The 54,458-nt window shown below is 71.4% G+C and carries 56 protein-coding genes, 2 tRNA genes and 1 riboswitch (1 of these 59 running past the window's edge); of the genes, 33 read left to right on the top strand and 25 right to left on the bottom strand.

Annotated features, from left to right (window positions below; all coding sequences use genetic code 11):
- Positions 1 to 105 carry the start of an FxSxx-COOH system tetratricopeptide repeat protein gene (fxsT, locus tag Aau02nite_RS19270; RefSeq protein ID WP_212989888.1) on the bottom strand. 2,742 nt of this gene lie to the left of the window's left edge, so 105 of the gene's 2,847 nt are visible here — the first part of the coding sequence; its start codon is at positions 103 to 105; its stop codon lies off the left edge, out of view.
- Positions 106 to 318: 213 nt separating this feature from the next.
- Here fxsT (Aau02nite_RS19270) and Aau02nite_RS19265 point away from each other — a divergent pair, with 213 nt between their 5' ends.
- Genes Aau02nite_RS19265 through Aau02nite_RS19250 form a run of 4 tightly spaced genes read left to right on the top strand, consistent with a single transcriptional unit; the run spans position 319 to position 4,169 of the window.
- On the top strand, positions 319 to 1,167 hold the full coding sequence (locus Aau02nite_RS19265; RefSeq protein WP_246595269.1) for an AAC(3) family N-acetyltransferase: 849 nt from the start codon (positions 319 to 321) through the stop codon (positions 1,165 to 1,167).
- The gene (locus tag Aau02nite_RS19260; RefSeq protein ID WP_212989887.1) at positions 1,164 to 1,361 is read left to right on the top strand and encodes an FxSxx-COOH-like cyclophane-containing RiPP peptide; all 198 of its coding nucleotides are present in this window, start codon (positions 1,164 to 1,166) and stop codon (positions 1,359 to 1,361) included. Before Aau02nite_RS19265 ends, Aau02nite_RS19260 begins: the two co-directional genes overlap by 4 nt.
- A 5-nt stretch (positions 1,362 to 1,366) precedes the next feature.
- On the top strand, positions 1,367 to 2,503 hold the full coding sequence (locus tag Aau02nite_RS19255) for an FxsB family cyclophane-forming radical SAM/SPASM peptide maturase (protein ID WP_212989886.1): 1,137 nt from the start codon (positions 1,367 to 1,369) through the stop codon (positions 2,501 to 2,503).
- A 1-nt stretch (position 2,504) separates the two neighbouring features.
- Positions 2,505 to 4,169: an aKG-HExxH-type peptide beta-hydroxylase gene (locus Aau02nite_RS19250; RefSeq protein ID WP_212989885.1), complete on the top strand. Its 1,665-nt coding sequence runs from the start codon at positions 2,505 to 2,507 to the stop codon at positions 4,167 to 4,169.
- Here the strand turns inward: Aau02nite_RS19250 and fxsT (Aau02nite_RS19245) are convergent.
- From fxsT (Aau02nite_RS19245) to Aau02nite_RS19220, 6 genes are all read right to left on the bottom strand, one after another.
- A complete protein-coding gene (gene fxsT / locus Aau02nite_RS19245; protein ID WP_212989884.1) occupies positions 4,166 to 8,080 on the bottom strand; it encodes an FxSxx-COOH system tetratricopeptide repeat protein in 3,915 nt (1,304 codons plus the stop codon). The two genes, Aau02nite_RS19250 and fxsT (Aau02nite_RS19245), sit on opposite strands and share 4 nt — an antisense overlap.
- Positions 8,077 to 8,787, bottom strand: coding sequence for a TIR-like protein FxsC (locus Aau02nite_RS19240; RefSeq protein ID WP_212989883.1), 711 nt, complete (start codon positions 8,785 to 8,787; stop codon positions 8,077 to 8,079). The genes fxsT (Aau02nite_RS19245) and Aau02nite_RS19240 overlap by 4 nt, the downstream gene beginning before the upstream one ends.
- Before the next feature lie 65 nt (positions 8,788 to 8,852).
- Entirely contained in the window at positions 8,853 to 9,998 is a 1,146-nt protein-coding gene (gene fsxC / locus Aau02nite_RS19235) for an FxsC protein (protein WP_212989882.1), read from the bottom strand.
- A 409-nt stretch (positions 9,999 to 10,407) separates the two neighbouring features.
- Positions 10,408 to 11,211: an energy-coupling factor transporter transmembrane component T family protein gene (locus Aau02nite_RS19230; protein WP_212989881.1), complete on the bottom strand. Its 804-nt coding sequence runs from the start codon at positions 11,209 to 11,211 to the stop codon at positions 10,408 to 10,410.
- Positions 11,208 to 12,605 (bottom strand): ABC transporter ATP-binding protein, encoded by a 1,398-nt coding sequence (locus Aau02nite_RS19225; protein WP_212989880.1) that lies wholly within the window; start codon positions 12,603 to 12,605, stop codon positions 11,208 to 11,210. Before Aau02nite_RS19225 ends, Aau02nite_RS19230 begins: the two co-directional genes overlap by 4 nt.
- A gap of 2 nt (positions 12,606 to 12,607) precedes the next feature.
- A complete protein-coding gene (locus tag Aau02nite_RS19220; protein ID WP_212989879.1) occupies positions 12,608 to 13,180 on the bottom strand; it encodes an ECF transporter S component in 573 nt (190 codons plus the stop codon).
- Positions 13,181 to 13,253: 73 nt separating this feature from the next.
- Positions 13,254 to 13,358, bottom strand: a riboswitch (TPP riboswitch).
- A 74-nt stretch (positions 13,359 to 13,432) separates the two neighbouring features.
- On the opposite strand from Aau02nite_RS19220, the gene Aau02nite_RS19215 reads away from it, so the two are divergent.
- Both Aau02nite_RS19215 and Aau02nite_RS19210 read left to right on the top strand, forming a co-directional pair.
- A complete protein-coding gene (locus Aau02nite_RS19215) occupies positions 13,433 to 14,248 on the top strand; it encodes an alpha/beta fold hydrolase (protein WP_212989878.1) in 816 nt (271 codons plus the stop codon).
- Between the two features lie 47 nt (positions 14,249 to 14,295).
- The gene (locus tag Aau02nite_RS19210; protein WP_212989877.1) at positions 14,296 to 14,859 is read left to right on the top strand and encodes a DUF6328 family protein; all 564 of its coding nucleotides are present in this window, start codon (positions 14,296 to 14,298) and stop codon (positions 14,857 to 14,859) included.
- Here Aau02nite_RS19210 and Aau02nite_RS19205 read toward each other — a convergent pair.
- The 7 genes from Aau02nite_RS19205 to Aau02nite_RS19175 form a co-directional block, all read right to left on the bottom strand.
- Positions 14,837 to 15,442: a hypothetical protein gene (locus Aau02nite_RS19205; RefSeq protein ID WP_246595273.1), complete on the bottom strand. Its 606-nt coding sequence runs from the start codon at positions 15,440 to 15,442 to the stop codon at positions 14,837 to 14,839. The genes Aau02nite_RS19210 and Aau02nite_RS19205 overlap by 23 nt on opposite strands.
- A 30-nt stretch (positions 15,443 to 15,472) precedes the next feature.
- Positions 15,473 to 15,880, bottom strand: coding sequence for a Fur family transcriptional regulator (locus Aau02nite_RS19200; RefSeq protein ID WP_212989875.1), 408 nt, complete (start codon positions 15,878 to 15,880; stop codon positions 15,473 to 15,475).
- The gene (locus Aau02nite_RS19195) at positions 15,877 to 16,194 is read right to left on the bottom strand and encodes an ArsR/SmtB family transcription factor (RefSeq protein WP_212989874.1); all 318 of its coding nucleotides are present in this window, start codon (positions 16,192 to 16,194) and stop codon (positions 15,877 to 15,879) included. Before Aau02nite_RS19195 ends, Aau02nite_RS19200 begins: the two co-directional genes overlap by 4 nt.
- Complete coding sequence (locus tag Aau02nite_RS19190) at positions 16,191 to 17,081, bottom strand: metal ABC transporter permease (RefSeq protein WP_212989873.1); 891 nt, start codon at positions 17,079 to 17,081, stop codon at positions 16,191 to 16,193. The genes Aau02nite_RS19195 and Aau02nite_RS19190 overlap by 4 nt, the downstream gene beginning before the upstream one ends.
- A 2-nt stretch (positions 17,082 to 17,083) precedes the next feature.
- A complete protein-coding gene (locus Aau02nite_RS19185) occupies positions 17,084 to 17,863 on the bottom strand; it encodes a metal ABC transporter ATP-binding protein (protein ID WP_212989872.1) in 780 nt (259 codons plus the stop codon).
- The gene (locus Aau02nite_RS19180) at positions 17,860 to 18,789 is read right to left on the bottom strand and encodes a metal ABC transporter substrate-binding protein (protein ID WP_212989946.1); all 930 of its coding nucleotides are present in this window, start codon (positions 18,787 to 18,789) and stop codon (positions 17,860 to 17,862) included. The genes Aau02nite_RS19185 and Aau02nite_RS19180 overlap by 4 nt, the downstream gene beginning before the upstream one ends.
- Before the next feature lie 84 nt (positions 18,790 to 18,873).
- Positions 18,874 to 19,134, bottom strand: coding sequence for a DUF6703 family protein (locus Aau02nite_RS19175; protein WP_212989871.1), 261 nt, complete (start codon positions 19,132 to 19,134; stop codon positions 18,874 to 18,876).
- Positions 19,135 to 19,169: 35 nt separating this feature from the next.
- Here Aau02nite_RS19175 and Aau02nite_RS19170 point away from each other — a divergent pair, with 35 nt between their 5' ends.
- Genes Aau02nite_RS19170 through Aau02nite_RS19160 form a run of 3 tightly spaced genes read left to right on the top strand, consistent with a single transcriptional unit; the run spans position 19,170 to position 21,465 of the window.
- Positions 19,170 to 19,511 carry an antibiotic biosynthesis monooxygenase family protein gene (locus Aau02nite_RS19170; protein ID WP_212989870.1) on the top strand — a complete coding sequence of 114 codons (342 nt, stop codon included), beginning with the start codon at positions 19,170 to 19,172 and terminating at the stop codon, positions 19,509 to 19,511.
- Between the two features lie 17 nt (positions 19,512 to 19,528).
- Positions 19,529 to 20,026, top strand: coding sequence for a hypothetical protein (locus tag Aau02nite_RS19165; protein ID WP_212989869.1), 498 nt, complete (start codon positions 19,529 to 19,531; stop codon positions 20,024 to 20,026).
- 59 nt (positions 20,027 to 20,085) lie between these two features.
- Positions 20,086 to 21,465 carry a glycine--tRNA ligase gene (locus Aau02nite_RS19160; protein WP_212989868.1) on the top strand — a complete coding sequence of 460 codons (1,380 nt, stop codon included), beginning with the start codon at positions 20,086 to 20,088 and terminating at the stop codon, positions 21,463 to 21,465.
- A gap of 51 nt (positions 21,466 to 21,516) precedes the next feature.
- Here the strand turns inward: Aau02nite_RS19160 and Aau02nite_RS19155 are convergent, their stop codons facing one another.
- A complete protein-coding gene (locus tag Aau02nite_RS19155; protein WP_212989867.1) occupies positions 21,517 to 22,119 on the bottom strand; it encodes a TetR/AcrR family transcriptional regulator in 603 nt (200 codons plus the stop codon).
- Between the two features lie 61 nt (positions 22,120 to 22,180).
- Here Aau02nite_RS19155 and Aau02nite_RS19150 point away from each other — a divergent pair, with 61 nt between their 5' ends.
- Entirely contained in the window at positions 22,181 to 22,885 is a 705-nt protein-coding gene (locus Aau02nite_RS19150) for an alpha/beta fold hydrolase (protein WP_212989866.1), read from the top strand.
- Here the strand turns inward: Aau02nite_RS19150 and Aau02nite_RS19145 are convergent.
- Positions 22,882 to 23,229, bottom strand: coding sequence for an XdhC family protein (locus tag Aau02nite_RS19145; RefSeq protein WP_246595268.1), 348 nt, complete (start codon positions 23,227 to 23,229; stop codon positions 22,882 to 22,884). The genes Aau02nite_RS19150 and Aau02nite_RS19145 overlap by 4 nt on opposite strands.
- Positions 23,230 to 23,258: 29 nt before the next feature.
- Here Aau02nite_RS19145 and dusB point away from each other — a divergent pair, with 29 nt between their 5' ends.
- Together dusB and Aau02nite_RS19135 are read left to right on the top strand one after the other, a co-directional pair.
- Complete coding sequence (gene dusB, locus Aau02nite_RS19140) at positions 23,259 to 24,413, top strand: tRNA dihydrouridine synthase DusB (protein WP_212989864.1); 1,155 nt, start codon at positions 23,259 to 23,261, stop codon at positions 24,411 to 24,413.
- A 242-nt stretch (positions 24,414 to 24,655) separates the two neighbouring features.
- The gene (locus tag Aau02nite_RS19135) at positions 24,656 to 25,147 is read left to right on the top strand and encodes a G5 domain-containing protein (RefSeq protein ID WP_212989863.1); all 492 of its coding nucleotides are present in this window, start codon (positions 24,656 to 24,658) and stop codon (positions 25,145 to 25,147) included.
- 60 nt (positions 25,148 to 25,207) lie between these two features.
- Here the strand turns inward: Aau02nite_RS19135 and Aau02nite_RS19130 are convergent, their stop codons facing one another.
- The 5 genes from Aau02nite_RS19130 to Aau02nite_RS19110 all read right to left on the bottom strand — a co-directional run bounded on the left by Aau02nite_RS19130 (position 25,208) and on the right by Aau02nite_RS19110 (position 28,271).
- Complete coding sequence (locus Aau02nite_RS19130; protein WP_203771023.1) at positions 25,208 to 25,579, bottom strand: hypothetical protein; 372 nt, start codon at positions 25,577 to 25,579, stop codon at positions 25,208 to 25,210.
- Positions 25,580 to 25,606: 27 nt separating this feature from the next.
- A complete protein-coding gene (locus Aau02nite_RS19125) occupies positions 25,607 to 26,092 on the bottom strand; it encodes a roadblock/LC7 domain-containing protein (RefSeq protein WP_212989862.1) in 486 nt (161 codons plus the stop codon).
- 51 nt (positions 26,093 to 26,143) lie between these two features.
- Complete coding sequence (locus Aau02nite_RS19120; protein WP_212989861.1) at positions 26,144 to 27,151, bottom strand: DUF4388 domain-containing protein; 1,008 nt, start codon at positions 27,149 to 27,151, stop codon at positions 26,144 to 26,146.
- A gap of 33 nt (positions 27,152 to 27,184) precedes the next feature.
- Positions 27,185 to 27,565 carry a roadblock/LC7 domain-containing protein gene (locus tag Aau02nite_RS19115; RefSeq protein ID WP_212989860.1) on the bottom strand — a complete coding sequence of 127 codons (381 nt, stop codon included), beginning with the start codon at positions 27,563 to 27,565 and terminating at the stop codon, positions 27,185 to 27,187.
- A gap of 202 nt (positions 27,566 to 27,767) precedes the next feature.
- Positions 27,768 to 28,271 (bottom strand): DUF4388 domain-containing protein, encoded by a 504-nt coding sequence (locus Aau02nite_RS19110; RefSeq protein ID WP_212989859.1) that lies wholly within the window; start codon positions 28,269 to 28,271, stop codon positions 27,768 to 27,770.
- Positions 28,272 to 28,434: 163 nt separating this feature from the next.
- Here Aau02nite_RS19110 and Aau02nite_RS19105 point away from each other — a divergent pair, with 163 nt between their 5' ends.
- The gene (locus tag Aau02nite_RS19105; RefSeq protein WP_212989858.1) at positions 28,435 to 28,797 is read left to right on the top strand and encodes a VOC family protein; all 363 of its coding nucleotides are present in this window, start codon (positions 28,435 to 28,437) and stop codon (positions 28,795 to 28,797) included.
- Here Aau02nite_RS19105 and Aau02nite_RS47400 read toward each other — a convergent pair.
- Entirely contained in the window at positions 28,787 to 28,918 is a 132-nt protein-coding gene (locus Aau02nite_RS47400) for a hypothetical protein (RefSeq protein ID WP_281420998.1), read from the bottom strand. The genes Aau02nite_RS19105 and Aau02nite_RS47400 overlap by 11 nt on opposite strands.
- Before the next feature lie 224 nt (positions 28,919 to 29,142).
- On the opposite strand from Aau02nite_RS47400, the gene Aau02nite_RS19100 reads away from it, so the two are divergent.
- The 14 genes from Aau02nite_RS19100 to Aau02nite_RS19035 all read left to right on the top strand — a co-directional run bounded on the left by Aau02nite_RS19100 (position 29,143) and on the right by Aau02nite_RS19035 (position 47,089).
- Entirely contained in the window at positions 29,143 to 30,363 is a 1,221-nt protein-coding gene (locus Aau02nite_RS19100; protein ID WP_212989857.1) for a deoxyguanosinetriphosphate triphosphohydrolase, read from the top strand.
- 19 nt (positions 30,364 to 30,382) lie between these two features.
- Positions 30,383 to 32,230, top strand: coding sequence for a DNA primase (gene dnaG, locus Aau02nite_RS19095; protein WP_212989856.1), 1,848 nt, complete (start codon positions 30,383 to 30,385; stop codon positions 32,228 to 32,230).
- Positions 32,227 to 32,760: a hypothetical protein gene (locus Aau02nite_RS19090; RefSeq protein ID WP_212989855.1), complete on the top strand. Its 534-nt coding sequence runs from the start codon at positions 32,227 to 32,229 to the stop codon at positions 32,758 to 32,760. Before dnaG ends, Aau02nite_RS19090 begins: the two co-directional genes overlap by 4 nt.
- Before the next feature lie 32 nt (positions 32,761 to 32,792).
- Positions 32,793 to 33,713 (top strand): ABC transporter ATP-binding protein, encoded by a 921-nt coding sequence (locus tag Aau02nite_RS19085; RefSeq protein WP_212989854.1) that lies wholly within the window; start codon positions 32,793 to 32,795, stop codon positions 33,711 to 33,713.
- Between the two features lies 1 nt (position 33,714).
- The gene (locus Aau02nite_RS19080) at positions 33,715 to 34,467 is read left to right on the top strand and encodes an ABC transporter permease (protein ID WP_212989853.1); all 753 of its coding nucleotides are present in this window, start codon (positions 33,715 to 33,717) and stop codon (positions 34,465 to 34,467) included.
- A 9-nt stretch (positions 34,468 to 34,476) separates the two neighbouring features.
- Positions 34,477 to 35,286, top strand: a complete 810-nt coding sequence (locus Aau02nite_RS19075; protein ID WP_212989852.1) for an ABC transporter permease — start codon at positions 34,477 to 34,479, stop codon at positions 35,284 to 35,286.
- Between the two features lie 149 nt (positions 35,287 to 35,435).
- Entirely contained in the window at positions 35,436 to 36,506 is a 1,071-nt protein-coding gene (locus Aau02nite_RS19070; RefSeq protein WP_212989851.1) for a YihY/virulence factor BrkB family protein, read from the top strand.
- A 1,434-nt stretch (positions 36,507 to 37,940) separates the two neighbouring features.
- The gene (locus tag Aau02nite_RS19065; RefSeq protein WP_212989850.1) at positions 37,941 to 39,119 is read left to right on the top strand and encodes an ROK family transcriptional regulator; all 1,179 of its coding nucleotides are present in this window, start codon (positions 37,941 to 37,943) and stop codon (positions 39,117 to 39,119) included.
- Positions 39,116 to 40,882: a sugar ABC transporter ATP-binding protein gene (locus tag Aau02nite_RS19060; protein WP_246595267.1), complete on the top strand. Its 1,767-nt coding sequence runs from the start codon at positions 39,116 to 39,118 to the stop codon at positions 40,880 to 40,882. The genes Aau02nite_RS19065 and Aau02nite_RS19060 overlap by 4 nt, the downstream gene beginning before the upstream one ends.
- Positions 40,879 to 41,961: an ABC transporter permease gene (locus tag Aau02nite_RS19055; RefSeq protein ID WP_212989849.1), complete on the top strand. Its 1,083-nt coding sequence runs from the start codon at positions 40,879 to 40,881 to the stop codon at positions 41,959 to 41,961. The genes Aau02nite_RS19060 and Aau02nite_RS19055 overlap by 4 nt, the downstream gene beginning before the upstream one ends.
- A gap of 58 nt (positions 41,962 to 42,019) precedes the next feature.
- Positions 42,020 to 43,063 carry a substrate-binding domain-containing protein gene (locus Aau02nite_RS19050; protein ID WP_212989848.1) on the top strand — a complete coding sequence of 348 codons (1,044 nt, stop codon included), beginning with the start codon at positions 42,020 to 42,022 and terminating at the stop codon, positions 43,061 to 43,063.
- Between the two features lie 34 nt (positions 43,064 to 43,097).
- Entirely contained in the window at positions 43,098 to 44,282 is a 1,185-nt protein-coding gene (locus tag Aau02nite_RS19045; RefSeq protein WP_212989847.1) for a Gfo/Idh/MocA family protein, read from the top strand.
- Between the two features lie 512 nt (positions 44,283 to 44,794).
- Complete coding sequence (locus Aau02nite_RS19040) at positions 44,795 to 45,892, top strand: TIM barrel protein (RefSeq protein WP_212989846.1); 1,098 nt, start codon at positions 44,795 to 44,797, stop codon at positions 45,890 to 45,892.
- Positions 45,893 to 46,081: 189 nt separating this feature from the next.
- Positions 46,082 to 47,089 (top strand): sugar phosphate isomerase/epimerase family protein, encoded by a 1,008-nt coding sequence (locus Aau02nite_RS19035; RefSeq protein ID WP_212989845.1) that lies wholly within the window; start codon positions 46,082 to 46,084, stop codon positions 47,087 to 47,089.
- A 55-nt stretch (positions 47,090 to 47,144) separates the two neighbouring features.
- On the opposite strand, the gene Aau02nite_RS19030 is transcribed toward Aau02nite_RS19035, so the two are convergent.
- The gene (locus Aau02nite_RS19030; protein ID WP_212989844.1) at positions 47,145 to 47,465 is read right to left on the bottom strand and encodes a hypothetical protein; all 321 of its coding nucleotides are present in this window, start codon (positions 47,463 to 47,465) and stop codon (positions 47,145 to 47,147) included.
- 207 nt (positions 47,466 to 47,672) lie between these two features.
- Here Aau02nite_RS19030 and Aau02nite_RS19025 point away from each other — a divergent pair.
- From Aau02nite_RS19025 to Aau02nite_RS19015, 3 genes are all read left to right on the top strand, one after another.
- Positions 47,673 to 47,745, top strand: a tRNA-Asn gene (locus tag Aau02nite_RS19025).
- A gap of 318 nt (positions 47,746 to 48,063) precedes the next feature.
- Positions 48,064 to 50,019 carry an elongation factor G gene (locus Aau02nite_RS19020; RefSeq protein ID WP_212989843.1) on the top strand — a complete coding sequence of 652 codons (1,956 nt, stop codon included), beginning with the start codon at positions 48,064 to 48,066 and terminating at the stop codon, positions 50,017 to 50,019.
- A gap of 83 nt (positions 50,020 to 50,102) precedes the next feature.
- Positions 50,103 to 51,374, top strand: a complete 1,272-nt coding sequence (locus Aau02nite_RS19015; RefSeq protein ID WP_212989842.1) for an NAD(P)/FAD-dependent oxidoreductase — start codon at positions 50,103 to 50,105, stop codon at positions 51,372 to 51,374.
- A 46-nt stretch (positions 51,375 to 51,420) separates the two neighbouring features.
- Here the strand turns inward: Aau02nite_RS19015 and Aau02nite_RS19010 are convergent, their stop codons facing one another.
- Positions 51,421 to 52,293 (bottom strand): SMP-30/gluconolactonase/LRE family protein, encoded by an 873-nt coding sequence (locus Aau02nite_RS19010; RefSeq protein WP_212989841.1) that lies wholly within the window; start codon positions 52,291 to 52,293, stop codon positions 51,421 to 51,423.
- Positions 52,294 to 52,354: 61 nt separating this feature from the next.
- On the opposite strand from Aau02nite_RS19010, the gene Aau02nite_RS19005 reads away from it, so the two are divergent.
- The gene (locus tag Aau02nite_RS19005; RefSeq protein WP_212989840.1) at positions 52,355 to 52,507 is read left to right on the top strand and encodes a hypothetical protein; all 153 of its coding nucleotides are present in this window, start codon (positions 52,355 to 52,357) and stop codon (positions 52,505 to 52,507) included.
- A 71-nt stretch (positions 52,508 to 52,578) separates the two neighbouring features.
- Positions 52,579 to 52,652, top strand: a tRNA-Ile gene (locus Aau02nite_RS19000).
- A gap of 56 nt (positions 52,653 to 52,708) precedes the next feature.
- Here Aau02nite_RS19000 and Aau02nite_RS18995 read toward each other — a convergent pair.
- Positions 52,709 to 53,431 carry an NAD(P)-dependent oxidoreductase gene (locus Aau02nite_RS18995; RefSeq protein WP_212989839.1) on the bottom strand — a complete coding sequence of 241 codons (723 nt, stop codon included), beginning with the start codon at positions 53,429 to 53,431 and terminating at the stop codon, positions 52,709 to 52,711.
- A gap of 104 nt (positions 53,432 to 53,535) precedes the next feature.
- Between Aau02nite_RS18995 and Aau02nite_RS18990 the strand changes: the two genes are divergently transcribed.
- A complete protein-coding gene (locus Aau02nite_RS18990; RefSeq protein ID WP_212989838.1) occupies positions 53,536 to 54,201 on the top strand; it encodes a TetR/AcrR family transcriptional regulator in 666 nt (221 codons plus the stop codon).
- Positions 54,202 to 54,458: the final 257 nt, after the last annotated feature.

Genomic DNA, 54,458 nt, shown 5'->3' with positions numbered 1-54,458 from the left:
GCGGACTCCCGGCTTTCCGGCGTCACGATGCAACTCGTGCAGGGCACGGACGAGATCACTCAGCGGGCCGTCGGCGGGCGGACCCGGTCGCGGTGCCCTCGCCACGATGAAGCCCCCGTTCGCCGGCGTACCCCGTCAGCAATCGTCAAGTTTCGCCAGACGCCGGAAGTCCATTGGAAGTCCTGGGGCCAATAGTCGTCAACTTGTGCACGGGGTTGACAGAACGGCGTTCGGCGGTGGCCGGATGAACGACGATAAAGGCAAGGCCAGGAACTGCGCGGACAGTCGATGAGCCGGCTGAACGGAGGACCCCCGATCGTGAACGTCGACATACCCATGAGAACACGTGAATTACTCACCCGGGAATTCACGCTGCTGGGGGTGCGGGCCGGAGACGTGCTCCTCGTACACAGCTCGATGCGGTCCATCGGCTGGGTCTGCGGGGGTGCGACCGCGGTCGTCCAGGCTCTGCTCGAGGCGGTGGGGCCGTACGGGACGATCGTCGTCCCGGCCCAGACCCCCGACAACCGCGATCCCTCCCGGTGGTCGCACCGCACGGTTCCATCGCAGTGGTGGGACACGATCCGCGAGCATCTGCCGCCCTTCGAGCCGGCGCTGACACCCAGTGACGGCATGGGCGCCGTGGCCGAGCGGGTCCGCACGTGGCCCGGCTCCGCCCGAAGTGGACATCCGCTGACCTCGTTCGCGGCGGTCGGCCGGCAGGCGGCCGCGCTCATGGCGGAGCATCGCCTGGACTCCCTGCTGGGGGACGGATCGCCGCTGGCGGCGCTGGAGCGGGCCGGCGCCAAGGTCCTGCTGCTCGGCGTCGGCTACGAGAAATGCACCGCATTCCACCTGGCGGAGTCGCGTCTGCCGGGGTTGCGCGTCGTGCAGCTGACTGCCGTTGTGCGAACCGAAAACGGGCGCGAGTGGGTAAGATACGAAACGGCCGGACTCGATGATCACGATTTCGGCGACCTGGGAGCCGACTACGAGGCAGAGTACGACAAAGACGCCTATCTCTGCCGGGCGATGGTCGGTGCAGCGACGAGTCGCCTATTCCCTGTTCGCGAAGCGGTGCGTTTCGCAGAAAACTGGCTCGCCCCTCGGCGTCCCCTGCGCCGGGAACCCGGCCCCGCCGTGGGCCACGAAAGTGAGATGCGATGACGCCACCGCCCGCGACCGCGATCCGAACCGGCCTCGTCCGCGCCGCCGATCTGTCCCTGGAGGAACTGCTCGCCCTACGGGAGGGCGGGGACACGGTGCTTGATCATTGCCTGCGTCGGGTGTTGGAGAACGCGGCGTCGGGCAAGCGGGACAGTGTTGCCGCCTTCAACGCCGCGCCGCTGCGCCGTTCCTGATCCGCATGGACGCCGACAGTCCGGAGCAGCCCTTCCGGCAGTTCATCGTGAAGTTGCACAGCCGCTGCAACCTGTCATGTCACTACTGCTACGTCTACCACCACGTCGATCAGAGCTGGCGCGACCGGCCGATGATCATGAGCGGGCGGACGACCGCGGCCCTGGCGGCGCGCATCGGTGAGCACGCCCGCGCCCACGGGCTCGAGAAGATCTTCGTGGTCCTGCACGGGGGCGAGCCGCTGCTCGCGGGGCCGGACCGGATAGCCGAGGTCATCACCGCGATCCGGGCGGCCGCGCCGCGTACCTCGGTCGACGTCACCCTGCAGACCAACGGCACCCTCGTCGACGACCGCTTCGTCGAGGTCTTCCGGCGTCACCGCGTCGGCGTCGGGGTGAGCGTGGACGGTGGCCGGGAGGCCAACGATCGGCACCGCCGCTTCGCGGACGGCCGGCCCAGCTTCGCCCTGGCGGTGCAGGGGATCGACCGGATGCGCGCGGCCGGGGACGTCTGGACGGGGCTGCTGTGCACGGTCGACCTCAGCAACGACCCGCTCCAGGTCTACGAGGACCTGCTCGCTCTCGGACCGCCGAGCCTCGACCTCCTGCTTCCGCTGGCGAACTGGGTGCACCGGCCGCCCGGGCACGATCCGGCGACGACGCCGTACGCCGACTGGCTCATCCGGGTGTTCGACCGCTGGTTCGACGCGCCGGTCCGGGAGACCGGCATCCGGCTGTTCGAGTCGATCATCTCCCTGCTGCTCGGGGGCCCCAGCGACACGGAAGCGGTCGGTCTCGACTCGGCCGCGGCGATCACCGTGGAGACCGACGGCAGCCTGGAGGTCACCGACGCGCTCAAGACCACCGCCCCGGGGCTGGGGGCCCTGGGCATGTCCGTGCACCGGCACTCCCTCGATGAGGCGATGCGTCATCCCGCCGTGCTCGCGACCGAGCGCACTCTTGTGAAGCTGGCGCGCGGGTGCCGAGCCTGCCCGGTGGTGACGGTCTGCGGCGGCGGCCAGTATTCGCACCGGTTCGATCCCGAGGGGGGCTTCGGCTACCCGTCCGTCTACTGCCGGGACCTCTACCGTCTGATCACCCATGTGCAGGCCCGGGTCGCCGCGAAGCTCGCCCTGCGCGGCTGACATGCAGGAGTACGTCCTCACCCGCGAGCAGCTCCGTGACCTCGCCCGCGGGCACGGCGATCCGCAGGCGATGGCGCTGCTCGTCGACAGTCAGCTTTCCCGGCGTCGGCTGTATCTGCTGGCGATCGCGGAGTCGTCCGCCGGCCGGCCCGGACTCCGGGACGCCCTCGCCCTCGTGGCCCGCATCGACCGCGACGATCCCGCGGCGGGACGGCGGCTGCTGCGCCATCCGTTCCTCGACGCCTGGTTCGCCGAGGCGGCGCGAGACGCGTCGCCGGCCGGCGACACCGCGGGCGGCTACCTCGGGGCGCTGGCGGTGGCCACCGCTGTGTCCGCGGGACTGCCGTGTCACCTCGTCGTCGACACCGGCCCGGATCTGGTCCTGCCCGGCCTCGGTACGGCGACGGCGGTCGGGCCCGGCCGCTGCGAGGTCCGGTTCGACGGCGCGGTGCTGTCGATCGGCGGGTCGCTGCGGCTGCGTCCCGGTTCCACCGGGTCGGCGCCCGGCTGGCGTCCCGCGCTCCGGGTGGTGGTGCCCGGCCACACGATCGAGATCATCGACACCGACCCGCTCCGGGACCGGTTCCCGCAGCCGCCCCTGCCGCCGCTGTCGCCGGCTGAGGGAGCCGCGTACGGCCGTGTGATCGCGGACGCCTGGCACTTGCTGGAGTACGAGCAACCGCGACACGCGGAAGCCATGCGCCTGGCCCTGCACGCCGTCGTGCCGCTGCGGACACCGGCCGACGGCAGACAGGTCAGCGCCTCGGTCCGCGGTACGTTCGGCGCCGTCGGGCTCTCGCCGCCGCCCGCCGCGTCCACGGCAGCCGAACTGCTCGTGCACGAGTTCCAGCACGACAAGATGAGCGCTGTCCTGGACCTGGTGGACCTGTGCGCCGACGGCGGACCGGCACGCTTTCATGCTCCCTGGCGGCCCGATCCGCGCCCGGCCGCCGCTCTGGTGCAGGGCTGCTACGCCTTCGCCGGGGTCGCCGGCTTCTGGGAGGAACACCGGCGGCACCTCCGTGGCGAGGCCCGTCGCCGGGCCGAGTACCTCTTCGCCTCGTGGCGCGAACACGTCGGCTACGCGCTGGCCCAGCTGCGGCGGTCCGGCGAGCTGACCGCGGAGGGCGCCTGGTTCTTCGCCGAGCTGGGCGAGGTCGTCGACTCCTGGCGCGACGAGTCACCCGCGATCGCGGCGGCCCGCCGGAGCGCCGAGGCGACCCACGTCGCCTGGCGGCTCGCCTGTCACCGGCCCCGTCGCCCCGATGTCGCCGATCTCGCCGACGCCTGGCAGCGAGGTGCCGCCCCACGGCCGGCCGGACCGCCGGAGATGGTGGCCACGCCGGCCGAGCCGCCGCTCGCCCTGGCCCGCGCCCTGACGGAGACGTGGCTGGACGGGCGCCCGCCGGCCGGCCTCACCGGCGCCGAGTGGGCGGTCGCGGGGGAGGAGTACGGCAAGGCGATACGCCTGCTCGCCGCTCCGGCCTCGGACCGGGACTGGACCGCGCTGGCCGTCGCCCTGCATGCCACCGGCGTCCGAGCCGCTTACGAACGCCCGGATCTCCTCCGGGCGCTGTGGGAGCTGTTGGCCGAGCGCCGGCAGGCCGCGCCGCCGGGGCAGCTAGCCCGTTGGCTCCCGGAGGGACCGTCGGAAGGATCTGGCTAGATGGCGAACGGCGCGATGTCCTGGTCGATGCGGTGCCACTCGACCGCGGCGATCGTGCTCGGATGGTGCGCGCCGAGGATCTCGTCGAGCTTCTTGACCGCTTCGTCGCGGGTACGGCCGGCGGCGTCCGGGTCGTCCGGCCGGTGACTGACGGCCCAGTTGACCATGGCGGCGAGCACCGCCGGATGGCGGTCGGTGAACGTCCGCCGCACCCGTTGCAGCACCGCGGTGTCGGTCTCCTGGGCCAGGCGCTGCGAGCCGTCGGTGAACCGGGCGTTCGCCAGGGTGATCATTCCGGCGACGGTGTAGGGATGACCCGGGTGGAACAGGCCCTCCAGGCGTTCGAAGGTCTGCTCGGCGAGGATCAGCGCGCCCGGCGCGTCCCCCGAGAGCCGCCGGAAGATGGCGAGGTCGTTGCCGGCGGCGATGGCGTCGGGGTGATGCTCGCCCCGGGCGTGCTGGAAGTCGGCGTAGACCTCCTCAGCGACCGCGCGCGCCTCCTTGGTGCGGCCTTCCGCCCAGCGCACGTCCGCCTGCTCGAGGCGGCAGCTGAGGGTCACCCGGTGACGGTGGCCGAGCACGGCTTCGGCACGGCGTACGGCGTCATCGATCACCTCCGCCGCCTTGGTCACCTCGTTGAGCCGGCGGAGGGAGACCGAGTAGGTGCAGGCGATCCGTAAGGAGCGGAAGTGATCCTCGCCGTGATCCCGGCGGGTGACTTCATAGGCCTCCTCGAGCATGTTGCGAGCGGGGACCAGGTCGCCGAGCTCGACCAGATCGGCTCCGAGGTTCTCCTGCGAGTTGAGGGCGTACAGATGACGCGGACCTATGACCTCGCGGCGGCGACGCAGCGTGTCGCGGTCCCGCCGGGCGGCTTCCTGGAAGTTGCCCACGAAACGGAGCGAGACCGCGAGGTTGTTCGCGGCGCTCAGCGTCTCTGTGTGATCGTCACCGTAGACCTCTCGGAACCCCTTGAGAGTCCGCTCGTCCAGAAGCACGGCCTTCTCGTACTCACCGCGGGCCCGGAGATCCGCGCCGTGGCTCATGGCGGTCGCCAGGGTGTACGGGTCGTCATCGCCCAGGGTGCGGCTCAGGCGCTTGAGGCTGTCGGCGTTCATGTCGTACGCCTCGGCCTCATGGCCCTGCTCGCGGAGCACCAGGGCCAACGTTCGCTTGAGGCGCAGGACCCACACGTCGTCGAGACCGAAGCGGGCGACCCACTTCTCGAGAGCCCGCTCGGCGAGTTCCCGGCATCCCTCGTAATCGCCCCGCATGTAGAGGTAGCGGGTCATGTCCATGATCAGTTGCCGGGTTTCCGGGCTGTCGGACGTGAGCGCACCGCTGGGCTCGAGGTGGGGACGGATGGCCTCGTAGGCCGCCCGGTTCTCGACACTGTCCGGGTTGCCCCGGTCCGCTTCTGCCAGCACGCTCTGGATCTCCTGCCTGCGGTCGGCCTGCTCCGCCGGGGACAACCGCGAGCGGACGATATCCTGGGTCAGCCGGTGGACCACGATGCCACGCCTGCCCGGGTCCGGGTTCCCTTCGTTCGTGCCCGCGTCCACCCGGGCGAGTCCGAGGCGACCGATGTCCTGGATCAGCGACCCGTGCCGCGCCGGGTCGTACATGCGCTGGTCGATGGGGACCAGCAGGGCGGTCAGTTGTTTATTACTGATCATCCGGTAAGGGACGACCTCGGGTGCCATGAATGCGAGAAGTTCGATGAGCCGGGTGGCGGCCGGGCTGGTCTGGGCGAGCCGGTCGTAGGCGACCCCGACGGTGGAGGCGACCGTCTGGCTGTAGGCCGCGGGGGCGCTCTCACCCATCGCCTCGACGGTGCTCCGGTCGAGCAGCTCCAGGTAGTCGGAGACGGCCATGGCGGTGCTGCTCAGCCAGCCACCGGCCTGTTCGAGGGCGAGCGGCAGGTCGCCGAGGCGGCCCGCGAGTTCGTCGGCGTCGGCCGGCGCGAGATGCCGGACCCGGCGCCCGAGCAGTTCCAGGCTCTCGTCGCGTTCGAAGACCGCGACGTCGACGGCGTCGAGTTCATTGGTCCACTGCGGGTTGCGGGAGGTCACGAGGACGTGGCCCGGCCCGGACGGGATCAGGCCCTCCAGGTCCGCCGGTGCGTCTGCGTTGTCCAGGACGACCAGCCAGCGGCGTACCGGCACGGCGCGCCGGAAGGCCTCGAGCGCCGCGGCGACCTGGTCCTCGACGTTGCCGCCGGGCAGCCCCAGCCTCGCCGCGACCTCGGCCAGGGCGGCCCGGACCCGGCCCGGCTGGGTCGCGGAGATCCACCAGACGCCGTCGTAACTGGCGGCGAAGCGGTACACGTACTCCAGGGCGGTCTGGGTCTTGCCGACCCCCGGCAGCCCGATCAGGGCCAGGCGGGCGCCGCTCGGCTCGCCGCTGAGCAGCCGGTCGCGGATGTTCTCGATGACACCGCCACGACCCGAGAACCTGGGGTTGCGGGTGAGGGCGACCTGGAAGTGGGGCGGCAGCTCCGCCGGATAGCGCACCTCACCCGGTCCCGCTCCGCTGCCCGGCAGGGCCGTCGCGTCGAGGGAGAGCGCAGTCGACACCGACTCGAGCACGCGCTCCTCGCCCGCGCCCATCACATCGACCAGCACCTGCGACGGGACTCGGCTCTCCATCGCGGTCGCGTCCACCCGCAGGACGGCGACCAGGTTGTCCGCGCCGTGGGCGATGCGGTCGCGAGCGGTCCGCAGCAACCGCAGGCCGCTCTCGCGGGCCACCAGGTCCCGGGAGAAGATCACCACGAGATGGTCGAGGGTGTCGACGTCCGGCACGGAGTCGCGGATGCCGTGCAGGACGACCTGGTGCCCGCCGCGGTGCAGGCGGTCGCGCAGCCACTCGGCCCAGATCCGGTCGAGGGGCGCGTAGGTCACCATGATCGTCCGCTTTTTCCGGGGGACCGGTTGCTCGAAGGCCCGTAGCACCCGGTTGCGGTCGTTCTCCGGGACGACCGCCGCCGGGCAGGCGGTGCCGGCGAGCCGGGACGCGAGATTCACGTACGGGCGCAGCAGCGGCCCGTTCTGGTGCGGTACGTCGCCGAAGACAGCGAGGATCTCCTCGTAGGCGTAGTAGGGGATGTACGGCACCTCGACGCTGTTCCAGTAGGCGTCGGCCGGCCCGTCGCCCAGGAAGCCGAGGTAGGGCTCGAAGCTGCGCCGCGAGAACACCCGTCCGCGCTCCAGCTTCGCCATCTCCCCGTCCTCGATGCGGGTGGGCAGGGGCAGCACGGTGATCCCGGGAGCCTGCTTGAGGATGGAGTCGGTGACCGCCACGGCCCCGCTGACGCTCTGGGTGTTGAGCGTGAAGCAGTTGACCACCGTGTCGGGCAGGTGCACCGTGCAGATCCCGCCGGTGTCACTGGTGCCGGTCCGGCTGTCGATGAGCACGAAGTCGTAGTTGCGGGCCATGTCCTCGCGCAGGGCGTCCAGGAACCGGCGACCCTGGCGCTTGTGCCAGAACGTGTCCCAGTCGAAGGTGCTGACCGCTCCCGCGTAGCCCAGGTCCTGCCGCCCGGCGGGTACGAAGTCGAGGACGCCGCCCTGGGGGAAGTCCCAGTCCAGCGAGGCGGCGTACTCCTGGATCTGGGCCCGCTCGGGCAGCTGGTCCGCCGGCCCGCCGGGCCGCAGGGCGGTCTGGGAGTGCTTGCGGATGAGATCGAGGATGCCCTCGGAGTTGCGCAGGTTCTTGTCCTTGAGGAACGGATGGAAGTAGCGGTGCAGCCCGGGCGACTCCAGGTCCCAGTCGATGGTCAGCACCTTGTAGCCGTTCGCCGCGAGCAGCCAGGCGACGTTGGCGAGCGCCATCGTGCGGCCGGTTCCGCCCTTGTAGCTGTAGAAGGTGATGATCCGGCCGGCGGGGCCGTTGTCGGCGCTGCTGCTCATCGGAGGTCCTCGGTGAGATTGGCGTTCAGGATGGGACGGTCGGCGCTGTCGCGCGCCTGCCGTCGGGTGGGGGACGTGGTCGCGGTGGTGCCGGCGGGCCGGCGGGGTTCCGGTACGACGGTGAAGGCCGAGCGGACGTCGTCGAAGCCGGGCCGTTCCGGTGCCTCGGCGACCGGCTCCGTCTCGCTGAGGTCGACCACCCGCTGGGCGAGTTGCTGGACGAAGGCGTTGTAGTCGTCGCGGCGTCGTTCCTCACGGATCAGCGCGCGCAGCTTGGCCCGCTCGTACTCCGCGCCGAAGGCGGCATCCTTGTACTGGTACGGCTGGGCGATCTCGGGCACCGTCATCGGCACCCACAGCAGCGGGATGATCGACGAGTCCGCGGAGTCCGGCCGGCCGCCGCGGTGCAGGCGCGAGCTGAAGATGGCCCATTCCTTGCCGCAGGCCTCGCTGCGGAAGTACGCGGGACTCAGCACCGGGATGAACACCTGGGTCGTGCTGAGATTCCTGATCAGCTCGGGGGACCAGCGCTGCCCCAGCTGGAACGAGACGTCGCAGAAGCCCGCCGTCTCGGTGCTGCGGCGCCCGGCGAACATCAGCACGTCGTGGTTCAGATCGCGGTAGAACCGGTGGACGTGCTGGTCGTCCTCACCGGAGTCGTGCACGTAGCTGATGAAGAAGAGCGGAGGTGTGACTGACGATCCCACGTGCGAGCTCCTGAGGACGAAAGATCGTGAGGAGTCGATCACTCAGTGTACTTTCTCCGCGCCATTCAGGGGCCATGGAGCATCGGGCGATCGACGATCGGCTCGTCCGCATCGGACCGGGCCGGGCCGCCGACCCGGAACATCCGGTTGCGTGCCTCCGCCAGAACCTCGGCGAGGTCGGCGTCGAAGGCGTCCGCGGTGCCGATGTCGCTGTGCAACGGAACCTGGAGCAGGCGGGTGCTCTGCCGGAACGTGGTGCGCAGTCCGAAGCGGAGCTCGGGGAGGTGCTCCATGGTCTCGCGGTCGGTGCGGCTCGCCGGCACCAGCACGGCGGTGTCCCCGAGGCCACGCCGATCGATCTCGGCCAGCAGACGCTGGTAGTCCTCGAGCTGGGTGATCCACCAGTCGCACAGGATGACCACGATCTCGTGCGCGGCGCGGGCGCGGGCGATGTGGTCGATGACATCCTCCAGGGCCGTCACCTCGGCCCGCAACGACTGGTCCGCGGCCAGCTGCCGGGCCCGGCCGGCGAGCGAACCCGGGGTGTCCGGCAGGTACGGTGCCCAGTCGCGCGCCTCGCTGCCGTAGTACACGAGCTCCTTGCGGACCCGGTCCATCTCCTGCCGGGGGGCGGCCGCGACGATGAAGTGCACGCGCGGGTCCGATGAGGACGCCGCGAAGGGATCGGGCACCGCGGAAAAGTCCCCGACCGGCTCCGCGGCCGGCGCCGGTGCGGTCTCGCCCACGGTGACGATCCGCCGGGCCAGCTCGTCGACGAAGGACTCGTACGTCGATCTCAGGTCGCGTAAGCGGATCAGCTGTCGTAGGCCGCGGGGTGGGTCCTGCGCCGCCGTCAGTGGCGTGCCCACGAAGTCGGGCGTCGCCGCGTCGACGGCCCAGGCCACCGGCAGCATCGCCGACCGGTCTCCGTCGGGCCGGAACCGGTCGGAGAAGATCCGCCATTGCCGGCCGCATGCGGCATTGCGGAAGTACCGAGGCGAGGTCAGTGCCACGAAGACATCGCAGGAGGCGAGACGCAGCAGCATGTCGGGCGGCACGGCGGCGTCTCGGCTACCGATCGTGCCCAGAAAGGAGAGCTCGGCACTGTGGTCGGCACTCATCGCCGCCACCCGGCTGCGGAGATCGTCGAAGAACTGCCGGACGTACGAGTCGTCGTCGCCGGCTGCCGAACTCAGAAAGAAATTCGGCACTACAGACCCCCGGCCCTGTGACGACGTCCGGACCGACCCAGTCTAGCGACGACAACACGGAGTGCCAATGCGGCACTGACTCTGGGTGTTGACATCGGAGCCTCTTTCGCCGGTCACCAGGTCGACAAGCGCGCGTGCGGGTAAGCCGGCGCATCCTGCCGAGCGTGCGACCCGGCCCGCCGGCGGACGAGTGATGACCGACCGGCTCGCTCAGGGTAGGGGCAGCGTCAAGCGGCGACAATCACGAGTAGGGACAGACTTCGATGTCTCTTCGGGGTGGACGGGCCTTCTGCGCGCCTGTCGCGGCTGCTCCGCTCGGCGCGTCGGCTGTCGAGCGGACAGCGGGAATCCCGCTGAAGGGCCGGCGGGCGGTCACACGCACGGGGTAACGCTGTTCCGGCTGAGCGGCTCAGCCGACGATCGGCCGGAACAGTCCGAGCAGGACCGTGGTGGTCAGGGCGGCGGCGGAGACCAGCGTCGCACCGATCATGAGGGCGGCGTCGGCGCGGCCGAAGGTCTGGCGGCGGGCGTACGTGCGTGGCGTGCCCGCGTCGAAGCCGCGCGCGTCCATCGCCACCGCCAGCCGGCCGCCGCGCCGCAGGGCTCCCACCAGCAGGGCGAAGGCCGTCGAGACGAACAGCCGTAGCTTGGCCAGCGGGTTGCGCCCGGCGTCGACGCCGCGGGCCCGGCGGGCCAGGCTCAGCATCTGCCACTCCTCGCCGAGCAGCGGCACCAGCCGGAACGCGGCCAGCGCGCCGATCGCGAACCGGGCCGGCGCCCGTACGTTCTGCACCAGGGCGTCGGCGAGGTCGGTGGGGTCGGTGGTGGCGAACACGATGATGCCCGGCAGCGCGATCGCGAAGACCCGCAGCACCATGCCCAGCGCGGTGACCAGCACGCCGGTGGTCACCTCGAACGGGCCCAGCGTCGCCACCGTCGCGCCGGTGCGTTCGGCCGCGAACATCACCAGGGTGATCACGATGCCGCCGGCCGCGAGCACCAGCGGCCAGGCCCGGCGGAACAGGGTGCCGTAGCGCATCCCGAACAGCGGCAGCACCGCCAGCTCGACGGCCAGGGCGATGGTCGGGGTCAGCGGGTCCAGGGTGGCGATCAGCGGACCGCTGAACAGCAGGGCGGCGGCGAGCTTGGCGACCGGGTTGCGCCGGGCGAGGGGCGCGGTGCTCGCCTCGAACGTCGGCAGGGTGAGCGTCATGCGGTCCGTTCCAGGTGGTGCACGGAGTCGGCCAGCGCGGCCACGAAATCGTCGTCGTGGGTGACCGCGACGATGCCGTGGCCGTCGTCGCGCAGCCCGGCCAGCAGGTCGGCCAGCTCGATCCAGGTGCGCCGGTCCTGACCGAAGGTGGGTTCGTCCAGCACCAGCAGCCGGGGCGCGGTGGCCAGGGCGGTCGCGACGCTGAGCCGCCGGGCCTCCCCGCCGGAGAGCGTGTAGGGGTTCGCGCCGGCCAGCTTCTCCAGCCGCAGCCGCTGCAGCAGGTCGTCGACGACCCGGCGCACCTCGGCCTCCGGGCGGCCGATCCGGCGCGGGCCCAGCGCCAGCTCGTCGGCCACGCGGTGGGTGACGAACTGGTGCTCCGGATCCTGGAACACCGAGCCGATCCGGGTGGTCAGCTCGGCGGCCCGCCACCGGTGCGGCGCCCCGCCCGGCCCGGCGTCGATCGTGCCGGACGTGGGCTTCAACAGCCCGCCGAGCAGTAACGCCAGCGTGGACTTGCCCGACCCGTTGGGACCGGTCACCGCCAGCACCTCGCTCTGGTGGGCGGCCAGCGTGGTGGGCGCGAGGCGGTCGTGCAGGGTGACGGCTGTGGCGCGTACCAGAGGGGAGCCCGGACCGGTGACGGCCTTGCGCGGGGCGACCGGGTGACCGGGCACCCACACCCCTTCATCGGCGAGGCGGTCGCCGTGCGCGGCGAAGACCGCGCCCGGCGGGCCGTCGGCGCGGACCCCGCCGCCCGGCTCCAGCACGACGACCCGGTCGACGAGGGTGAGCGCGTCGGCGACCCGGTGCTCGACGATGATCAGCGTGGTGTCGTCGTCCAGCGCCCGGGTGACCGCGGCGCGGATCAGCGCCGCCCCGGCCGGGTCGAGGTTCGCGGTCGGCTCGTCCAGCAGCAACAGGCCGGGGCGCAGCGCGAGGGTGCCGGCCAGCGCCAGGCGCTGCTGCTCGCCGCCGGACAACGCCCCGGTCGGCCGGTCCCGGCCGTAGCCGAAGCCGACCCGGTGCAGCGCCTCGTCGACGCGCGGCCAGATCTCACCGGCCGGTACGCCGCGGTTCTCCAGCCCGAACGCCACGTCGTCGCCGCTGCGCGACATGACCAGCTGGGTTTGCGGATCCTGGAAGACGATGCCGACGCGCTCGCGGGCCTTGCGCGGGTCGAGACCGTCGATCTCGACCGTGCCCTCGGACTCGCCGGAGTCCTCGGGCAGCAGCCCGGCGAGCGCCGCCAGCAGGGTGGACTTGCCGGCCCCGGACGGCCCGAGCAGCAGCACCCGCTCGCCGTGCACGATGCGCAGGTCGACCCCGCGCACCGCCCACGCCTTGCGCCCGGCGTGCCGCCACCCGAACCCCCGCAGGACGACGTCGCCCATGGTTAAACGGCGGCGCGTTCGCGACCCGAGGCGAACCGGTCCAGCACGCCCGTCTGGGCCAGGGCCCGGACCAGCAGGATGCTGCCCAGGCCGGCCACCAGGACGGCGCTGATCGCGGTGATCGCGATGTACGGCAGCCGCAGCGTCGCCCACGACGTCCCGCCGTACCAGACGAAAGCGTCGTAGACCGCCGCGGCGATCCCGGCCGCGGCCGCCGCCAGCGCGGCGACCGGCAGGTTCCACACCCGGTACGCGAACGCGGCGAAGACCAGCTCGGCCGCGGCCGCCTCGATCGGTCCCTGCAGCACCAGCGTCCAGCCCCAGCTGGTGCCGAGCGCGACGGACACCAGGGCGGCCAGGGTCAGCGTGTAGAAGGCGGCGCCCGGCTTGCGGATGACCAGGGCGCCCAGGACGGCCGGCACCAGCCAGACGCCGTACAGGATGGCCCGGCCGGGCAGCGGGATGGCGTCCGCCGGGCCGTTCCAGAGCAGGCCCCAGGCCCAGAAGATGACCCCGAACGCGACCGCGATGATCGAGGCGATGACGATGTCGATGGTGCGCCAACGGTGTTTCATGTGATGTGCCTCCCAGCTCGTACCGGGAGGAGACGCGACGCCGGGGCCGGGGACGTCTCCCGGACACGGCGCGGCTGGAGAAAGACCGAGCTCCCTGCGCTGGCATTACCCAGATCAGGTTCGAGGGTCTGCGGTGTCACCCGCACTCTCAGCGCTGTGCGCTCCCCTGTCGGATTGCATGTGTGTCGGACTGCATGTGTTTCGATGACGCTAACACCGTACGGCCGTACGGGACAGCGTAGGAGGCGTCACATGCAGATCAAGGCCAGAGGTCTCACCTTCGACGTGTACGAGGGCGGCCCGGCCGACGGTGCGCCGGTGCTCCTGCTGCACGGATTTCCGCAGGACCATCGCGAGTTCGACCTGATCCTGCCCCGGCTGCACGCGGCCGGCCTGCGCACGTACGGCCTCGACCAGCGCGGCTACTCGCCCGGCGCGCGCCCTTCCGCGGTCGCCGACTACCGGCTCGACCAGCCCACCGCCGACGCGGTCGCGGTGCTGGACGAGCTCGGCGTCGGCCGGGCGCACGTCATCGGCCACGACTGGGGTGCGCAGGTGGGCTGGCTGCTCGCCGACCGGCACCCGGACCGGGTCAGCACCCTGACCGCCGTGTCGGTGCCGCACCCGCGTGGGCTCGGGATAGCCCTGCACAATCAGCCGTCGCAGAAGCTGCGCTTCGCCTACATGGGGGTGTTCCGGTCGCGGATGGCGGAGCGGCTGCTGCTCGGGGCCGGCGGTACGGCGCTGCGTCAGATGATGCGCCCGATCGGCGTGCGGGCCGGTCTCTACGCCACGGCCATGCGCGAGCCGGGCCGCCTCACCGGGGCCCTGAACTGGTACCGCGCACTGTCCCCCGGACAGCTCGCGAAGGTCGGCAAGATCACCGTGCCGACCACGTACGTGTGGAGCGACGGTGATCCGGTGGTCGGTAAGCCGGCGGCCCTGGCCACCGCCACCTGGGTCGAGGCCGACTACCGGATGGTGACCCTGCGGGGGATCGGTCACTGGGTCCCGGAGGAGGCTCCGCGGGCCCTGGCCGACGTGGCGCTGGCCCGCATCGGAGTTTGACGCCGTTCACGTCCGGGCAACCCTCCGTCCACCGAGAAGGAGGTTCGATGGCCGCCGAACAGCGACGGAGCAAGCACGAAACCGAGAAGCAGCGGTGGGACCGAAACTTCGCCGATCTGCTGCAGGAGTTGCGCGTAGCTCAGACGGGCGTGCAGATCCTCTTCGCGTTCCTGCTGACTCTGCCGTTCAGCAGCGGCTTCCCGAACACGACGAACTTCCAGAAGGACACCTACATCGTCGCCCTGCTGGCCGCCGCGGCGGCCACCGCGATGATCATTTCTCCGGTGGCGTTCCACCGGGCGTTGTTCCGCCAGGGCCGCAAGCCGGAGCTGGTCCGCTGGGCGCACAAGATGGCCACCGGCGGCCTGGCCTTCATGCTGATTGCGATGGTCAGCAGCGTGCTGCTGATCACCGATTACCTGACCGACACCTGGATCTCGCTGGTGCTGACCGGCATCGCCGCGTTGTTCTTCCTGACCTTCTGGGCGGCCGTCCCGTGGGCGCGCCGCAACTGGGCCGACGATGACGATGACGAGGACGAGGACGAGGACGAGGACGAGAACGAGAAGAACGAGGAGGCCGCCGAGCCTAGCGGGACTTCGCGGCCCTGAGCCCCAGGTCCTTGAGCTCGAGCGCGGCCAGGGCCCGCACCGCTTCGGCGTCGCCGTTGCGCCACGACTGGGCGATGTCCGGGCCCAGCTTGGCCAGCTCGTTGAGCGGCCGGCCGGCCAGGGCGCGCAATGCGAGCAGGTCCTGGCCGGCCGGCTCGTTGCGCACCTGGGCGGCCACCGCGGCGCGGCGCATCCAGCGCAGCCGCTTGGGCAGCCACAGGAAGAGCACCAGCGCCAGCGGGACGGCGATGATCAGCAGGGCCATGGTCAGCGCCAGGTTGTCGACGATCTCCTGCTGCTCGCGGCCGGCCTCGGCGATGGAGTTCGCGGCGTCGGCGGCGCTGTTGAACGGCGCGGTGAGGTCGTCGCCGACCAGCGGCACCCGGCCCACCTTGCCGCCGATGTCGCCGAGGTTGCCGGCGATCCCGGTGCCCGCCTCCTGCAGCTTCTGGCCGGGCACGCCGAGTTTCTCGACCATGTCGTTGATCCAGAGGCCGGCCCGGATCCAGGCGTAGACCCAGATCACGACCAGGAGATCGGTCAGCAGCTGGCGGACGGCGGTGGGCAGCCGGTCGGCGTACATCTTCACGCGCGACAGCGTCCCACGCGCGGGCTAGGAACGCTTCGCCGCGCACTCCGGGCAGGTGCCGAAGATCTCCATGGTGTGCGAGACATCGACGAAGCCGTGCCGGCCGGCGACCTTGTCCGCCCACGTCTCCACCGCCGGGCCCTCCACCTCGACGGCCCGTCCGCAGGACCGGCAGACCAGATGGTGGTGGTGGCCCTGGCTGCACCGGCGGTAGAGGTGCTCGCCGCCGGGCGGGCGCATCACGTCGATCTCACCGGCGTCGGCGAGACCCTGCAGTGTGCGGTAGACCGTGGTCAGGCCGACCCGCTCACCCCGCTCGCGCAGGATGGCGTGCAGCTCCTGGGCGCTGTTGAAGCCCTCGGCGTCCGCGAGAACGGCGCTGACCGCACTGCGCTGCTTCGTGTTCCGGACAACAGTGCTGTCCTCGCTCATGAGACCTCCCTCGCGTGGCTGACGGCGTCGGCCACGATGTGGGCGACGTGTTCGTCCACGAGTGAGTATGCGATCTCGCGGCCCCGCCGTGCACCTCGCACCACGCCGGCGCCGCGCAACACCCGCAGGTGCTGCGACACCAGCGGTTGCGGTGCGCCCAGCTTCTCCACCAGTTCGTGCACGCAGCGCTCGCCGGCGCCGAGCTCGGCCACGATGGCCACCCGGATCGGCGCGGAGAGCGCCCGCAGCAGCTCGCCGGCCGCCTCGTACGCCTCGTAGCCGCTCGTCGGCACGGGTGTCACGTTACTGCTCATCGGGCACCTGCTCGCAGCACGACCTCGGGTGGTTCCAGCTGGGCCGCGGGATGCTGCCGGCTGGGCGCCGACCGGCGGCGCAGCACCCGCCAGGTCCCCGCGCCGACGGTGACGGCGACGAAGGCGGCGATGGCCAGGATGACGATGGTGGCGCCCGGCGCGGTGTCGATCTCGCCGGCCAGCCAGACCCCGGCGGCGGCCGAGCCGACGCCGATCACCATGGCCGCCGCCATGGTGCTGCGGAAGCCGCGCGTGACCTGCTGGGCCGCCGCGACCGGCACCACCATCAGCGCGCTGACCAGCAGCAGGCCGACGGTGCGCATGGCGATCGTGACGGTCACCGCGGTGGTCACGGCCATCAGCAGATTGAGGGTACGCACGGGCAGCCCGGACACCCGGGCGTACTCCTCGTCGTTGCAGACAGCGAACAGCGCCTGCCGCAGCCCCAGCATCGCGGCCAGCACCGCGACGCCCAGCACCGCGATGACGATCAGGTCCTGCTGCGACGTGGTGGTCAGCGAGCCGAAGAGGAACTGCATGAGGTTGGCGTTGCTGCTGTCGTCGGAGAGCCCGACCAGCACCACCCCGCCCGCGATGCCGCCGTAGAAGAGCAGGGCCAGGGCCAGGTCACCGGAGGTACGGCCACGCTCGCGTACCAGCTCCACCCCGATCGCCCCGATGATCGAGACCACCACCGCGGTCAGCACGGGGGACTGGTTCAGCAGCAGGCCGACGCCGACGCCGGTGAGCGCGACGTGCCCGATGCCGTCACCGATGAGCGACAGCCGCCGCTGCACCAGGTAGATACCGAGCGCGGGGGCGATCAGGCCGATGATCAGCGCGCCGAGCAGGGCCCGCACCATGAAGTCGTACGCGAAGAGATCCATTGTCAGTTCGCCGGCATCCGGTCGGTCGGGGCCACGCAGATCCGGGCCCGTTCGGCCTCGGCGTGCGGGTGGACGTGGTCGTGGCCGGGCTCGGCGTGGTGGCCGGCGGGCTCGGGCACCGCACCCTCGTACGCGATCCGGCCGTGGTGCACCACCACGGCCTTGTCGATGAGCGGCTCGATCGGCCCGAGCTCGTGGGCGACCAGCATGATGGTCCCGCCGGCCTGGGCGAAGCGGCGCAGCGCCTCGGCGAAGGCGTCCTGGCTGGCCGCGTCGACGCCGGCCGTGGGTTCGTCGAGGATCAGCAGATCCGGCCGTCCGGCCAGGGCGCGCGCGATCAGGGTGCGCTGCTGCTGGCCGCCGGACAGGGTGCTGACCGGGTCGGCGATCCGGTCCAGCAGGCCGACGTCGGTCAGCGCCGTGCGTACGGCCTCGCGGTCGGCGGCCCCGGACGGGCGGAAGATGCCCCGGCGGGCCAGCCGTCCCGACGCGACGACCTCGCCGACGGTCGCGGGCACGCCGCTGCCGGCGCCCATCCGCTGCGGGACGTAGCCGATCCGGGCCCACTGCCGGAACCGGCGCTGCGGGGTGCCGAACAGGGTGACCGTTCCGGCCTCCAGCGGCACCAGGCCGAGGACGCTGCGGATCAGGGTGGACTTGCCCGAGCCGTTGGCGCCCAGGATCGCGACGACCTGGCCGGGCTGCACGTCCAGGTCGATGTCCTGCAGCACGGCCCGGCCGGCGTAGGAGACGGCGGCGTGCGAGACGGTGACGACGCTCATGACGTGCATCCCAGAGCGGTGGTCAGGGCGGTCAGGTTGCTGCGCATGACGGAGAAGTAGTCCGTATCCGGCTCGGTGAGCCCTTCGAGGGGATCGAGGACGGCGGTCCGCGCGCCGACCTCCCGGGCGAGAGTCTCGGCGACCTTCGGGCTCACCAGGGTCTCGAAGAAGATCGTGGTGGTGCCGGTGGACTTCGCCAGCTCGGCCACCTCGGCCAGGCGCTGCGGTGACGGCTCGGACTCGGGCGAGATGCCGGTGATGCCCACCTCGGTGAGGCCGTAGCGGTCGGCGAGATAGTGGAACGCGGTGTGGCTGGTGACGACCTCACGCCGGGCACAGCTCTTGAGCGTCTTCGTGTATTCCGCGTCCAGCGCGGTCAGCTCGCGCTGCAGCGTGGCGGCCCGCTCGGTGTAGCCCGCGGCCCGGGGCGGGTCGGCCTGGCCCAGGCGCTCCGCGAGCTTGCCGGCGATCGCGGCGAACCGCACCGGGTCCAGCCAGACGTGCGGGTCCGTCGCGCCCTCGGTGTGCTCGGGCTCACCGGCCGCGTGCTCTTCCTCGTGCTCCTCGGCCGGCAGCAGCTGCACCGCGGTGCTCACGTCGAGGGACTTGTCCTTGGCCTCCTGGGCGACGGCCTCGTCGACGGCCGGCTGGAAGCCCTTGAGGTAGACGACGAGCCCGGCCTCGCTGATCTCGGCGACCTGGCGGGTGTTGAGCTCGACGTCGTGCGGCTCGGCGCCCGGTTTGGTCAGCTGGGTGACGGCGACCGCGTCCGCGCCGACCCGTTCACTGAGGAACTGCAGCGGGTAGAAGGCGGTCACCACGTCCAGGCGCCCGTCGGAGCCGAAGCCGCTCGCCTGGTCGGCGCAGCCCGCGCCGGTGGCCACCAGCAGAGCGGCGACGGTGGGGGCGAGCAGGCGGCGGCGCATCATGCCATCTACTGTGCGCTGTATTGGTAATGATTGTCAAAAGCGCATATGATCTTTTTGATTTACATCACCGAAGGCACAGGGTCAGATCACTTTCGCCACCACGACGGCGAACAGCAGCGCCAGCATGGTCACCCGGACCGCCCGGACCGCCGGCGACTGCACCGGCCAGGTCGTGAAGGTCAGCGCCACCAGGGCCGCGCCCAGCAGGAACAGCAGCGCGGCACCGATGATCCCGGGCAGGAACAGGCCGGCCAGCAGCACCGCGAGGGCCACCAGGAAGGCCGTCGTCGGGTTGACCTTGGCCAGCCGGCGCAGCAGGTTGTCGGACGGAGGTGGTGTCACGTCGGCCGTACTCCTTCGGTGCGTAGGCTCAGCCCATGCTGGTGCTCAACCGCTTCATCGTCCCGGGCGACACGCAGGACTCGTTCACCGAACGGGCGCACGCCGCCCTCGCCGCCCTCGCGGAACGGCCCGGTTATCTCTCCGGCCGGCTCACCCGCGCACTGGACGACCCCGCCTACTGGACCCTGGTCACCGAATGGGAGTCCGTGGGAGCCTACCGGCGTGCCCTCGGCGGCTTCGACGTGAAGGTGCACGCCACCCCGCTGCTGTCCGAGTCGCTGGACGAGCCGTCCGCCTTCGAGACCCTCGCCGCGGCCGAGCCCGGTGCCGCGGTCGTGGTCGTGGCCAGCGACCGGGCCACCGAGCCCTGGCGCTGAGCCGTACGCTGGATCCCATGACCCTTCTCGGGCAGCAGCCACCACCGCCGCCGCAGGGCCCGGGTGTCTTCCCGCCCTTCCCCGCCCCGCCCGTCGAGGGCCGGGGCCGGCGCCTCGGGCTCGGGCTCGGCCTGGGCGCGGGCGTGCTCGTGCTCGTCTGCGGCGCCGGGGTGGCCGCCGCCGCCGGGCTGACCCGGGTGATGAGCAGTGCCCTCAACGAGCAGGCCGAGGTGGTCGTGGGCGACTACCTGGAAGCCCTGCGCGACCGCGAATGGTCGCAGGCCTACGACCAGCTCTGCCCGCAGGCCAAGCAGCAGGAGACCGAGGCGCAGTTCACCAGCCGGGTCTCCACCGAGGAGGCGATCACCTCCTGGGACGTCGGCACCGTCGAACTGGTCCAGCTGTCCGCGCCGGTCACCGTCACCTACGCCGACGGCGATCGCGCCGACCTGCGCGCCTACCTCGGGCAGAACCGCCAGACGGGCGGCTTCGAGGTGTGCCGCGTCGAGGAGTAATCTCCTCATTTTGTCCGATCCCGACGTCCCCGCCGACAACCAGCCGGCGTAGGAGGAACATGCCCGCCGATCGTAGCGACGCCGTCGTCAGCCTGGCCAAGCGCCGGGGATTCGTCTTCCCCTCCAGCGAGATCTACGGAGGCACCCGCTCGGCGTGGGACTACGGTCCGCTCGGTGTCGCGCTGAAGGACAACGTCCGCCAGCAGTGGTGGAAGACGATGGTCCAGCAGCGGGACGACATCGTCGGCCTGGACTCCGCCGTCATCCTCGCCCGCGACGTGTGGGCCGCCTCCGGCCACCTGGAAGCGTTCGTCGACCCGCTGACCGAGTGCCAGTCGTGCCACAAGCGGTTCCGCGCCGACCACCTCGAGGAGGCGTACGAGCACAAGCACGGCACGCCGCCCGGGTCGCTGGCCGAGCTGAACTGCCCCAACTGCGGCAACAAGGGCACCTTCACCGAGCCGAAGATGTTCAACGGGCTGATGAAGACGTACCTGGGCCCGACCGAGAGCGCCGAGGGCCTGCACTACCTGCGCCCGGAGACCGCCCAGGGCATCTTCGTCAACTACAACAACGTGGCGACCGCCGCCCGCAAGAAGCCACCGTTCGGCATCGCGCAGGTCGGTAAGTCGTTCCGCAACGAGATCACCCCGGGCAACTTCATCTTCCGGACCCGCGAGTTCGAGCAGATGGAGATGGAGTTCTTCGTCCCGCCGGGCTCCGACGAGGAATGGCACGAGTACTGGCTGCAGCAGCGCTGGAACTGGTACCGCGACCTCGGCCTGTCCGAGAGCAATCTGCGCTTCTTCGAGCACCCGAAGGAGAAGCTCTCGCACTACTCCAAGCGCACGGTCGACATCGAGTACCGCTTCCAGTTCGGCGGCACCGACTTCGCCGAGCTCGAGGGCATCGCCAACCGTACGGACTTCGACCTGACCACCCACTCCAAGCACTCCGGGGTGGACCTGAGCTTCTTCGACCAGGAGAAGCAGGAGCGCTGGGTGCCGTACGTCATCGAGCCCGCGGCCGGCCTGACCCGCGCGGTGCTGGCCTTCCTGCTCGAGGCGTACGACGAGGACGAGGCGCCGAACACCAAGGGCGGCGTCGACAAACGCACGGTCATGCGTTTCGACCCGCGGCTCGCGCCGATCAAGGTCGCCGTGCTGCCGCTGTCGCGCAACCCGGAGCTGTCGCCCAAGGCCCGCGGCCTGGCCGACCTGCTGCGCAAGCGCTGGATGGTCGAGTTCGACGACTCCCAGGCGATCGGCCGTCGCTACCGCCGCCAGGACGAGATCGGTACGCCGTTCTGCGTCACGGTCGACTTCGACACCCTCACCGACGACGCGGTGACGGTCCGCGACCGCGACACGATGAAGCAGGAACGCGTCGCGCTGGACCAGATCGAGCGTTACCTGATCGAGCGCCTCCCCGGCTGTTGACGGAGGCACGTTCCGGCCCCGCTCCCGCACGTCGGGGCGGGGCCGCTTGCGTCATGGGGACAGCAGGGCCGAGGTCAGCCGCTCGGTGAGCCACTGCCTGGCCCGGGGGAGCGGCCAGGAGAGGTCGTCGGTCAGGGAGAAGTAGGCCGCGTTGCTGAGGTGGAACCACAGGATGTCGGTGGCCCCGGTGACGTTCACTCCGGGCCGCAGGGCGCCCAGGGCGGCGAGCCGGCGGGCCGTCACGGCGAGGCCGTTGCGCAGGCTCGCGTGGGCCAGGTCGAGGCTTTCCCGGACGGTCGGTTCCTGCGGGGCCACCGCGTACACCTGGCGCAGCAGGGGTGACCAGTCGGCGAACTTGCCGGCGGAGACGTCCACGATGGCCTCGATGAGGGCCCGGGGGTCGTCGATCGCCTTGAGATGCGCCAGGAGGTCCGTGTTGGCCGGGGACTGGGTGGTCGTCTCGATCAGGTCGCGGAGCAACCCGTTCTTGCCGCCGCCGACCGCGTAGACCGTCGCCGGTGCGACCCGCGCGGTCCGGGCGATGTCCTCCACCCGGGTGGCGAAATATCCGTTCGTCAGGAATAGCTCACGGGCGGCGGCCCGGATCGCGTCCTGGGTTGCCTGGGCGTACTCCGCCCGTCTGCCCGTTGTCACCGGGACATCGTAGACGTGCGTTCGTTCAGTAGAGTGCACTCTGATCAACAGAGGAGACTCCATGAATGTCGTTCTCGTCCCGGGTGCCTGGCACGGCGCCTGGTCCTGGCACGCGGTCGGGCAGCGGGTGCGGGCGGCCGGACACCGGGCGTACGCGATCACGCTGCCGGGTCTCGCCATGGGCGACGATCCCACCGGCCTGCGCCTCGCGGACGCGGTCGACCACGTCGTGGCCGAGGTCGAGCGCCGCGACCTGCGCGACGTGGTCCTCGTCGGGCACAGCTTCGCCGGCATCCCGATCACCGGCGCGGTGCCCCGGCTGACCGGCCGGCTCGCCGCGATCGCGTTCTTCAGCGCCTTCGTCCCGCTCCGGGGCCAGTCCCAGGCCGACGCGATGGGCCCCGAGCTCAACGGCTACCTCCGCGCGACCATCGAGAAGTCGCCGGACGGCACCGTCGCCGTGGACTTCGCGTCGTTCCAGGCCATGCTCATGCAGGACGAGCCGGAGCCGCTGCAACGGCTCGTGTACGACCAGCTGACCCCGCAGCCCGGCGGCTACATGCTCGACGCCCTGGGCGTCGACGGGGTGGGCGCGTCCGGCCTGCCCGTCACCTACGTGCTCGCCGAAAAGGACCTCGCGCTCGCCGCGCCGGGGGAAGAGCTGGCCGCCCGGGCCGGGGTCGAGCCGCTCCTGGTGCCCGGTACCCACGAGGCATTGCTGACCCACCCCGACGAGGTGGCCCGCGCGCTGCTGACCGGAATCTAGAAGACGAAACCGCCCGGCCGGTCGTTGCGGTCGGCGATCAGGCCGGCCAGGGTGGCCACGGCGATCTCGGCCGGGGTACGGCTGCCGATGTTCAGCCCGATCGGCCGGTGCACGCGGGCGATGTCCTCGTCGCCGACCCCCAGCTCCCTGAGCGCCGCGATGTGCGGCCCCTCGTGCTTGGGGTTGCCCATGATGCCCACCCAGCGCGCGTCGCCGGCCAGCACCTCCTTGAGCACCACGCCGATCTCCGGCCGGTGGTGGTCGGTCAGCACCACGTCGGTGTGCTCGTCGATGCCGGCCCCGGCCAGGTCGGCCACGTAGGTGTCGCCGTGCGCCACATCCACGTTTTGACTCTGCCAGATCCTCATGTGCCATGCTCGACGGCGTGACTCTCGCTCTTTCCGCCGCTCCGCTGACCCTGGGCAAGCACCAGGTGTGGCCGCCCGTCGTGCTCGCCCCGATGGCCGGCATCACCAACGTCGCGTTCCGTAAGCTCTGCCGCGAGCAGGGCGGCGGTGTCTACGTCTGCGAGATGATCACCACCCGGGCGCTGGTCGAGCGGATCCCCAAGACGCTGAAGATGATCGCCTTCGGCCCGGACGAGGATTTCCGCAGCCTGCAGCTCTACGGTGTGGACCCGGACGTGACCGCCGCGGCCGTGCGGATGGTCGCCGAGGAGGGCCTGGCCGACCACATCGACCTCAACTTCGGCTGCCCGGTGCCCAAGGTCACCCGCCGCGGCGGCGGCAGCGCCCTGCCCTGGCGGCGCAAGCTCTTCGGCCGCCTGGTCAAGCAGGCGGTCGACGCGGCCGCGCCGGCGGGCATCCCGCTCACGATCAAGATGCGCAAGGGCATCGACGAGGACCACCTGACCTACGTCGAGGCCGGGCTGATCGCGCAGGAGGCCGGCGTGGCGGCGGTGGCGCTGCACGCCCGTACGGCGGAGCAGCGCTACTCGGGCACCGCCGACTGGGACGCGATCGCCACCCTCAAGCAGGCGCTGGACGTGCCGGTGCTGGGCAACGGCGACATCTGGGAGGCCTCGGACGCGATCCGGATGGTCGAGCAGACCGGCGTCGACGGCGTGGTCGTGGGCCGCGGCTGCCTGGGCCGGCCGTGGCTGTTCAAGGACCTGCAGGCCGCGTTCAACGGTGAGGTGTCGCAGGAGCTGCCCAAGCTGGGCGAGGTCGCGGCGATCATGTCCCGGCACGCGCACCTGCTGGTCGAGGCCCTGGAGGACGAGCGGCACGGCTGCGCGGACTTCCGCAAGCACGTGGCGTGGTACCTGAAGGGCTTCCCGGTCGGCGGGGACCTGCGCCGTTCGCTGGCCATGGTCAGGTCGCTGGCGGAGCTGGACGACCTGCTCGCGAGGCTGGACCACGAGGAGCCGTTCCCCCGGGAGTCGCTGGGCCAGCCCCGCGGCCGGATCAACGCCCCGGGCAAGGTCTCGCTGCCGTACGGCTGGCTGGACAGCCGCGACGACGACACCGTCCCGGAAGGCGCCGAGATGGAGAACAGCGGCGGCTGAGACTCAGCCCTGGTGGCAGACGGCCTCCAGGTTGATGCCGTGCGGGTCGAGGACGGCGGCCAGATCTGGCACGGCGAGGTTGAGGTGGTCGATGCGGGATCCGGATCGGTTCATCACCGCAGCCTGGCAGCGATTGCGGACACCGGATGACCGGAACTCCGCGCCGGGCGGTGGCCCCGCGGGTAACCGGGAACGCCCGAATGGCTGATCTGGGGCGGGAACCGGACGCCCAGACTGTGCGAGTGAAAAACCCGACATCGACCTGGACCCGGCTGGCCACCGCGCAGAAGGCCGGCGTCGTCGCCGCGGCCGTCGTGCTCGCGGTCGCCGGCGTGACCGGCGTGGTCCTGGCGGTCACCGGCGACCCGGCGCCGCCGGCGGCCACCCCGGCCCAGCAGCCGGCCGTCTCCGCACCGGCCGCCGCCGCCACCTCCGCGCCCGCCCCGGCTCCGGCGGCCGGCAAGTCGCCCGGCGTGCAGAAGCGCAAGGTCACCGAGACCGAGCCGATCAAGTTCACGAAGCGGACGGTCAAGGACAACTGGCTGCCCAAGGGCGCCCGCGAACCACGCACTGCCGGCATCGACGGGGTACGGACCAAGACCTACGAGGTGACCCTGGTCGACGGCCGCGAGACCAAGCGCAAGCTGCTCAAGTCCGAGGTGACCCGCGAGCCGGTGCCCGAGGTCGTCGCGATCGGCACCAACACCGGCCCGGATGACAACGCCAACGGCTGACAGCGCCCGGCACGACGAACGGGGAGGACGCTCAGCGCCCTCCCCGTGACCGTGACCGGCTCAGACGTCGAGGTCGTTCTCGATGCGCTTGAGCTGGTGGCGGGCCATCGCCAGGTTGGAGCGGTCCCGGCGCAGGGCCACGTACAGGAACAGGCCCTTGCCCGAGCGGCTGGTCAGCGGCCGGATCAGGTGGTACTGGCTGTCCAGCGTGATGAGGATGTCCTCGATCTTCTCGGTGATGTTGAGCATCTCCATCGCCCGGAGCTTGGCGCGGACCACGTCGGTGTTGCCGGCCGCCGCGACCGTCAGGTCGAGTTCCTTGCCGCCTCCGACAGTGCCCAGGGCCATGCCGCTGGTGTGGTCGACCAGCGCGACCCCGACGGCGCCGTCGATATCCATGATCTCTTTCAGTGCGGTGTCCATGTCAGCCATGAGTTCCTCTTTCGTGAAGGGGGTGGGTCAGCCGGCTTGCCGGCCGCGGAAGGTGCTCTGCAGGGTGGCCATCGGCGTGCGCCGGGCCAGCGGTGTGGACGGCCCCATCTGCGTCGGGATCTCGGGGCGGGGCGGGGCCGGTGCCTGCAGGACGAGGATCTTCACCAGTCGCCGGACGGCCCGGCGGGCCTCCAGGTGCACCATGGCCAGGTTGGCGTTCCCGGAGGTGACCAGGGTCAGCAGGGCGTTCGGGCCCGCGGTGTACGAGGTGATGTAGCCGCCGTCGCACTCCACCACCGACTCGCGCAGCTCTCCGTGGTTCACGGCGTGCGCGAAGCGCCGGGCGAGCGCCAGGTGGGCGGCGGCCAGGGCGGCCAGGCTGTCCGGTTCGATGCCGTGCGCGTCGTGTGCGACCACCATGCCGTCGGCGGTGGCGAGGACACTGCCGGAGAGTTCGGGCACCCGGGAGCGCAGATTGCCGAGTTCCGTCAGTACCGCCGGATCCACCGTCATCCTGGGTCTCTCCTTCCTGGTCGGGCCGCACCGGCGGGGGAGGGGCCCGGGTCATCGCAGGGCCCGCAGTGCGGTGCGGATCCGTTTCAGCAGCACCTCGTCGGTGCCGGTGTGCATCTGGCCGGTGTCGGCGGCCACTTCCTTGGGCAGCTTCGCCCCGGGTTTGCGGCGGGCGAGCCGCGGTGCGTGCATGGTGGCCGGGTCGGTCTCCGCGGCCGGGCCGGGCGGGTCACCCGAGGCGGGGGCCGGTCGCGGCCCGGTGACGATGGGTACGGTCGGACCGTCCCCGGGCGACAGTGCCGGCCGGCGTACGTCCACAGCGGTGCCCCTGGCCCGCGGTAGCCGTACCAGATCGGGGTTGTCGCTGTCCCGCTCGCGGGCCGCGGGCAGCTCGATCAGGCCGAGTGCCGCCAGCCGGCGCAGCTCCTGGATCGTCGCGTAGCCGGCCCGGCCGAGCAGCTGGGCCAGGTCCGCCGGGGTGCGCTGGCCGTCGGCGTGCACCAGCAGCTCCCACTGCGCCGCGGTGATCGTGACCCGCTCGACCGGCGGGCGCGGCACCGGGATGACCGCCGCCGTGTCGAGCTGCGGATGCGGGTAGATCTCGTCCAGTAGCCGCGCGCGGCGGCGGGCCTCGCGGGTGACCGCCGCCGGATCGACCCGCACGATCGGGCCCAGCCAGTGCGTGGCGCCGTCCAGGAAGTCGACCGGGGCCGAGGCCGGCGACAGGGCGAAGTACGCCGCGTCGTAGGTCGCGCCGAGCACGCACAGCTCCAGCTCGCCCTGGGTGAGGTGGCCGTGGTCGAGCAGGATCCGCCCGACCTGTGCGCGGGAGGTGCCGGCGTCCAGCGCGGCCTGCCAGGTCCGGGCGGCCAGCCGGCCGGAGGCGGTCAGCAGCTCGCCGACGCCCGGTGCGGCGGCCGACTCGGCGTAGGTCACCTGACCCTCGATGAGGTAGACCGTGCCGCCGGGGTGGCCGCCGACGACGAGTGCGCCGGTCTGCCGCTCGCCCGCTGCCTGCGTGAGCAGGCGCCCGGGCGCAGCGGTCTTCGAGGGCTTCACCGTCACTCCTTCTCACCGGGTCGGTACGCGACATCAGGTCGCCACGAGTTCTTCGGCGAGGATCTGCATGCGGCGCCGGGCCACGGCGAGGTTGCCGCGGATCCGGTCCAGCCACACGTAGAGCACCAGCCGGCTGTCGAAATCGGTCTGGACGAGCCGCAGCAGGTGGTAGCCCCCCGCAGTCGTGATGATCAGGTCCTCGAGCAGGTCGTGCGGTACCGCCGAGACGAACAGCGATCTGCTCTGGGCGGCCTGCACGACGTCCGCCGTGCCCGCCGCCGCTGCGTCGTGGTCCTCGTTGGGTGCGGCTCCGGTCGTCGCGACCGGGAAGCCGGTGGTGTAGTCGACGATGCTGGCGCCGATCGCGCCCGGTATCGCCATGGCCTCCTGCAGGCAGTTCTCAACCCCGGGCACATCTCTCCTCAGCCGAGTGATGCTCCCGCCGTTCGCCGAGCCCGGCCGCTGGCGGGACTGCCGGGCTTCTTTGCCACGGTCGGCCGGGGTGGTGCTGGTCGCGGCCGGCGCGGATCTTGTCGTGCGCGCCGTCACAATGGGCCATCCTGCGGCCACCCCGATGGCCGCGGTCGCACCCGTTGTGCGTCATCCGGTGCGACGTTCATCTCGTTGTTGTTACGCGGGGGCGGGTCCGCCGGACCGCCCGCGGCCGGTGCGGCACGGGCCGGGCAGCGAGACGCTTGGCGGTCTGCGGGCCGAGCGCGCCGAGCTCGACCTGGGCCACCACGCCGAACCAGTGCCGCTCGCCCGGCACGAACCGCATCGGCGCCTCGTCGCTGCCCTGCAGCAGCGCGTGGGTGGCGGCGGTGATGGCGGCGACGACCCGGCACGCCAGCTCGTGGTGGCCGAGGTGGCCGGCGCGGACGAGGGCCCGGCCGACGGTCCCGCTCTCCCGGCCCGCCCCGTTCGCGGACTGCCACGCCCCCGCGGACAGCCGCCCGGAGGTGACCAGCCGCTCGCCGATGCCCGGGCAGGCCGCCGACTCGGCGTGCGTGATCCGGCCGGCGACCAGGTAGATCACCCCACCCGGGGCACCGCCGACGTGCAAGGCCCCGGTACGCCCGGACTCGGCCAGGTTGGTGAGCAGGCGGCGCAATGCGTTCACGGTGAGCTCTCCTCCGGCCGACCAGGCATCGACCTTTCCGTGGAGTCTCGGCCGCCGCCCGGGAGGAGGTCGCACGGACGGTGCGTTGTTCCGATCGTGGCCCGCCCGTCGCGTGCGCGTAACATCATCGCCACTTTCGATGGCGTCACGTGAAGGAGTGCCGATGCCCAGTCAGTGGGAGCAGGTCGTTGTCGACGCGGAGGATCCCGCCCGGCTGGCCCGCTGGTGGGCGGAAGCTCTCGGTTACCAGATCGTGCACGAGGAGCCGGACGAGGTGGAGATCCGGCGTACCCCGCAGACCCTGCCCGGCCTGCTGTTCACCCCGGTGCCGGAGGCCAAGAAGGGCAAGAACCGCCTGCACCTGGACCTGCGCCCGGACGACCAGGAGGCCGAGGTCGAGCGCCTGGTGGACATGGGCGCCCGGCCGGTCGACATCGGCCAGCACGACGTGAGCTGGGTGGTGCTGGCCGACCCGGAGGGCAACGAGTTCTGCGTGCTCTCCTCGCGCAAGCCCGCTAGTACGTGAACTGACCGATCAGTCCCTGGATCTCCCCGGCGGCCGCGCTGACCCGCTCGGCCGAGCGCCGGGTGGTGTTGGCCGCGCCGGCGGTCGCCCCGGTGGAGACCTCGCTGACGTTGCGGGCCATCAGTTCGGTGGTCGTGGACTGCTCCTCGACCGCCGCGGCGATGGTCCGCTGGCCGTCGTCGATGCGGGTGATGACCCAGCCGGGACGATGTCGCCATCATGTCGGTGACCGAGTGTGACACCTGCTGGGCGGCGCTGTCCGCGCTGCGGGCCTGCCCCGGGTGAGCGGATCGGACTCCACGCCATTCGCATCGCCCGACGGGACGGACGCCTTAGGGTGGGAGCATGACGGACGGCGATGCCCACCGCTGGGTGCGCGAGCCCGCCAAGGACAGCGGCTACGGGCGCACCCAGTACGAGCGCGACCGGGCCCGCGTCCTGCACTCGGCCGGCTTCCGCCGGCTCGCGGCCAAGACCCAGGTGCACACCGCCGGCTCCGACGACTTCCTGCGGACCCGGCTGACCCACTCGCTGGAGGTCGCCCAGATCTCCCGGGAGATGGGCGCCCGGCTGGGCTGCGACCCCGACGTGGTGGACGTGGCCGGGCTGGCCCACGACATCGGGCACCCACCCTTCGGGCACAACGGCGAGGCCGCGCTGCACGAGGCCGCCGAGGACTGCGGCGGCTTCGAGGGCAACGCGCAGACCCTGCGGGTGCTCACCCGGCTGGAGGCCAAAGTCGACGGCGCCGGGCTGAACCTGACCCGCGCCTCGCTCGACGCGAGCTGCAAGTACCCCTGGCCGCGCCGGCCCGGCCGGCGCAAGTTCGGGGTGTACGACGACGACCGCCCGGTCTTCGACTGGATCCGGCAGTCCGCCCCCGACGGCGAGCGACGCTGCCTGGAGGCCCAAGTGATGGACTGGGCGGACGACGTTGCCTACTCCGTGCACGACGTCGAGGACGGCGTGCACGGCCGCTACCTGTCGCTTGCACCGCTGCTGCACGACGCCGGCGAACGCGCCGAGCTGTGCGCCGACGTGGCCGCCACCTATTCGGACGAGACCCCCGAGGCGCTCGGCGAGGCGCTGCGGCTGCTGCTCGCCGACGAGGTGGTGACCGCCGTCGCCGACTACGACGGCGGCCACCGCTCGCAGGTCGCCCTCAAACGGATGACCAGCGTGCTGACCGGCCGCTTCGTCTCCTCGGCGGTCGGCGCGACCAACAGCCGGCACGGCTCACGCCCGGTCCGCCGTTACGACGTCGACCTCATCGTCCCGCGTACGGTCCGTAACCAGTGCGCCCTGCTCAAGGGCATGGCGTTGCGCTACGTGATGCGCGCCCGGGCCGCCGAGGACTGGTACGAACGCCAGCGCGAGATCCTCGTCGAGCTGGTCGCCGTGCTCGGCGAACGGGCGCCGGACCACCTCGACCCGATGTTCGCCGAGCTGTGGAAGGCCGCGGAGACCGACCGGGCCCGGCTGCGCGTGGTGATCGACCAGGTCGCGTCGCTGACCGACCCGGCGGCCGTCGCCTGGCACCGGACCCTGATGGCAGCGGGCCGGTGACGCGAGGCAGTATGTAGCCGTGGCGGGCAGGGTCAAGGACGAGGACATCGCGCTGGTCCGCGACCGGACCTCGATAGCGGACATCATCAACGAGACTGTGACGCTGCGCTCGGCGGGCGGCGGCAACCTCAAAGGGCTGTGCCCGTTCCACGACGAGAAGACCCCGTCGTTCACCGTGTCGCCCGCCCGAAATGTCTATTTCTGTCACGGCTGTGGGGCGGGTGGCGATGCCATCAAGTTCCTGATGGACGCCGAGCATCTGACCTTCATCGAGTCCGTCGAGCGGCTGGCCGGCCGGGCCGGTATCCAGCTGCGCTACGACGAGTCCGGCTTCAAGAACGAGGGCCCGCGCCAGCAGCCCGGGCAGAAGCAGCGGCTGATCGCCGCCCACGCGGCCGCCGCCGAGTTCTACGCCGGGCAGCTGAGCACCCCCGGTGCGCGCAAGGCCCGTGAGTTCCTGGCCCAGCGCGGTTTCGGCCGCGACGCCGCCGAGAAGTACGGCTGCGGCTTCGCCCCCGACGGCTGGGACCTGCTGGCCAAGCACCTGCGGCAGAAGGGGTTCACCGCCGAGGAGCTGACCATCGGCGGGCTGGCCAAGCCGGCCCGTTCCGGCTCGCTCATCGACCGGTTCCGCCGCCGGCTGCTGTGGCCGATCCGGGACCTGACCGGCGACGTGATCGGCTTCGGCGCGCGCAAGCTGTTCGACGACGATGACGGCCCGAAGTACCTGAACACCCCGGAGTCGCCGCTCTACAAGAAGTCGCACGTGCTCTACGGCATCGACCACGCCAAGCGCGAGATGGCCAAGCAGGGCCGGGCGGTCATCGTCGAGGGCTACACCGACGTGATGGCCTGTCACGAGGCCGGTGAGCCGACGGCCGTGGCGACCTGCGGCACCGCCTTCGGCATCGACCACATCGGGGTGCTGCGGCGGCTGCTGATGGACAGCGACAGCTTCACCGGGGAGATCATCTACACCTTCGACGGGGACGCGGCCGGGCAGAAGGCGGCGCTGCGGGCGTTCGAGGAGGACCAGCGTTTCGTCGGGCGTACCTTCATCGCGGTCAGCCCGGACAACATGGACCCCTGCGAGCTGCGGCTGGCCCGCGGTGACCTGGCGGTCCGCGACATGATCGCGAGCCGGGAGCCGCTGGTCGACTTCGCGCTGCGGCAGACGCTGGCGCGCTTCGACCTCGACACGGTCGAGGGGCGGGTCGAGGCGATGCGCCGGGCCGCGCCGCTGGTGGCCAAGATCAAGGACCGGGAGAAGCGTCCGGAGTACGCCCGCAAGCTCGCCGGTGACCTCGGGATGGATCTGGAACCGGTGCAGCGGGCCGTCGCCGCCGCCTCGTCGCCGGAGCAGTCCGGTGCGCCCACCCCGCGCAAGCCGGCCGACAGCCCGCAGCGCCTGGTGGAACGCGAGGCCCTGAAGCTGGCCCTGCAGTATCCGGTGCTCGCGGGCCCGATGTTCGACGCGCTCGGCCCGGAGTGTTACGGCGACCCGGTGTTCCAGGGCATCCGCAAGGCGATCGCGGCCGCCGGTGGCACCGCGACGGCCACCGGCGGGGCCGGCTGGATCGAGGCGGTCCGCGACCTCTGCGACGACCTGGGCGGTAAGGCCCTGGTCGGCGAGCTGGCGGTGGTGCCGCTGCACGTCGACGGCGAGGCCGATCTGCGGTACGTCCAGGTAACGCTGGCCCGTTTGCAGGTGGGTGCGGTCACCACCCGGATCAAGGAACTGAAGTCCAAGGTGCAGCGGATCAACCCGGTCGCGCACAAGGACGAGTATCTGGCTCTGGCCGGGGAGCTCTTCTCGCTCGAACAGCACGCTCGCGCGTTGCGCGACCAGGCGGCAGGTGGATTGTGAGTCTCTTTCGTCGGCGTCCGAAGCTTCCCGCCGCCCTGCGGCCGGCCCTCGAGGCGGAGGAGCGCGTCCTGGCGTGGGCCTTCGTCGGTGACCCGGGTGGTGAGCAGGTGCTGGTCGCGACCAACCGCGGCCTGTGGCTGCCCGGTGGCGAGCGGCTCGGCTGGCACGAGATCCACAAGGTGGCGTGGTCCGGCCGCGAGCTGGTGGTCACGCCGGCCGAGGTGGCCCAGGAGCGCGACGGCTACACGGTGCAGGTGGACGCGCCGGTGCGGGGCTTCCTGCTGCTGGAGCCGGGCGAGCTGCCGGATCAGGTGCGCACCCGGGTGACGCGGTCGGTCGCGTACACGTCGCACCACCCGCTGCCGCCCAACGGCGGGGTCCGGGTGGTCGGCCGCCGGGTCAGCGGGGTGGACGGCCTGAGCTGGGCGGTCCGCTACGACGCCCGCACGGCGGTGGACGCCGAGCCGATCATCGAGGTCACCGATCAGCTCGTCGGTTCGGCCCGGGACGCGACCACCCCGTCGGTCTGAACTTGTCGGACCCCCTCACTAGGGTCGGCCGGGTGACGCTCATTCACGCCCGGGGGCTGGTCAAGAGGTTCGAGGGGTTCACCGCGGTCGACGGCATCGACGTCGACGTGCAGCGGGGGGAGGCGTTCGGCTTCCTGGGTCCCAACGGCGCGGGCAAGAGCTCGACCATGCGCATGATCGGCTGTGTCTCCCCGCCGACCGACGGTGTGCTGCGCATCCTCGACATGGATCCGCGGCGCGACGGCCCGGCGATCCGGGCCCGCCTCGGCGTCTGTCCCCAGCTCGACAATCTCGACCTCGAGCTGACCGTCCGGGAGAATCTGACCACCTACGCCCGCTTCTTCGGCATCCCGCGCAAGGTCGCCCGGGCCCGGGCCGACGAGCTGCTCGACTTCGTCCAGCTCACCGAGCGCGCCGACAGCAAGGTCGAGCCGCTGTCCGGCGGCATGAAACGCCGGCTGACGATCGCCCGCGCGCTGGTCAACGAGCCCGAGATCGTGCTGCTCGACGAGCCCACCACCGGCCTCGACCCGCAGGCCCGCCACCTGGTCTGGGAGCGCCTGTTCCGGCTCAAGCAGCAGGGCGTGACGCTGGTGCTGACCACCCACTACATGGACGAGGCCGAGCAGCTCTGCGACCGCCTGGTGGTGATGGACGGCGGCCGGATCGTGGCGGAGGGCTCGCCGCGCACCCTGATCGAGCAGTATTCGACCCGCGAGGTGGTCGAGCTGCGCTTCAACGCCGAGTCCCAGGAGGTGTTCGCCGGCAAGCTGACCGGCGTGGGCCGGCGGCTGGAGGTCCTGCCCGACCGCATCCTGCTCTACGTGGACGACGGCGACGACGCGGTGGCCGAGGTGCAGCGCCGGGCGCTGAGCCCGGCCAGTGTGCTGGTGCGCCGCAGCAGCCTGGAGGACGTGTTCCTGCACCTCACGGGCCGGACGCTGGTGGACTGAGATGACCCGTTACGTCCTGGAGTACCACCTCGTCAGCTACCGCCGGATCTGGCGGTCCAGCGTGCTGTCCTCGTTCGTGCTGCCGCTGCTGACCATGCTGGGCTTCGGCGTGGGCGTCGGGGCTTACGTCACCGGCGGCGTCGAGGGGGTGCCCTATCTGGACTGGATGGTGCCGGGCCTGATCGCCTCCACGGCGATGCAGGTGGCCATCGGTGACTCGAGCTGGCCGGTGCTGGGCGGCTTCGAGTGGCAGCGGATCTACTTCGGCCAGGCGGCCGCCCCGCTGCGCGTCGCGGACATCCTCGACGGCCATCTGGCGTTCGTCGTCTTCCGCACGCTGACCAGCTGCGCGGCGTTCCTGCTCATCGCCACGGCATTCGGCACGATGCATTCGTGGTGGGCCCTGGCCACCCTGCCCATCGCCGCGCTGGTCGGCCTGGCGGTGGCCACCCCGACCTTCGCGTATGCGGCGTCGGTCCGGGTCGACAGTTACCTGGCGGTGCTGTTCCGGCTCGGAGTGATCCCGATGTCGCTGTTCTCCGGGGTGTTCTTCCCGGTCGAGTCGCTGCCGGGAGTGCTGCGCTGGATCGCGTACGCGCTGCCGCTGTGGCACGGCGTCGACCTGAGCCGGGCCGCCACCCTGGGCACCGCGCCGGACTGGTCACCCGTCGGTCACGTGCTCTATCTGTCCCTGTGGGCGGGCGCCGGCTGGCTGCTGGCGCACCGGGCTTTCCGCCGCCGGCTCGTGGTGTGAGGGGCTGACATGCTGACTCTGGTCCTGCCCCGGCTGATCTCGTTCGAGGGCGCCGGGCGGCGTTCGGCGTCCGTGGTCGAGCGGAACGTGACGACCCTGCAGCCGTCGTACTGGCTGGTGATGGCCTCGGGTTTCCTCGAGCCGATCCTCTACCTCTTCTCGATCGGTGTCGGTGTCGGCGCGCTGGTCGGCGATCTGACGCTGCCCGACGGCCGGGTGATCGGCTACGCGGCGTTCGTCGCCCCGGCCATGCTGGCGTCGTCGGCGATGAGCGGGGCGCTGTCGGAGACCACCTTCAACTTCTTCGGCAAGATGAAATTCATGAAGCTGTACGACGGGATGCTGGCCACCCCGCTACGGCCGATCGAGATCGCCCTGGGCGAGCTGGCCTGGGCGATGATGCGCGGCAACATCTACGCGGCGGCGTTCCTGGTGGTGATGGTGGCGATGGGCCTGACCACGCCGGGCCTGGCCGTGGGCGCGTTCGGGGCGGCGGTGCTGGTGGGCTTCGCCTTCGGTGGTGTCGGCATGGCGCTGTCCACGTTCATGCGCAGCTGGCAGGAGTTCGACCTGGTGGCGTCGGCCCAGTTCGCGCTGTTCCTGTTCTCCGGCACGTTCGTCCCGGCCCAGGCGTACCCGCCGGTCCTGCGCTGGGTCGTGGAGGTGACCCCGCTGTACCGCTCGGTCGACCTGATCCGCGCCGTCACCACCGGCGAGGTCGGCTGGCTCCAGGCGCTCGACGTGCTCTATCTGCTGGTGCTCTTCGCGCTCGGCCTGGCCGTCGCGGGCCGCCGGATGGGCAAGCTGCTGTGCCGGTAGCTGAAAGGCAGCTGAGATCAGGTGATTAGACGGGCATAACACCGGGCAACACCCCAGCTGAGGTCGTCTTTCGTGCGCGGTGTGTCTCCGGGGCACGAGGGCGGAAGCCGACCGAACGGACACGGCCGCAGCGCCCGGAGGGACCCGTCATGAAGCTTCATAAGGACAACGACACGAAGAGCGAGGCTGACGACAAAGCCCGCCACGACGTGGCGACCACCAAGACGGGGGAGGACAGGGACAACGACCTGTCCGCGCCCAGCCCCGACGCCGGCCCCGACAACCCGGCCAAGCTGAAGGGCAAGGGCGTCTTCGCGGCCCTCAAGCGGACCCTCAAGCAGTTCTCCGAGGACAACGTCACCGACTGGGCCGCTGCGCTGACCTACTACGGCGTCCTGTCCATCTTCCCCGGCGTGCTGGTGCTGGTGTCGATCCTGGGCATGCTCAGCGACAACGGTCAGCAGACGGTGCAGGACACCGTCAGTGAGATCGCACCGACCCAGATCAAGAACCTCCTCGACCAGGTCCTCACCCAGGTCTCCGACCCGGGCACGGCCGGCTTCGCCGCGATCGTCGGTCTCGCCACCGCGTTCTGGTCGGCGTCCGGTTACATCGGTGCGTTCATGCGCGCCTCGAACGCGATCTACGACGTCCCCGAGGGCCGTCCGATCTGGAAGACCCTCCCGATCCGCCTCGGCGTCACCGCGGTGGTCGGCCTGATGCTGATCCTCTCGGCCGTGATCGTGGTCTTCACCGGCGACCTGGCCCAGGCGGTCGGCGACACCATCGGCCTCGGCTCGGCCGCCGTGACAACCTGGAACATCGCCAAGTGGCCGGTCCTGATCATCCTGGTCAGCCTGATGTTCGCGATCCTCTACTGGGCGTCGCCGAACGCGAAGACCGGCGGCTTCCGCTGGGTCAGCCCCGGCGGCATCTTCGCGGTCGTGATCTGGCTGATCGCCTCGGGCGCCTTCGCCCTGTACCTGGCCAACTTCGCTGACTACAACAAGACCTACGGCACGCTCGGTGGCGTCATCGCCTTCCTGGTGTGGTTGTGGATCTCGAACATCGCCATCCTGCTCGGCGCCGAAATGGACGCCGAACTGGAACGCGGCCGGGCCATCGCCGCCGGCCACCCGGCCGACGACGAACCGTTCCTGCAGCTGCGCGACGACCGCAAGCTCAAGAAGGGCAGCGAAAAAGGGCTGAGTACCAACTAGCCCGCTCTGTGGAGCTGACGGCCGCGACCCGATCCGGGCTACGCGGCCGTCGGCCTGTCCGGGTTTTGCTGTCCGGCAGTCTTCCAAGGTCAAAATCTGGATGTCGTGCCTGGTTGCATGGTGCTGACCGTCGCTCCCGCCGACACCGGGCCCGGGCGCCCACTCGCCTGGCGGCTCGTAACCAGGCACCCGGACCCTGCCAGGTCCGTGCTCGGCCAGCCCCACCAAAACCCGCCCCACCAGCTACCCGCACCGAAGCCCCTCCCGCTACAGGTCGGCTCCGCCGTGTGCTCATTCACCTCGCCGACCGGTCCGCACGCCTGCTGCCCCGGGACCCCTCATTCCGTCTCCGCGACCGCCGGCTTCCTGCCCCGCTCAATCCCGTCGGTCTGGTCCGGGCCGGTCTGGTCCGGGCCGGTCCGGTCTGGTCCGGGCCGGCTGGTCCGGTCCGGTCGCGTGGCTGGTTCGCTTGGCGTGGCTGGTCCGGTCCGCGTAGCTGGTTTGCTCGGCGTGGCCGGTTCGGTCCGCCTGCTGGTCCGGTCCGCGTGGCTGGGCCGGTCCGGCCCGGTGAACGCCCAGTCCAGCAGGACCGGCCCGCGTGGCCGGTCGGATTGCATGGCCGGGTCCCGATCGCGTAGCCGGCCCGGATTCGTTGGGCGTGCCGGCGGGGTTCGTTTGGCCTGCTGGCTCGCCCGTCGGCCAGACTCACCCGCCGCCGCCGCCGCCTGGCCGCCTGGCCGCCTGGCCGCCCGGCCGCCCGGCCGCCCGGCCGCCGGCCAGTCCGCGCCAACACGGCCTTGTCGGCTCGCCGGGATCGCTCGCGACCTGTTCTCGGCCGGCCCGCCCGCACCTCCTCCCCGCGCACACCGCAACCGGGCGTCACGGGTCCAGCACGTCCAGCCCCGCCGCCGTCATCCAGGTCGGGTCCGCCGCCCGCCCTTGCGGCCGCGCGCCCGGGACGCTGCCGCGCGCCTGGGACGCTGCCGCGCGCCTGGGACGCTGCCGCGCCACCGACCAGCCGGCGCGCCCGCTGATCCCAGCTCCGCATCCGCACGCCCGCTCATCCCAGCTCTGCATCCGGCGCGCCCTCTCATCCTCGCCCAACATCCGGCCCGCTCGCTCCCGCCTTCACCCGGGGTCGGCGCGGCGACCGACAGCGATTCCCCCGACCGTCGGCGGCGACTCCGCCCGTCGGTGGCTCCCGATCTGGGGCGAGGAATGGCACCATCTGGGGGCAGCGACGAGCGGCGGACGCACTCCCGGCCCGCCCTGGCGAGGCTCATCGTTCCGTCTGACGGATGCCATTACTTTTGAATCAGGCGACAAAAGTTTGTGGTGATCATCGAGAAGGTATGGACGAGCGCGCCGGAAGGGCCCTAGTGTGACGGTCGTGACACCGTCCCGTTTCGGCGGTGTGAACGGCCGGAGGTGCCCGTGCATGTCGTCGACGCCCCCCATCTGCGCCTGTTGCGCTTGTTGCGGGACGAGGGTCCGATCTCTCGGGCCGAGCTCGGAGATCGGCTCGATCTGACCCGTCCCCGATTGCTCGCCGAGGTTGAGCGGCTCGTCGCCGCGGGCTACATCGCGGAGGCCGGGATGGCCGCCTCGCGGGGTGGCCGGCGGTCCACTCTCGTCGAGTTGCAGCCGCGGCTGCGGTTCGCCGCCGTCGACCTCGGCGCCAGCTCCATCGATGTCGAGGTCACCAACGGGCGGCTCGAGCCCGTCGCGGCGTACCGCGAGAGTGCCGACATCCGGTCCGGGCCCAAGGTCATTCTGCATCGGATCAACGAGCTGCTCGCCAAGGCCCGCATCGACGGCGCCTTCGACCGGCTCGATGCCGTCGGCATCGGGGTGCCGGGACCGGTGAGTTTCCGTGACGGTGTTCCGGTCTCGCCGCCGATCATGCCCGGCTGGGACCGCTATCCGGTGCGCGAACTGCTCGCCCGCGAGCACGGTTGCCCGGCCGTCGTGGACAACGACGTCAACATCATGGCCATCGGGGAGCGGCACGGCGGGGTCGCCCACTCCGTGGACGACTTCCTCTTCGTCAAGATCGGTACGGGCATCGGCTGCGGCATCCACCTCGGCGGCGGTGTCTACCGGGGAGTCGACGGCTGCGCGGGCGACATCGGTCACATCCAGGTCGACGCGCACGGGCCGATGTGTTCCTGCGGCAACGCCGGTTGCCTGGAGGCGCTGTTCAGCGGCGCCGCCCTGGCTCGCGACGCCGGTGCGGCCGCCCGCAGCGGTGAGTCGCCGGCCCTGGCCGAGCGGTTCGCGCAGCACGGCGAGATCGGCGCCCGGGACGTGGCCGACGGGGCCGCCGAGGGCGACGTCACCTGCATCCGGCTGATCCGCGACGGCGGCCGCCGGGTCGGCGCGACGCTGGCCACGCTGGTCAGCTTCGCGAACCCGTCGATGATCGTCATCGGGGGCGGGCTCGCGCAGCTCGGCCACATCCTGCTGGCCGAGATCCGCAGCGTGGTCTATCGCCGGTCCCTGCCGCTGGCCACCGGGAATCTTCCGGTGGTGCTCAGCGAGCTGGGTGCCCGGGCCGGAGTGAGCGGCGCGGCCGTCCTGGCCAGCGACACGGCCTTCGAGCAGGCGTCATGACCGCCCCCGAACCGGCCCGCGACGACCGGCCCACCGACCGCCCGGCCACGGACACCCCGACCAGCGGAAACCCGACCGCGGCTACGGCAAGCCCGGCCAAGAACACGCCCGCCGGAAGCTCGGCGGCCGGAAGCACGCCCGGTGCAAGCACGCCCGCCGGAAGCACGGCGACCGGAAGCACGGCGACCGGAAGCGGAAGCGCGGCCTCCAACGGCACGGCCGCCGCCGACGGACAACGCGAACGCGACGGCATCGGCGAGGTCGTGCTGCGCCTGGACGGCGTCGTCAAGACGTTCCCCGGCGTCCGCGCCCTCGACGGCGTCCAGCTCGAGGTCCGCGCCGGCGAGGTGCACTGCCTGCTCGGTCAGAACGGCGCCGGCAAGTCCACCCTCATCAAGGTGCTGGCCGGCGTCCACCACGCCGACGAGGGCAGCATCAGCTGGCTGGGCGAGCCGTTCGCCCCGGCCAGCCCCCAGGCCGCCATGCGGGCCGGCATCGCCACCATCTACCAGGAGCTCGACCTCGTCGACGATCTCTCCGTCGCTGAGAACGCCTTCCTGGGTCACGAGGAGAGCCGCGGCGGCTTCCTGCGGCGGCGCTCCACGGCGGCCCGGACGAAGCAGATTCTGGCCCGGCTCGGGCACGACCACATCTCCCCGCGCCGCCTGGTCCGGTCGTTGCCCGCGGCCGGCAAGCAGATCGTCAGCATGGCCCGTGCGCTCTCGCACGACGCCCGGCTGATCGTCATGGACGAGCCCAGCGCTGTGCTCGCCCATGACGAGGTGGAGAACCTCTTCCGGATCATCCGCGAGCTGACCGCGCAGGGCATCGCGGTCATCTACATCTCGCACCGGCTGGAGGAGATCCGCGACATCGGCGACCGGGTCACCGTGCTCAAGGACGGCCGCACCACCGCGGCGAACCTGCCCGCGCGCAGCACCCCCACCCGGGAACTGGTGAGCCGGATGACCGGGCGCACCATCGAGTACGTCTTCCCGCCGCGCGAGGTCAAGACCGGCACCACTCCGCTGTTGCAGGTGGAGGGGCTGAGCCGGGAGGGTGAGTTCGCCGACGCGTCGCTGACCGTCAAGGCGGGCGAGATCGTCGGCATCGCGGGGCTGGTCGGCTCCGGTCGCTCGGAGCTGCTGGAGACCATCTTCGGGGCGCGTCCGGCGGACAGCGGCACCGTCACCCTCAACGGCAAGCGGATCACCTCGATCGGTGGCGCGGTCCGGGCCGGCATGGGCATGGCCCCGGAGGAGCGCAAGAGCCAGGCGTTGCTGCTGGACGAGCCGATCTACCGGAACATGACGCTGGCCACCTTCAGTGGTTACGCCCGCGGCGGTTTCACCGATGTCGGCAAGGAACGTGCGGCCGCGGAGGAGACCGCCGAGGCGCTGGAGCTGCGCCCGCGCGATGTGAGCCGGGCCGTGCGCACCCTCTCCGGCGGCAACCAGCAGAAGGTCGTCGTCGGCCGCTGGCTGCTCGGCGGCACCAAGCTGCTGCTGCTCGACGAGCCGACCCGCGGCGTGGACGTCGGCGCGCGGGCCGAGCTCTACCAGGTCATTGCGGATCTCGCCGCCCGTGGGGTGGGTGTGCTGCTGGTCTCCAGCGAGGTCCCCGAGGTGCTCGGTCTGGCTGACCGGGTGCTGGTGATGCGCGAGGGGCACCTGATCCACGAGGCGCCCGCGAGCGAGATCGACGAAGCCACTGTTCTTGATCTCGTCATGGCGGGATCTCTGATGGAAGGGGAGCCGGCATGACCGATCAGACGACCAAGGCGAGCCTGCCGGCGCAGAGCCCGCCGGTCGAGCCGCCGCCAGCACCTGCCGGGCAGCGGCAGTCGCCGGCCAACTGGTTCAAGGGTGACGGCGCGGAGCCGCTGCGCCGTAATCTCGGCCTCATCGGCGTGCTGGTGATCCTGGTGATCATCGGGGCCGCCACCCGGCCCGAGCTCTACGGCGACGCCACCTGGGTGAAGAACAACACCTTCACCATCCTGCAGCAGGCGTCCGCGATCGGCGTGGTCACCGTCGGCATGACGTTCGTGATCATCGGCGGCGGCATCGACCTGTCGGTCGGTGCGATCATCGCGGTGGCCGGCGTCTGGTCGACGACCCTGGCCACGCAGAGCTACGGCACCATGGGCATGATCTTCACCGCCCTGGTGGTCGGCGTCGCGGTCGGGCTGATCAACGGCGTGCTGATCTCGTACGGGCGGCTGGTGCCCTTCATCGCGACCCTGGCCATGATGGTCGCGGCCCGCGGTGTGGCGGCGCAGATCTCCGGCAAGCAGACCCAGGTGTCGGCCAACACCACGATCAACGACATCGCCAGCACCCGGTTCCTCGGCATCCCGCTGCTGGTCTACATCCTGGCGCTGGTCGTGGCCGCGGGCTGGGTGCTGCTGAACCGCACCACGTTCGGGCGGCGCACGGTGGCCGTCGGCGGCAACCCGGAGGCCGCCCGGCTGGCCGGTATCAACGTCAAGTTCCACACCGTGCTGCTGTACGCGCTGTCCGGCCTCTGCTGCGGCATCGCGGCGGTCATGCTGACGTCCCAGGCGACCAGTGCTCAGGCCGCCATGGCGAACCTGTACGAACTGGACGCGATCGCTGCGGCGATCATCGGTGGCACGCTGCTCAGCGGCGGCCGCGGCACCATCATCGGCGCGCTGTTCGGCGTGCTGGTGTTCTCCACCATCACCAACCTCTTTGCGATCAACAATCTCTCCACCGAGGCCCAGAACATGGTCAAGGGCGCCATCATCGTCGCGGCCGTGCTGGTCCAGCAGTTCCGTTACAAGTCACTCACTCAACTCCTGGGTCGTACCAAGAGCTGACCTACCCCACAATTCCACGGCGACCGGTGACGGCCGCCCGGTTCCCCCTGGAGAAAACATGTCTAACCTGTCCCGCCGCCGCATCCTCTTCGGTGGCGCCGCGGTCGGCGCCGGCGCCCTGCTGACCGCCTGCACCAGCAACACCCCGCAGGAGAACACCCAGGTCAACACCGGCAACGAGGACTCGAACCCGAACGCCGCCCCGGGCACCAAGGTGGTCATCGGCTTCTCCGCGCCGGCCGCCGACCACGGCTGGATCGCCGCCATCACCAACAACGCCAAGGCGCAGGCCCAGGCGTACAAGGACGTGGAGCTGCGCGCCGTCGAGGCCGGTGCGGACGCCGCGACCCAGCGGGCTGCGCTGGCCACTCTGATCGCGCAGAAGCCGAACGTGCTGGTGATGCTGCCGCACGACGGCAAGGAGCTGAACGCCTCCGGGCTGGAGGCCATGAAGGCCGGCATCCCGGTGGTCAACCTGGACCGGGCCTTCCCGGACCGGGCCGCGTACCGGCTGCAGATCAAGGGCGACAACTTCGGCATGGGCATCGCCGCCGGCACCTACATCGGCCAGCAGCTCAAGGCCAAGGGGATCACCAACCCGATCATCGGCGAGATCCCCGGCATCGACTCCCTGGAGCTCACCCAGGAGCGGTCGAAGGGCTTCGTCGAGGCGCTGGCGTCGTTCGGCTTCAAGGTCGCCAACCGGCGGCCGGCGGACTTCACCGCCGACGGTGGCCAGCGGGCCGCGACCGACCTGCTGCAGGCCCTGCCCAAGATCGACGCCATCTGGAACCACGACGACGACCAGGGCATCGGCGTGCTCGCGGCGATCAACCAGGCCGCCCGCAAGGACTTCTTCATGGTCGGCGGGGCCGGCTCCAAGGCGGCCATCGACGCGATCACCGCCGACAACGGCCCGCTCAAGGCGACCGTGACCTACAGCCCCTCGATGGCCTCGTCGGCGATCTCGCTGGCCCGGTTGATCGGCCAGAACAAGGGCATGTCGGACCTGGTGGAGCTGCAGGTCCCCAAGGAGATCACGCTCGCCTCCGAGACGATCACCAAGGAGAACGCCGCCCAGTACGCCAAGCTCGGCTTCTGAGCGGTCCGTCCACTTCGTCGTAGAAGGAGATCACATGGGGCAGCTGCGGGTCGGCATGGTCGGGTACGCGTTCATGGGCGCCGCACATTCACAGGCATGGCGCACCGTGAACCACGCCTTCGACCTGCCGCTGTCGGCACGGATGTCGGTCGTCTGCGGCCGCGACGAGGACAAGGTCGCGGCCGCGGCGGCCACGCTCGGCTGGGAGGGGCACGCCACCGACTGGCGTGCGGTCGTCGAGCGTGACGACATCGACCTGGTCGACATCTGCACGCCGGGCGACACCCACCGGGAGATCGCGCTCGCCGCGCTGGCCGCGGGCAAGCACGTGCTGTGCGAGAAGCCCCTGGCCAATTCGGTGGCCGAGGCCCGGGAGATGGCCGAGGCCGCGGCCCAGGCCCAGACCCGGGGGGTACGGGCGATGTGCGCGTTCAACTATCGCCGGGTGCCGGCGGTCGCGCTGATGCGACAGCTGGTGGCCGACGGCCGGATCGGCACCATCCGCCACGTCCGGGCGGTCTACCTGCAGGACTGGATCGTCGACCCGGAGTTCCCGCTGGTGTGGCGGTTGCGCAAGGACGTGGCCGGCTCCGGCGCGCTGGGCGACATCGGGGCCCACATCGTCGACCTGACCCAGTACGTCACCGGGCAGTCCATCACCGGGGTCAGCGCGCTGACCGAGACGTTCGTGAAGGAGCGGCCGCTGCCCACCGCGGCGGCCGGATTGTCGGCGGAGGGCAACGGCAGCTCGGGCCGGGGTCAGGTGACTGTGGATGACGCGGCGCTGTTCCTGGCCCGGCTGGACGGGGGAGCGGTGGCCACGTACGAGGCGACCCGCTTCGCCACCGGCCGCAAGAACGGGCTCCGGGTGGAGCTGAACGGCTCGCGTGGTTCGCTGGTGTTCGACTTCGAGCGGATGAACGAGCTCCAGTTCTACGACGCCGCGCTGCCCAGTGCGGAGCAGGGCTTCAGCCGGATCCTGGTGACCGAGCCGGACCACCCGTACATGGCGGCGTGGTGGCCGGCGGGTCACCCGATCGGCTACGAGCACACCTTCACCCACGAGATGCGGGACCTGATCGCGGCGATCGCTGCCGGACAGGACCCGACACCCTCGTTCGCCGACGCGTTGCAGGTGCAGCTCGTCCTCGACGCGGTGGAGCGCTCGGCCGCCGCGTCCGCGTGGGTCGACGTGGAGGCCGTGCTGGCCGCTGTATGACCCAGGCCTCCGCCGTACGCCGCGAGGGACGACCCGGTTGCGCCCCGGGTCGCCGGGCGGGCGGCGGAGCGGCTGTCCGGCATCGACCGACCGGGTTCCCGGGCGGTGCCGGGCGGCCGTGGAACATCCGCACGTGAGATCGTCCCGTGCGTGTCCAAGTGTGCATTTGGTGCACAGATAACGCTCTCTCCGATGGTGTGTCGACTTGCCGTCAGGAGGATACACAGGCAGGTCATGGTGGGCGGTGGCATCGGCATGAGCCGATACCACCGCCCTTTATGGATCATGTCTGCGCCGGTCAGGACGTCGCACGGCCGGTACGCCGCTGATCCGGCAGGCGGTTGAGGCTCGTATCCGAGGGCAGACAACCCCACGGATGGAGGCGTCATGGCACCCCGTCGGTCCGCCACGGCCGCATCGGAGAATCGCAGCGGGATGATCCATACTGGACGCTGCACGAACCGATGCACGTGCGAATGCACCGGTGACGCCCCGCTCCAGGAGGGATTCTGATGCGTCTGCGCCACCACTCGGGCCGGGTCGTCCACTTGAGCCACGGCACACACGAGCGGCCTGCCCGGGATCTCCCGGCCGTCGTCGAGCACCTCGACGCGTACGCCGCCGTCCGTGACCGGCTGGCCGTGGAGACCCTGGGGGTGAGCCTCTGGCTCCCGCCCACCCTCGCCGCCGCCCTCGCGATCGACGGGCGCTCCCGCACCCGGCTGCGTGCCGAGCTCGAAGCCCGCGGGCTCGAGGCCGTCACGCTGAGCGGAGCGCCCTACGCCGAGGGCGGCGACGAGGACCCCGCCGTCCCCGACTGGAGCGATCCGGCCCGGCTGGAATACACGCTGGACCTGGCCCGCATCCTCACCGATCTGCTGCCCGAGGACGCCGTCCGCGGCGCGGTGACCACCACCGGCCTCGGCCCGCGCGAGGGCTGGGACGCCGCCAAGCAGAAGGCGAGCGCCCGGATCCTCTCCCGGCTCTCCGCCGGTCTGGCCGAGGTGGCCTGGCACACCGGCCGGGCGGTCCGCGTCGGCTTCCATCCCGAGCCCGGCTTCGTGCTCGACGACACCGACTCGATCGTCGAGGCGTTCGGCCGGCTCGACCGCGACCGCCTCGGCGTCTGCCTCGACCTGGCCGACCTCGCCTGCACCTGGGAGAGCCCGGTCGCGGCCCTGGACCGGCTGGCCGCGGCCGGCATCGCGGTCATCCGGGTCGAGATCGCCGCCGCGCTCGAGGCCACCGATCCGGTCGCGGCCGCGGAGGCCCTGCGGGGGTACGTGGAAGCCGGCCACCCGCACCCGGTGACCAACCCGGCCGGCGCGAAGGTCACCGACCTCGCCCAGGCGCTCGCCGACTTCCCGCCCGGCCCGTGGCGGGTACGGTGCCACGTGCCGCTGCACACCCCGCCGGCCCCGCCGCTGACCGCCACCACGGAGGTCTGGCAGGCGGCCCTGCGGCACCTGCTCTCCGGCGCGCACCCCGGCACCGAATACCTGGCCGTCGAGTCCCCCGCCGGGGGCACGGGCGCCCAGCTCGCGTACCTGAAGAGTGCCCTGGGTGAGCTCGGCCTGTCGCCGCCCGCCGAGGCCTGCGCGGCACACTGACCGCGGGGCTTTCGCGGCCGCGGCCGCGGCTCTAGAGTCGGTGCAGGCACCGCCGTGACGGGCGGGCCGGACCGGGAGGCGCAAACCCGGGCCGGTCGCGACGTCCCGACCGGTGATGCCGCCGGCCCGCCACCCTCGCGCGGGCCACCGGAACCCTTTTCGTGCACCGGCGAACAGGGAGTTTTGACAATGGCGCGACCCATCACGCTCTTCACCGGCCAGTGGGCCGACCTGCCGTTCGAGGAGGTCTGCCGGCTGGCTGCCGAGTGGGGCTACGACGGCCTGGAGATCGCCTGCTGGGGTGACCACTTCGAGGTCGACCGGGCGCTGGCCGAGGACGACTACGTCGACCGCAAGCGCGAGCAGCTCGCGAAGCACAACCTGAAGGTCTTCGCGATCTCCAACCACCTCGTCGGCCAGGCGGTCTGCGACCACCCGATCGACGAGCGGCACCAGGACATCCTGCCCGCGGCGATCTGGGGCGACGGCGCGGCCGAGGGGGTACGGCAGCGCGCCGCCGAGCGGATGAAGGACACCGCCCGGGCCGCCGCCAAGCTCGGCGTGGACACCGTCGTGGGCTTCACCGGCTCCTCGATCTGGCACACCGTGGCCATGTTCCCGCCGGTGCCGCCGGCCATGATCGAGCGCGGCTACCAGGACTTCGCCGACCGGTGGAACCCGATCCTGGACGTCTTCGACGCCGAGGGGGTGCGGTTCGCCCACGAGGTGCACCCCAGCGAGATCGCGTACGACTACTGGACCACCCGGCGCACCCTGGAGGCGATCGGCAACCGGCCGGCGTTCGGGCTCAACTGGGACCCGTCGCACTTCGTCTGGCAGGACCTCGATCCGGTGAACTTCATCCTCGAGTTCGCCGACAAGATCTACCACGTCGACTGCAAGGACGCGAAGGTGCGTACCGGTGACGGCCGCCGCGGCCGGATGGCCTCCCACCTGCCGTGGGCCGACCTGCGCCGGGGCTGGGACTTCGTCTCCACCGGGCACGGCGACGTGCCGTGGGAGGACTGCTTCCGCGCCCTGAACGCGATCGGCTACACCGGCCCGCTCTCCGTGGAGTGGGAGGACGCCGGCATGGACCGCCTGGTCGGCGCCCCGGAGGCGCTGCAGTTCGTGCGCCGGCTGGCCTTCGACGCGCCGAGCGCGGCCTTCGACGCGGCCTTCTCGTCGTCCTCCTGACACGCCAAAGGCCCGGCCCACGATGCGTGGGCCGGGCCTTGAGAGGCGGTACTTGTCAGTACGTGGTGCCGGTGCCGTTCGACGAGGTCATCCCGGACCCGCTGGTGGACAGCGTGCTGGTCTCGGAGCCCGTGCCCGAGCTGGTGCTGGCGGACTTGAGCTTCTCACCGAGCTTGGAGTCGTTCAGCTTGTCCTTGCCCTCGGTGTAGAGCTTGTTGGCCTGCGCCTGGGCGACTCCGGCGGCCTCCTGGACCGTCGGGTGCTCCCACACCTTCTTGGCGTTGGCGGTGATCTCTTCGTACTTCTCCCGGCCGGCACGGCTGCCCAGGACGAAGCCCGCCGCGAGACCCGTGATGAACATGAGCTTTCCGCGCATGGCGGCTCCTTCCGTTCGGTGACGCTCGTGCGTCGATGAGGTGCTTACCCATCCTGCACCGCAGTCATGCCCCCGGTCCGTGTTTCATCCCTGTTGCGCGCGCCCCGGCGCGCCGGGTCACCCGTTTTCGCCCCGGGCGGGCGGTGATGTATTGTCGTTCCGGTCGCCACCACTACCGCGGAAGCGGGAGCGGAGGTGACGGTTCGATCCCCTGTAGCTCAATTGGCAGAGCAGCCGGCTGTTAACCGGCAGGTTATTGGTTCGAGTCCAATCGGGGGAGCAAGTCAGCGAAGGCCTCTACTTGCGGACAGCGCAAGCGGGGGCCTTCTCGCATGTCTACTCAGGGGCCGAGCCCTCTGAAACCCCACGTTGCGGTGGGCTCTCCCGCACGTCAGCGGCCACTTCGGTGGCCGTTTTCCGTATCTGGACCCCGGCGCCACCGGAAAACCGGTCGCGGCCGCTGCGACGGCCCGGTATATCTGCATGACGACGCCGCGGCTGCCTGCCGCCGCGCCGGCCCGACCATCTCCACGAGGAGTGACAATGCGAGCAGCTTCCACGCTCCGGACCCTGGACCGTCCTACCGTGGAGATCTGCCTTGCCCTTGTTGAACCTCGGGATCGTCGCCCATGTTGACGCCGGCAAAACCAGTCTGACCGAGCGCCTGCTGTACGAGGCCGGGGCCGTGTCCCGGCCCGGGAGCGTCGACGCCGGTACCACCCGCACCGACTCGATGGAGCTGGAGCGCCGGCGCGGCATCACCATCCGGGCGGCCGTCACGTCCATCGCCGTCGGTGATCTGATGATCAACCTGTTGGACACCCCGGGCCACCCCGATTTCATCGCCGAGGTCGAGCGTTCGCTGGCCGTGCTCGACGCCGCCGTGCTCGTGGTCTCCGCCGTGGAGGGCGTCCAGCCGCAGACCGTGGCCATCTGGCGGGCGCTGCGCCGCATCGGCGTACCCACGGTGGTGTTCGTGAACAAGGTCGACCGCAGCGGCGCCGACGTCGGCACCGTCCTGGCCCAGATCCGGCGCCGGCTCGCGGCGCACCCGGTTGTGCTCACCACGGTCACCGGGCAGGGCGGGCGCGACGCCCGGGTGCACCCGGCCGGTCTCGACACCGAGCCGGTGGTGGCGGCGGTGGCCGAGGTCGACGACGCGGTGGCGGCCCGGTGGCTGATGAACCGGCGGGTACGCGCCCGTGACGTCCGGCGGGCGATCCGGCGCGCGGTACGACGGACCGAGCTCACCCCGGTGGCGTACGGCTCGGCGATCACCGGCGCCGGGGTACGCGAGCTGTGCCAGGTCCTGGCCGAGCTGCTGCCCCGCGGTGAGCACCGGGACGGGCCGCCCGCCGGTACGGTCTTCGCCGTCGACCGCGACAGCCACGGCCGGCGCGTCTGGCTGCGGTTGTGGTCCGGGCAGCTCCGCGTACGGGATCGGGTGCTGCTCCCCGGCGCCCGGCCCCAGACGGTGACCGAGATCGCCGTCACCGAGCCCGCCGGTGTGGTCGTGCGGCCGTCGGTGTCGGCCGGGCAGATCGCGGCGGTACGCGGGCTGTCGGCCCGGGTGGGTCAGCTCGTGGGGGATCCGCCGCGGCGCCACGCCTACCGTTTCCCGCCGCCGACCCGGCAGGCCCTCGTCGAGCCGGTCGAACCGGCGCAGCGCCTGGCGATGTTCGCCGGCCTGGCCGAGCTCGCCGACGAGGATCCGCTGGTCGACCTGCGGCTCGACGAGCAGCAGGAGCAGGCGGTGGTGCGCCTGCACGGCGAGGTCCAGAAGGAGGTGCTCGCCGCTCTGCTGCAGGACCGGTACGGCGTCCGGGTGCGGTTCTCCGGCACCCTGACGGCGTGCATCGAGCGGGTCGCCGGCACCGGTACGGCCGAGGAGCGGCTCCAGGAGCGGGGCAATCCGTACCTGGCGGGCATCGGACTGCGTGTCGACGCCGCCCCGGTCGGACACGGCATCGAGTTCAGTCCCGGGATCGAACCCGGCCGGCTGCCACCGGCGTTCGTCGCGGCCACGGAGCAGGGGATGCGGGCGGCCCTGCGGCAGGGCCTGCGGGGCTGGCCGGTGACCGACTGCACGGTCACCATGACGTCCTCGCAGTACTGGCCGCGACAGAGCAAGCCGCATCAGAAGTTCGACAAGTCGATCTCGTCCGTGGCGGCGGACTTCCGCAATCTCGCCGCGGTCGTGGTGACCGCGGCGCTGCGCCGCGCCGGAAGCCGGGTGTGCCAGCCGATCGAGCGGTTCGAGATCAACCTGCCGCCGCAGGCGGTGGATCCGGTGCTGGCCCTGCTCGGCCGGGTGGGCGCGGTCTTGTGCGACACGGCGCCCGCCGGTGGGTACCTGGAGGTGAGCGGTGACCTGCCCTCTGCCAGGATCCCGCAGGTGGTGGCCGCGCTGCCCGACCTGACCGGCGGCGAGGCGGTGCTGACCACGCGCTTCGACCACTACGCGGCGGTCACGGGCGAGGAGCCGCCGGTGCTGCCCCGGCGCGGACCCGACCCGGGGGACCGGGAGGCCTGGTTCCGCGCCGTACCCAGATAGGCGCTTCTTCTTTCTCCCTGCCGGGGACCGGTACCGCCGTTAGGCTGAGGTCTGCGTTGTTTGTCCTCCAGTGAGGTGTGCCCGTGTCGCAGCCCGTATCGGTGGACGTCGTCGTCGTCGGCGGCGGTCTCGCCGGACTCGCCGCTGCCCGGCGCCTGGACCGCGCCGGGGTGAACTGGCTGCTGGTGGAGGCGGCCGACCGGATCGGCGGCCGGGTGGCCACCGACGTGATGGACGGCTGGCGGCTGGACCGCGGCTTCCAGGTGCTCAACACGGCCTATCCGCGGGTGCCCGCGCTGGTCGACGTCGACGCCCTGGACATGCGCTACTTCACCGCCGGCGTGCTCGTGCGCCGCGGCCCGGGGCTGCACCGCCTGGAGAACCCGCTGCGCGAGCCCCGCTCGGCGCCGCGGACGCTGACCTCCGGGGTCGGCTCGCTGGCCGACCGCCTCAAGTTCGCGGCGCTGGCGACCCGGTACGCGACGTTCCCGCCGGCACGGCTGCTCGACGCCCCGGAGATGACGACCCAGGAGGCACTGCGCGCCGCGGGCCTGTCGCACCGGATGATCGAGGAGGTGCTGCGGCCGTTCCTGTCCGGGGTCTTCGCCGACCGGTCCCTGGACACGTCCAGCCACGTGCTGGCGATGGTGCTGCGCTCGTTCGCCCGGGGCCGGATCGGCGTACCGGCCGGCGGGATGGCCGCCCTGCCGGCGGCGGTGGCGGGCCCGCTGCCGTATCCGCAACTGCTGGTCGGCGCCCGGACCCTGTCGGTCAGCCCGGGCGTGGTCGTGACGGACGGTGGCGAGCTGCGCTGCCGCGCGGTCATCGTGGCGACCGACCCGGCGACGGCGGCGACCCTGCTGCCCCGGCTGCCGGTGCCGGACATGCGCGGCCTGACGACGTACTACTTCGGCGCGGACCACGCCCCGATCAACGAACCGACCCTGCTGCTGGACGGCGACCGCCGCGAGATCGTGGCGAACACGGTCGTCATGTCGAACGCGGCCCCCGAGTACGCCCCCGCGGGCAAATCGCTGATCGCCGCCTCGTCGGTGGGCGTCTCGGCGCCGTCCGGCGCGTCGGAGGCGGTGATCCGGGTGGAACTGGCCCGGATGTACGGCGTCCCGACCGACGAGTGGGAGCTGCTGAGCGTGGTGACACTGCCCCAGGCCCTACCGGCGGCGAACGTCCCGCAGGCCCGCCTCCGCAAGCCGGTGGCGCTGGGCGACGGCCTGTTCGTGGCCGGGGACCACCGCGACAGCCCGTCCATCCAGGGTGCCCTGGCCAGCGGCTGGCGTACGGCCGGCGAGGTCCTGTCCTCGCTCGGCGCGACGGTCAGCTCGCCGGCCGCCTGACCGCCGGCGCTGTCCTGTCCTGTCTTGTCCTTTTTCGGCCCGGCGGTCAGCTCGCCGGCCGGCTGACCGCCAGTGCGGGCAACCCCTGCGCGGGGGCGTCGGTGACCAGGACGGCGCCGTCGTCCGGGCCGGGCTGCTCGAGGCCGCCGCGCCCACTCGTGACGACCAGCCGCGAACCGGCGAGGCACACACTGGTCGGCTGCCGGGCCGGCACCGGCACGACGCGATCCAGCTGTCCGTCGGGCCGGTAGCGCCGCACGGCCCCGCCGCCGAAACACGCCACCCAGAGGAACCCGTCGGCGTCCACGGTGAGCCCGTCGGGGGAGCCCTCGTCCGGACCGAGCCGCACGAACTCCCGCCGCCCGCTGAGCTCCCCGGTGGCCGGGTCGACGTCGAACCGCTGCACCAGCCCGAGGGGAGTGTCGGAGAGGAACATCGTCCGCCCGTCGGCGGTCAGCGCGGGCCCGTTGGCGATCGTCAGCCCGGTGAGGACGGTGTGCACTTTGCCGTCCGGGTCGAGGCGGTACAGGGCGCCGCCCTTCGGCGACTGATCGCAGGCCATGCTGCCGGCCCACAACCGGCCGGCGGGATCGGCGGCGGCGTCGTTCATCCGCCACTGCCTGCCGGTGACCGGCTCGGCGGCAGCGAGCTGCCGGGCCCCGGTGGGCTCCAGCAGCCAGAAGCCGGTCCCGGCCGCGGCGAGCCAGGTTCCCGGCGCATCCCGTACGGGGGCGACAGCGGCCAGCGGCACGTCGAGCTCGGCGAGCAGGGTGAGAGTCTGGGGGCCGGAACCGGTGGGTGTGGGCGTACCGAAAAGGCGGCCCGCCGGAATGTCGACCAGCACGACCCGGTCACCGACCCAACGGCTGCCCTCGCCGAGCTCGAACCGGTCGGGGGAGAGTGCACGCACATCGGTCATGCCCGGCACATCCCCGAAGGCCCCGCGCCTGAAACGGAGGCAGCCGGGTAGAGATCCGGCCATGGACGCGAACAAGGAACCCGAACCGGAAGTCACCCAGGGCCCGCACGACCCGTCCCAGGAGCACCCGCCGCAGGAGGCCCACGGCGGAAGCATGGCCCCGGACCTGGTCGACGACACCGGCCACGCGAAACCACAGGACGACGAAAAGTAACCGCTCACCGTGCCGGCGGCGAAGATCGGTAGCTCGGAGTTGAGCAGCCGGGATAGGATCGCCGCCGGTACGGGGCGGTAGCTCAGTGGGTTAGAGCAGGGGACTCATAATCCCTCGGTCGCGGGTTCGAGTCCCGCCCGCCCCACGAATGGGCAGTGCGCGAACCGCTCGCCGAGGACGCGCAGCATCTGGCGTCCGCGTTCAGGGATGGATGGCAGTGTGGGCGAGCGCCGAAGGGGTGCGGCAGCCGACGATGGCGGGTGCCTCACGCACGAGCGAGTCGTCGGTGAGGGCCTCAACCATGAACAGCGCGAAGTCGACCCGGCGCGTGCGGTTGCTCGCGAGGACCGCGTCGCCGACGTGGCGGCTCCAGACCGGCAGTCCCTGACTGTCGCCTTCCTCCAGGTCGCTGCCCCGGACGACGGTCCACCGGCGGTGGCTGGCGAAGACACACCGGCATGCCTCCACCTGGTCATCGATGTTGACGAGTCGCAGCCATCGGGCCAACGAGCCGACGACCGCGATGAACACCCGCAGTCTGCGCGTGTAGACATCGGTACCGTCGCGCGAGATGTGCCAGCCGCACGAGAAGACCAGCCGCGCGTCGGGCGCGGCGTGGTCGAGCACCGCCTGGGCAGTGCCCGTCGCGTAGCCGTGCACTCCCCATGGCACCAGCACCGTGAGTACGCCGTCGCACCCGGCGACGGCCCGCGCGATCACGGACGGGTTGTTCGTCGCCCCCGGTACCACCGTGATCTTGTCGGCGAAGTCGGCCAGCTTGTCCACGCTCTGTGGCCGGCACACCCCGACAACCTCGTAGCCCCGCGCGAGCGCGTGCTTCACCATGTAGCGGCCCAGCTTGCCGGACGCGCCAACGACGCACACTTTCAGCGGGCGGAGGCCCTCCACCGGTCGGTCCGTCATGCCCGTCCCTCCTGGAACGTCGGTCAGCCGAGGTAACCTTACAGGTGTAAGGCAACCTTACGGACGTAAGATTGTCAAGATGTTCGAAGACGACGGAGGGCGCGATGGCACCTCGAACCCGAACGACGCCGCTCAGCCGCGATGCTGTCCTACGGGCCGCGGTCGAGGTAGCCGACGAGCGTGGCTCCGCCGCCGTCTCGATGCGCGCGGTCGCCCAGCGGCTCGGTGTGGAGGCCATGTCGCTGTATCACTACGTCCGCAGTAAGGACGAGATCCTCGACGCGCTCGTCGACCGGATCTTCGCTGAGATCGAGTTGCCCACTCCTGGCGGGGACTGGCGTGCTGCCATGCGCCACCGGGCCGCCTCGGTGCGCGCCGTGCTCGGTCGTCACACATGGGCGGTGGCGCTGATGGATTCCCGTGCCAACGCCGGCTCGGCGACGCTGCGCCACCATGACGCCGTCATCGGTTGCCTGCGCACTGCCGGCTTCGACATCGCCGGCGCGGCAACCGCGTTCTCATTGATCGACAGCTATGTGTATGGTTTCGTGATCCAGGAGGCGAGTCTGCCGTTCACGACCGCCAGCGAACTGGAGACGGTGGCGGCCGGGATGCTCGAGCACCTGCCCGCCGATGCATATCCTCATCTCACCGAGATGTTCGAGCACGCTCTGCGTCCCGACTACAACTACGCCGACGAGTTTGTTGTCGGCCTCGACCTCATCCTCGACGGCCTGGAACAGCGCCTGGCGCAACTGCTCGCCCGGTAAGCCGGCCCGACTTCGAGTCCGGGCAGGGCGGCCACGGTGCTGGTCGCTGCCCATGGAACGCATGAGGGTGATGAAGCTGTTGGCCGTGCCGGTCTCCGAGAGACACCGCGCCCATGATCAGGGCGAGCATCGCGCCGTCCGTGGGACCCACACCGGCGTTGGCGATCGGTGATCTGCCTGGCTCGGTTCGCAGCCTTGCTATCGGACTACGCAATCTCCCTGGGATCCGGGCGCCCTGTCAAGCCCCGGGTTTGATG

The organism is Actinoplanes auranticolor (assembly GCF_018332655.1).
In the GTDB taxonomy this organism is placed as follows: Bacteria; Actinomycetota; Actinomycetes; order Mycobacteriales; family Micromonosporaceae; genus Actinoplanes; species Actinoplanes auranticolor.
Note: the sequence above shows the minus strand (reverse complement) of the source record. Positions and strands in the feature narration are given on the sequence as shown.

What these genes read in the sequence shown, in the direction of transcription:
- Aau02nite_RS19260 (WP_212989887.1), top strand. Translation starts at nt 1,164, where the DNA reads ATGACGCCACCGCCCGCGACCGCGATCCGAACCGGCCTCGTCCGCGCC.
- Aau02nite_RS19255 (WP_212989886.1), top strand. Translation starts at nt 1,367, where the DNA reads ATGGACGCCGACAGTCCGGAGCAGCCCTTCCGGCAGTTCATCGTGAAG.
- Aau02nite_RS19250 (WP_212989885.1), top strand. Translation starts at nt 2,505, where the DNA reads ATGCAGGAGTACGTCCTCACCCGCGAGCAGCTCCGTGACCTCGCCCGC.
- fxsT (WP_212989884.1), bottom strand. Translation starts at nt 8,080, where the DNA reads ATGAGCAGCAGCGCCGACAACGGCCCCGCCGGCCGGATCATCACCTTC.
- Aau02nite_RS19230 (WP_212989881.1), bottom strand. Translation starts at nt 11,211, where the DNA reads ATGACGCTCACCCTGCCGACGTTCGAGGCGAGCACCGCGCCCCTCGCC.
- Aau02nite_RS19225 (WP_212989880.1), bottom strand. Translation starts at nt 12,605, where the DNA reads ATGGGCGACGTCGTCCTGCGGGGGTTCGGGTGGCGGCACGCCGGGCGC.
- Aau02nite_RS19220 (WP_212989879.1), bottom strand. Translation starts at nt 13,180, where the DNA reads ATGAAACACCGTTGGCGCACCATCGACATCGTCATCGCCTCGATCATC.
- Aau02nite_RS19215 (WP_212989878.1), top strand. Translation starts at nt 13,433, where the DNA reads ATGCAGATCAAGGCCAGAGGTCTCACCTTCGACGTGTACGAGGGCGGC.
- Aau02nite_RS19210 (WP_212989877.1), top strand. Translation starts at nt 14,296, where the DNA reads ATGGCCGCCGAACAGCGACGGAGCAAGCACGAAACCGAGAAGCAGCGG.
- Aau02nite_RS19205 (WP_246595273.1), bottom strand. Translation starts at nt 15,442, where the DNA reads ATGTACGCCGACCGGCTGCCCACCGCCGTCCGCCAGCTGCTGACCGAT.
- Aau02nite_RS19200 (WP_212989875.1), bottom strand. Translation starts at nt 15,880, where the DNA reads ATGAGCGAGGACAGCACTGTTGTCCGGAACACGAAGCAGCGCAGTGCG.
- Aau02nite_RS19195 (WP_212989874.1), bottom strand. Translation starts at nt 16,194, where the DNA reads ATGAGCAGTAACGTGACACCCGTGCCGACGAGCGGCTACGAGGCGTAC.
- Aau02nite_RS19190 (WP_212989873.1), bottom strand. Translation starts at nt 17,081, where the DNA reads ATGGATCTCTTCGCGTACGACTTCATGGTGCGGGCCCTGCTCGGCGCG.
- Aau02nite_RS19185 (WP_212989872.1), bottom strand. Translation starts at nt 17,863, where the DNA reads ATGAGCGTCGTCACCGTCTCGCACGCCGCCGTCTCCTACGCCGGCCGG.
- Aau02nite_RS19180 (WP_212989946.1), bottom strand. Translation starts at nt 18,789, where the DNA reads ATGCGCCGCCGCCTGCTCGCCCCCACCGTCGCCGCTCTGCTGGTGGCC.
- Aau02nite_RS19170 (WP_212989870.1), top strand. Translation starts at nt 19,170, where the DNA reads ATGCTGGTGCTCAACCGCTTCATCGTCCCGGGCGACACGCAGGACTCG.
- Aau02nite_RS19165 (WP_212989869.1), top strand. Translation starts at nt 19,529, where the DNA reads ATGACCCTTCTCGGGCAGCAGCCACCACCGCCGCCGCAGGGCCCGGGT.
- Aau02nite_RS19160 (WP_212989868.1), top strand. Translation starts at nt 20,086, where the DNA reads ATGCCCGCCGATCGTAGCGACGCCGTCGTCAGCCTGGCCAAGCGCCGG.
- Aau02nite_RS19150 (WP_212989866.1), top strand. Translation starts at nt 22,181, where the DNA reads ATGAATGTCGTTCTCGTCCCGGGTGCCTGGCACGGCGCCTGGTCCTGG.
- dusB (WP_212989864.1), top strand. Translation starts at nt 23,259, where the DNA reads ATGCTCGACGGCGTGACTCTCGCTCTTTCCGCCGCTCCGCTGACCCTG.
- Aau02nite_RS19130 (WP_203771023.1), bottom strand. Translation starts at nt 25,579, where the DNA reads ATGGCTGACATGGACACCGCACTGAAAGAGATCATGGATATCGACGGC.
- Aau02nite_RS19125 (WP_212989862.1), bottom strand. Translation starts at nt 26,092, where the DNA reads ATGACGGTGGATCCGGCGGTACTGACGGAACTCGGCAATCTGCGCTCC.
- Aau02nite_RS19105 (WP_212989858.1), top strand. Translation starts at nt 28,435, where the DNA reads ATGCCCAGTCAGTGGGAGCAGGTCGTTGTCGACGCGGAGGATCCCGCC.
- Aau02nite_RS47400 (WP_281420998.1), bottom strand. Translation starts at nt 28,918, where the DNA reads ATGGCCCGCAACGTCAGCGAGGTCTCCACCGGGGCGACCGCCGGCGCG.
- Aau02nite_RS19100 (WP_212989857.1), top strand. Translation starts at nt 29,143, where the DNA reads ATGACGGACGGCGATGCCCACCGCTGGGTGCGCGAGCCCGCCAAGGAC.
- Aau02nite_RS19080 (WP_212989853.1), top strand. Translation starts at nt 33,715, where the DNA reads ATGACCCGTTACGTCCTGGAGTACCACCTCGTCAGCTACCGCCGGATC.
- Aau02nite_RS19075 (WP_212989852.1), top strand. Translation starts at nt 34,477, where the DNA reads ATGCTGACTCTGGTCCTGCCCCGGCTGATCTCGTTCGAGGGCGCCGGG.
- Aau02nite_RS19070 (WP_212989851.1), top strand. Translation starts at nt 35,436, where the DNA reads ATGAAGCTTCATAAGGACAACGACACGAAGAGCGAGGCTGACGACAAA.
- Aau02nite_RS19060 (WP_246595267.1), top strand. Translation starts at nt 39,116, where the DNA reads ATGACCGCCCCCGAACCGGCCCGCGACGACCGGCCCACCGACCGCCCG.
- Aau02nite_RS19055 (WP_212989849.1), top strand. Translation starts at nt 40,879, where the DNA reads ATGACCGATCAGACGACCAAGGCGAGCCTGCCGGCGCAGAGCCCGCCG.
- Aau02nite_RS19050 (WP_212989848.1), top strand. Translation starts at nt 42,020, where the DNA reads ATGTCTAACCTGTCCCGCCGCCGCATCCTCTTCGGTGGCGCCGCGGTC.
- Aau02nite_RS19045 (WP_212989847.1), top strand. Translation starts at nt 43,098, where the DNA reads ATGGGGCAGCTGCGGGTCGGCATGGTCGGGTACGCGTTCATGGGCGCC.
- Aau02nite_RS19040 (WP_212989846.1), top strand. Translation starts at nt 44,795, where the DNA reads ATGCGTCTGCGCCACCACTCGGGCCGGGTCGTCCACTTGAGCCACGGC.
- Aau02nite_RS19035 (WP_212989845.1), top strand. Translation starts at nt 46,082, where the DNA reads ATGGCGCGACCCATCACGCTCTTCACCGGCCAGTGGGCCGACCTGCCG.
- Aau02nite_RS19030 (WP_212989844.1), bottom strand. Translation starts at nt 47,465, where the DNA reads ATGCGCGGAAAGCTCATGTTCATCACGGGTCTCGCGGCGGGCTTCGTC.
- Aau02nite_RS19010 (WP_212989841.1), bottom strand. Translation starts at nt 52,293, where the DNA reads ATGACCGATGTGCGTGCACTCTCCCCCGACCGGTTCGAGCTCGGCGAG.
- Aau02nite_RS19005 (WP_212989840.1), top strand. Translation starts at nt 52,355, where the DNA reads ATGGACGCGAACAAGGAACCCGAACCGGAAGTCACCCAGGGCCCGCAC.
- Aau02nite_RS18995 (WP_212989839.1), bottom strand. Translation starts at nt 53,431, where the DNA reads ATGACGGACCGACCGGTGGAGGGCCTCCGCCCGCTGAAAGTGTGCGTC.
- Aau02nite_RS18990 (WP_212989838.1), top strand. Translation starts at nt 53,536, where the DNA reads ATGGCACCTCGAACCCGAACGACGCCGCTCAGCCGCGATGCTGTCCTA.